Here is a 57,110-nt window from a genome sequence, read left to right on the forward strand (position 1 = left end):
TAAAGTAGGGTGTGCGCTATAAAAGGAAGAAAGTTTGCCCGGTTTCTGTGCTTTGGAGACCGGGATTTTTGTGATGAATGTACAAGAAAAACCCAAAAAATCAAGAGTAGTCACTAAAAGATACTATCAGTATTAGTACCTAAATCTGTTGAATCGCCTTGACGAGTGGACCTGTGGCTAAGTATCCTTTTTGGCAGATACTGTTTTTTTGCGGGACTTTTGAGTCCTGCTAAAAAGAGTTTTTGACACGATACGTTGAATCGGTCAGAGTGATTTTTTGACGAACTTCAACGTTCAGGTGTACGAACGCTGTCGCAATGACAGTGAAATTTTGGAGGCATCAATATGATCAGTACAAAAAAAACCCTGAAACGTTTTGCGTTGGCTGGTGTGGCATCCGCATTGGCTGTTTTTGGTAGTGCGCACGCCGCAAAAATTGCGATTGGGCCGGCTGCCAGTGAGACCAACTCAGTCTCGCGCGTCATTTTGCAAGGTTACGGTTTGGGCGAGGGTGACTATCAGGCGTTTCAGGAAGGATTTGGAAACGCTGCAGATCTTGTTCAAGACGGTAACATCGACATTTCGATCGGTATTCTGGGTGTGCCCGCCGGTAGTATTGAGAGCTTGAATGCGTCTACAGGTGACGTGGTGATGCTGGGTCTGTCCGACGCCGTGATTGAGAAAGCGGAAAAAGAAAACCGCTACGGTCGTTACGTGATCCCAAAAACTGCGTATAAATTCCTTGATGCCGATGTGCCAACCATTGCAGCTTTTGCTGTGATGGTAGTGAATACTGACACAATTGACGATGAGCTGGCCTATCAGATGGCTAAAGCCATGGTCGAGAATTCCAATGAGATCACGCACGCTCAAGGTGTTCAGTTAACACTAGAGAACGCACTCAATGGTGCACAAGGTCTGCCGATTCACCCAGGTGCTAAACGCTATTATGAAGAGCGTGGCTTGAAGGTCGATGGCCCCGTTGCTGAAGTGAAAGCCACGAAAGACAAGCGCAAAAAAGAATTCGTTCTGGGTACAGGTAGCCAAGGTGGAACTTACTACCCACTGGGCGGTGAAATTGCCAACGTCTGGAATAAACACGCAGATGGCAACTTTACCAACGTTGAAACGGGTGCGTCACTGGAAAACTTGGCCACAATCGGTCGCGGCAAGATGGACGCCGGTATGACGGTTCACGTCCCTGCTCTGAATGCTGTGAACGGTGAAGGTCAGTTTAAAGATCGTCAGGTGAATAACGTTGCCTTTATCGGCCACGTCTATCCTGAAGTGGTTCAGATCGTGACTCGTAAAGCCACAGGCATCAAAAGCCTTGATGATATTGCCAAGAAGTAATCAATCCTGAGTCATCAGGTCCCAGCATGGAAAACTCTGGAAAGGGTTTTTCATGCTCTTCTAGTGCATTGAGCTCGGGGCATATCGTTGTTTGTCTGGGGTTCAGATGACAAAAAACAATGTGGAGACCGGTCGGTCTTCGCCAACAGTCGACGCGCCTTCACGTTTGTCGTGAAATTGTTGGCTCACTGCGGTTGTATCAGTTTGCAGGGAGCGTTCCCCTGATGGAGGTCAACGCATCTTTTTGATTAAGACAGGTCGCGCAATGATGATAAAACAAAACGCTCGGCCCGATGCAGACATTGAATTAGGTTAATCAAAATTGCATCCGAAAAAGATTGTGGTGGTTGTCCTTGGAAAGGAATCGTTGTAATGGATAGAAATGAGAGCGCCCTGAGCAAAGAAGAGCAGGCACTGGCCGCAGAAAAAGATGCGCAAGCGATTCTTCAAAAATATGATCGGGAGAGTAACTTCCGAGAAAATATCGGCATGTGGGCCTGGGTGGTGATGTTCCTTGGGGTGGCTCTGACCGTCTTCCATCTGTATACCGGGTATTTCGGCACACTACCCTCACAAAAACAGGGTGCCCTGCATCTGGGTACCGCCTTGGGGCTGATTTTCTTACTGTTCCCGAGGGTGAAAGGTCAGCAACTGTTTCAAAAATCCGTCCCTTGGTATGACGTGGTGCTGGCATTTGCTGCGATGTACATTACTTACTACAAGGTCATCAACTTTGATGAGCTGTTGATGGGCGTGACGTGGGGTTATAGCGAATATGACACTTATCTGTCGGTTGCCGGCATTGTGTTGTTGCTTGAAGCGACCCGTCGAACGGTCGGACTGCCGATTGTGCTGGTGGCGCTGGTGATGATTGGCTATGCCATGTTTGGCAATTACATCCCGACACAGCTTCTGTCGCATCAAGGTTATGATTTTGACGATGTTGCGACCAAACTTTGGTATCGAGATAGTGGGGTGTTTGGCACACCGATACAGATTTCCGCAAAGTACATTTACCTGTTCTTGTTTTTTGGTGTGCTTTTGATTCACACACGCATTGGTCAATTTTTTAACGATCTCGCATTTGGATTGACAGGACGGTTTACCGGTGGAACCGCCAAAGCGGCTGTGGTGGCCAGTGCCTTGCAAGGCATGGTATCGGGTAGCTCGGTGGGCAATACCGTGGCATCCGGTTCCTTTACCATTCCTATGATGAAAAACGCAGGCTTTAAGCCGGAGTTTGCTGCGGGAACCGAAGCTTCAGCTTCCACGGGCGGTCAAATCATGCCACCCATCATGGGGGCAGCCGCTTTTATCATGATGGAGTACTTAGGTGTTTCGTATGCGGTGGTGATGGCGGCTGCCATTATTCCAGCCATTTTGTATTTCTTGGGGATCTTCATTGGGACCCACTTTGAAGCCAAGCGTTTGCGCATTGTGGGGCTGCCCAAGTCAGAGTTGCCTAATGTTGGCATCCTCATGAAGCAATACGGCTATATGCTGCTGCCGTTATTCGTGATTACAGGGACAGTCATGATTGGCTATACGCCACAAAGAGCCGCCATCATGGGGATTCTGACAGCTTTCTTGGTGAGCATGGTGCGTAAAGAAACGCGCATGGGATTTCGCAAGATTATCTATGTGCTGGAGCAGGGCGCACGCGTGGCTTTGCCAGTGATTGCAGCGGTGGCCACAGCCGGTATTATTGCCGGTGTGGTCAGCATGACTGGGTTGGGTGCGAAGTTCGCAACCAGCATCATTGCCTTGTCTGGTGGCGTTTTGTTCTTGGCTTTGTTCTTTACGATGATTGCTTGTCTCGTGCTTGGCATGGGTCTGCCGACAACGGCTAACTATGTGGTGACGGCGACCGTCGCAGCACCCGCATTGATCAATGGTTTTGATTTGTCGCCAATTGCAGTCCACATGTTCGTGTTCTATTTCGGGATTGTGGCTGATATCACACCCCCAGTGTGTCTGGCGGCTTATGCCGGTGCAGGGATTGCGCGCGCCAATCCGTTCCAGAGTGGGGTGACGGCCGTCAAGCTGGCGATTGCTGCGTTCATCATTCCTTACATCTTTATTTACAATCCAATTCTGGTTATGGATAACGTGACGGTTGTACCGCTTATTTTGGCGGTTGCGACAGCAATTCTGGGCATGGTCGCAGTCAGTAGCTCGATGATTGGATTCTTTATGAGTAAGGCCAAGGCTTGGGAGCGTGTGGTGCTCTTTGCGGCCGGTATCTGCCTAATTATGCCGGATTTTGTGATCAGTCTGATTGGCTTGGCTGTGTTGGCGGGGATTTGGATTCTTCAGAAACCTCGCAAAGACGATGACGGACCTGGTCTGAAGGAAGTGACTGCTTAAATGAGGGTTAGTAACCGTTAGCTTAAATCTATCCGAATCTATGCCTACGTACTCAAATGAATAGATTCATAAGCGACCATGTTACGACACGATCACCCAAATAGGGTCACCGCTATTTGTTAGCTTTGCTCCTGTAAGGAGAGTTTCGCCGATTGTTCATGCGTCACAGAGCCTCCGTAGGCTAGCAGTGAATTTGGGAATCTTTACAGCTAGAATGATTTCCATATATAGATAAGAACTCTTTAGCTTTGTGGTAATTGAACTGACTAAGGAGAGCGAACCAAGCATTGAGTCGTCAACAAATCGGTAGTTGCAACCGTGACTTCAATACAGCAAAAAATATTCTGTACTATGCAGAGACAATATTGACGAAAATTGGGTGGGTCAATATAGGCGGAAAGTTATTCCGTGTCAGCCTATGGAGTTGAAGTAAATCCTAGCGATTGTGTGCTGCTAGGTGTTGATGGAGAAGTAGGAAGAGAACATCAAATGTACGGTGAGTCGATTTGAGTAAGTTTTTTGTAATGGTTAACCAGATTGTGGTCTTTATCTAAAACACATAGACTTGTTTAGTCGTCGGAGTCTTTGGTGTTGTGCCATGTTCAAGCAGGCTCTGTGGTCAAACTGATTTTTTTGGAAGTGCGAATATGTCTGTTTCTTTTCGTATTAAAACACTCGCCGCAGTTTTAGGCAGCGCAAGCCTGATGGCTTTTTCGTCGGCTCAAGCAGAAATTACCATTGCCATGGTGATCCCGGCCACAGGTCCATTGACCCAGTACGGGGATATGGTGAAAGAAGGCGTGGCTACCGCCGTTGAACTCATTAATGCTGAAGGTGGGATTAATGGTGAAAAACTGACAACGGTCATCGTGGATGATGCATGTGAGCCTAAGCAAGGGCCTGTGGCAGCTAACCGTGTTGTGAACGACAAGGTGAATTATGTGATCGGACCGGTTTGTTCGGGTGCTGCGATTGCGGCCATGCCGATTTACGACAATGAAGGGGTGGTGGTGTTAACACCGTCGGCTACCGCACCTGCCCTGACCGACAACAATGGTTATCACTATATCTTTCGCACCATTGGTCGCGATGACCAGCAAGGTCCAGCCGCTGCGAAATACATCATCAATAACGTCAAGCCCAGTAAAGTGGCCGTCCTTCACGACAAACAATCCTATGGTCAAGGGATTGCCGCCAACGTGCGTGATGTCCTGAAAGATGCGGGCGTGGATGTGGTGCTGTTTGAGGGCATTAACGCCGGTGACAGTGACTATTCAGCCGTCATCACCAAGCTCAAGAGCGAAGGCGTTGATTTCGTCTACTTTGGTGGCTATCACCCAGAAATGGGTTTGCTGTTGCGTCAAGGTGCAGAACAAGGTCTTAAAGTGCCCATGATGGGGCCCGAGGGTGTGGGTAACCCGGATGTGAATGCCATCGCAGGTGAGGCCGTTGAAGGCATGTTGCTGACATTGCCAACCGACTTTTCACAAAACCCAGAGAACGCTGCAATTGTGAAAGCGTTTAAAGACAACAAACGCGATCCATCAGGTGCTTTCCAGATGACCGCCTTTACGGGCGTGCAAGTTTTAGCTGAAGCTCTGAAAGCAGTGGGTGATGATCCGGACAAAGTGGCTGATTACCTACACGCCAATCAGTTCAATACGCCCATTGGCGCAGTGGCCTGGAATGAGCAGGGTGACCTCAAAGATTTTGTATTTGATATCTTTGAGTGGCATGCAGATGGCAGTAAAACACCTGCTAAATAAGTCTGAAACAGACAGAAGCGCAATGTTCTGAGTTCTGAATCCTGAGGTTTTGAGTGTTTGCCACACAAAACCTCAGGGTCAGCTTCGGATCGTTGTGTGCGTTTTAAACATTGATCGTGGGGTCGGGTGTACATGGATGACGTGCTTTCGCAGTTAATCCAGCAACTTTTCAATGGTGTGTCGCTTGGCGCTATTTACGCCTTAATTGCGATTGGTTACACCATGGTGTACGGTATTATTGGCATCATTAATTTCGCACACGGCGAAATTTACATGATTGGCGGCTATGTCGGTTTAGTGACGCTCTCGGCCATTGGTGTTCAAAGTGGTTTGCCAATCTGGCTCATCATTATGCTGATGCTGATTGTCGCCATGATCTTTACCGGCACTTACGGATTTGCGATTGATAAGCTGGCTTATAAGCCGTTGCGCAACAGTCCGCGACTGGTGCCTTTAATTTCAGCCATTGGCATGTCGATCTTTTTACAAAACTGGGTTGCTTTGGGTCAGGGTGCCCGAGATATGGCTGTGCCCGCCTTGTTGCCTGGCGCGTTCCGATTCGGTAGTGAAGGGGGTTTTGAGATTTTTATCCCTTATGCGCGCGTCCTAATCATTGTTGTGACAGTTGTGCTGATGGCGCTGCTCACTCTCTATATTGGTCATTCACGCATGGGTCGAGCGTCGCGTGCCTGTTCACAAGACATGCACATGGCGAATTTGTTGGGGATTGATACCAACAAGGTGATTTCGTTTACGTTTGTCTTGGGTGCGATGCTGGCTGCTGTGGGCGGTGTGTTGATTGCGCTCGCAGTTGGTAAGCTCAATCCGTTTATTGGGTTTCTCGCAGGCATTAAAGCTTTTACAGCGGCCGTGCTGGGAGGTATTGGATCGATTCCAGGTGCCATGCTCGGAGGCGTGTTGCTGGGTGTCGCTGAAACATTGGCCGCTGCCTACATTTCTTCTGAATACAAAGACATTGTGGCTTTCTCGGTGTTGGTGCTCGTGCTTCTGGTGCGACCCAGTGGTTTACTCGGTAAACCCGAGGTGGAGAAAGTCTGATGCGTACAGCAGTGAGGTCAAGTTCTGTGCGCGGATTTGATTGGCGACAAAATTTCACAGGTGCGATATCAGCAGCGATTATTACAGCTTTGTTGATCATGCCTATTTTTGGGTTTCGGCTAGAGCGAATTGGCTCAAAAACCATCGTGAATCCGGATTGGGCATTCCTGATCTGGGGTTGCTTGGCGGTTTTTGTGGTGCAGCTATTTCGGCCTGCTTTGAAGCAATATGTGTCGTGGAAAGCACCTACGATTGTCTTACCTGCGTTAGGGGGGGCAAGACATAAAAACCTGGTGTGGATGTTGCTTGGATTGGTTGTGTTGGTGGTCTGGCCATTTTTGGCGGGTCGCAACGCAGTCGATATTGCGACGCTCGCCTTGATTTACATCATGTTGGGTCTGGGGCTCAATATTGTGGTGGGTTTTGCGGGTCTCCTAGATTTGGGCTTTGCAGGGTTTTACGCAACCGGCGCCTATACCTTTGCCCTGCTTTATCACTGGTTAGGTTGGAGCTTTTGGGAGGCCTTGCCAGTTGCTGGCGTGATGGCGGGCTTTTTTGGGTTGATGCTTGGGTTCCCAGTCTTGCGCTTGCGAGGCGACTATCTGGCCATTGTGACGCTCGGGTTCGGGGAAATTATTCGTTTGCTGCTGATTAATTTGACCAGCTTTACCGGCGGGCCTGACGGTATTGCCAATATTCCTAAACCCACGGTGTTTGGCCTTGAAATGACACGTCGCTCGAGCGTGGCAGGAGTTGAAACATTTCACCAATTCTTTGGGCTCACATATAACACCATGCACATGGTGATCTTCCTGTATTTGATGGCCTTGGTGTTGGCTTTGATCACACTGTGGGTCTCGAATCGATTGCTGCGTATGCCAATTGGACGGGCTTGGGAAGCTTTGCGCGAAGATGAGATTGCATGCCGCTCGTTAGGGCTTAATCCCATGTCGATCAAGCTGTCTGCGTTTACGCTGGGTGCGGTGTTTGCCGGGTTTGGTGGTGCGTTTTTTGCGGCACGTCAGGGTTTTGTGAATCCAGAATCCTTTACATTTATGGAATCTGCTTTGATCCTAGCGATTGTGGTGCTGGGCGGAATGGGTTCGCAGTTGGGTGTGATTTTAGCTGCGGTGTTAATTACCGTGGTGCCTGAGTTTGCGCGTGAGTTTGCACAGTATCGGATGTTGGTCTTTGGGCTCATTATGATCTTGATGATGATCTGGCGCCCGCAAGGCTTGTTGCCCAGTAAACGACCTCACGTGGAGGTGTCGTGATGGCAAACGACGATTCGTTTCTGACAGTGACCGACCTGAGTATGCGGTTTGGTGGATTGCTGGCCGTCGATGGCATTAGTTTTTCTGTAAAGCCGCGTGAAATCTTTGTTGTGATTGGCCCAAATGGGGCGGGTAAAACCACGGTCTTTAATTGCATCAGTGGTTTTTACAAACCGACAACGGGCAGTATTCGTTTGCAAGGCCGAGAAATTGCCTCTATGGGTAGCCATCAAGTGGCTCGCCAAGGCGTGGTGCGCACGTTTCAGAACGTGCGACTATTCAAGAGCATGACGGTCTTGGAGAATTTATTGGTGGCGCAACATAATCTGCGCACCAACATGCTGACCGGGCTTCTCAAAACGCGCCGCTATCGTGAGACTGAAGAGAAGATGCTTAAGCAAGCATTGTTCTGGCTGGATTACATGGATTTGCGCGAATTTGCGAACCGAGAAGCCGGCAACCTTGCTTATGGTCATCAACGTCGACTTGAAATTGCCAGATGCATGGTCACGCAGCCCCGAGTTTTGATGCTCGATGAACCCGCTGCAGGCTTAAACCCCCAAGAGAAAAAAGACCTTCAACTGTTGATTGGCCGTTTGCGGGATGAGTTTGATGTGTGCGTGCTCTTAATTGAACACGACATGAGTTTAGTGATGGGCGTGGCTGAAAGGATTTTAGTGATGGAGCATGGACGTCCAATTGCGTTGGATATTCCCGAGAAAGTCCGTAATGACGAACGTGTGATCAAGGCCTATCTGGGAGAAGAATAATTATGACGCAGAATTCTGCTCAGACGGGTAAGGCTGCGATGCTGGATATTCGACATCTCAGTACGCATTATGGTGCGATTTGTGCGGTCGATGATGTCAGTTTGCACGTGAATGAAGGTGAAATTGTTTCACTGATCGGTTCGAACGGGGCTGGTAAAACATCGCTTTTGATGACTGTGTGTGGCAATCCGAGAGCAACGCAAGGACAAATTCTGTTGCATGGCGAAGATGTTGCGATGTTGCCTACGCATCAGATTATGCGCAAGGGTTTAGCGATTTCTCCAGAAGGTCGACGCGTGTTTCCCGCGTTGACGGTCACTGAGAACCTGCAAATGGGTGGCTTTTTTCTGGATAAGCATGAGATTGAAGCCGGGATCACCCATGTCTTTGAATTGTTTCCAAGATTGCGTGAGCGTGCAGCGCAACGAGCAGGTACTTTGTCGGGCGGTGAGCAGCAGATGGTGGCGATCGGCAGGGCATTGATGAGTCAGCCTAGACTGCTTTTACTGGATGAGCCCACACTGGGATTGGCGCCTTTAATTATTGCTCAGATTTTTGAGATTGTCACCATGGTACGAGATGAAGGGGTGACCGTTTTTCTGGTGGAACAAAATGCGCATAAAGCCTTGCAGATTGCCGATCGAGGCTATGTGCTCGAGAACGGTCGCATGGTGCTTGAGGACACTGGACAGAACCTGCTGAGTAATGATGCCGTGCGTCAGGCTTATCTGGGTGGGTAAGTACCTCGTTTTCTAGTGCTGTTTTTTGTGGGTTTAAGCGGAACAAAACCATTTGTCTTGTCCCGCAGTTTTCAGATTTACACTTTTTTCACGGGATTGCTTAGGCGACCAATACTTTGAATTGTGACGCTCACGGGGCCACCCATGATATTAAGGTCAGCATTTTGAACTGCCCGACCGGGCTTTCCACTGGAGGCGAGAGCTGTGCCTAATGACACGACATCACCTGGTAGCAATGTGGTGTATGCCGAAATAAACTCAAGCACCTCGGGTATTTTGTGGAACAGATTCTGAGTGTTATCGCTGGCATAACACTCATCACGAACATGGCATTCGATGTTTAAATCATGAGGATTTTGGATTTCGTCTTTCGTGACAATCCAAGGCCCAAGTGGTGAGAAAGTATCAGAACCTTTATAGCGACCACTGTAAGAGACATGACTGTCGACATACACAATGTCTTCACCTTCTTTTGCGGGATGAATGGCCCGGTAATGGAAGGAATCTTCGTTACGCATTGTGGGTGAGGTCAGATCGTTGTGTACGGTATAACCAAACACATAATCGTATGCATCCTTAGCTGCAATATCAGTGGCTTTTTTGCCGATGATTAGTGCGAGTTCTGGCTCAGGATGCACCCGGCCATAGTGCCCTTTAAGGAGAATGGGCTGACCATGCCCAACGAGTGCAGTCAATGGTTTGGTAAAAAGTGCAGGATGTTTGGGGCCAGATAAGATACGGTCTGTGTTGGCGCTATTGTTTAAAGCAAGGCCGCATAATTTAGAAGGTTTCTGGACTGCAGGCAGAATGATGACATCATCGATCCGTAGGCGCTCTAAATCTTCTAGATTGTTCTGAATGCTTTGCTCAAGAGCAGTGAGTTTTTTCCAAACCTCAGGACCTGCTTCAATGATTGAATGAATGTCGGTCAGAGCAGGTAAAGAGAATGTGTCCTGGGTGTTACATGCTTGAGCGACGCTCACAAATTCATCATCGGAAATCACAAACCCAACTCGGGCGATTTCAGGCTCTTCAGGCAATGCGTAGCTGATTAGTTTCATAGTGTCCCCAGACAAGTGAGATAAGTTGCACAAGTCAGCATGACCTGTGTCGTTGAAGGTTTCACTTGAAAGGATAGCGGTGCAGACGGTCGGTTTTGTATCGACAAACAAAATGTTCCGTGACGCGGAATCTATGGCGTCAATCGATCCGATACTTTTTGTATGATTTCTGTCGCGGCAGTTTGTAAAACAGTCAGGCATTCCTGAGTTGTCTTGTGAGTGATCAAAGCAGAAAAAGTTGTCAAACTTAATGCACCAAGAATCTCATCTTGTTTTTTTAAGGGGATGGCAATAGATGTTGTAGATCCGGGTGTGTCTGAAGCACGAAACCCATAGCCTCTTTGTTGAGTACTGGATGCCGTTCGGTTTATTCGGTTTGTAATTTGCTCGATCTGTTCGGGAGATGAGGCTGCGCTGATTAAAAGCTCGGTGAGTCGTTGCCTTTCAGCTTCAGAGCAAAACCCTAGGTAGGCTTGTCCTAATGCGGACTCCAGTAGATTGTGCTCATGGCCCACTGTCGTATGTTCTGATCCGATTGGGCTGTATGGCATGCTGCTGTATCGCACAAGGATGCGTCCGCCGTGGATGGTTCCAATAGCCAATGGCAAACCTGTTTGCCTAGTGATCTTCAGCAGAATATTTGCGCCTAATTCCACAGTTAGATCATAGTCGGTATAGCCCACACTCAAAGAACGCACTTTTTCGGTTAGCGAGTACATTCCTTTGCCGATGTCAGATTGAACGTAGCCTTCACTTTTTAAGGTTGCCAGAATCCGGTGCACAGTTGATTTTGGTAATCCGGTGACACGGTGCAGATGACTTAATGAGTTTTGCGGTTGACGATTCAGTGCCCGCAATAAATCGAGTGCTCTGACGATAGGGTTGATACGCTTTGTCATGACTTTTGCTTTTCAGAGACGATGTGATTCCGTGCTGCGGAACAAGTTCTGATGAACGTAGAGGTGGCGGTGAGCCGCTCATATACTGAATCCTAACTTTTAGGAGGACTTAAGTCATGAGATTGAAACAGATTTTTTCTATGCAACAGTTTGCTGGTGCCGCATTATTCGCAGCGACATGTGTGTTGTCGTCGAGTGTATTGGCCGCAGATCCCGTGGCGTCTTATCCCGAGAAAGTAATTCGGGTTATTTCTCCGTTTGCTGCGGGAGGAACGACAGACATTTTAGCGCGCATGGTTGGCGCAGACTTTTTTCCTGCTTCAGGTCAACCCATGATTGTTGAAAACGTGACAGGTGCAGGAGGAACGATCGGTGCTGGACATGTGGCTCGTGCCGCACCGGATGGCTACACGCTTGAGGTTGGGGGCGTGTCAACGCACGCGATGTCCGGATCACTTTACAAAAAATTACCATTTGATCCTGTTGAGTCGTTTGAACCAGTTTCTATGTTGGCGCACGTGACAACAGGGATTGCTGTCAATGCAAATTCGCCGTTTCAAACCTTTGAAGAATTGGTCGAGTATGCAAAGCAAAACCCCGGAAAACTCGCCTATTCTTCAGGTGGTATTGGCAGTATTAATCACTTAACGATGGCGTCACTCACTGATGCTGCTGATCTCGATATGTTGCATGTCCCGTATCGTGGGGGTGGTCCAGCAGCGCTTGCCCTCATACAAGATGAAGTTCAAGTGTTTGCTGGTGGAACATCACTTATTCTGCCACATGTGAAATCGGGCGCGATGCGGCTATTGGCGGTTACAGGGCCTGAGCGCAGTCGCATTTTGCCTGATGTACCGGCGGTCAATGAAACTGTGCCAGGTTTTCAAACTGTGAATTGGTATGGTGTTTTAGCCCCAGCTGGACTGAATCCAGAACTTAAAGAAAAGATTTGGACTGAACTGGATCGGATTATGCGTAAGCCCGAAGTTGTTGAGCAAATGACGTCAATGGGGCTGGAATATCCAGGGTTGACCACGGAGCAATTTAAAACTGCGCTTCACAATGATCAGAAACAATGGTCAGCCATTATTGAAAAGTTGGATATTGCTTCTGATTAAGTACATTTCTTAGCAAAGATATCTGTAACACTTGGGTGTACTGATCTGAAACGTAAAGGTTGACTGTTTTCTTTGATGGAAAACAGTCAACCATAAACAGTCAGTCATTAAAAATACGCATGATGCGAGCAGGGTTCCTTCACTTGACAAAGGAAATTTTGTTAATATCCGATTCGGACTGTTGAGTTAACCGACAACTTGCGGAGCAGTCCACACCGATTTCGGTGTTTGTAGTATTCCGCTAAAGCGTCGCGCCCGTGGTCCGATCGTAAGACAAACCGTCTTCAATATGCTTAGGGTGCTGCGCCTCATGTAACGCGCAGCCTTGCGCACAAAACTTGAAGGACGTGTTTGTTATGTCAATGAAACTGAACGATTTTCTGTTCACCTCTGAATCCGTATCTGAAGGTCATCCCGACAAAGTATCTGATCAGATTTCAGATGCCATTCTGGACGCTATTTTTGAACAAGACCCCGATGCACGTGTGGCAGCTGAAACACTTTGCAACACCGGACTGGTTGTTTTAGCGGGTGAAATCACCACCACAGCCAATGTGGATTACATCCAAGTGGCGCGTGACACCATTCAGCGCATCGGCTATGACAACAGCGATTACGGGATTGATTACAAAGGCTGCGCTGTGTTGGTGGGCTTTGACAAACAATCACCCCACATTGCCCAAGGCGTTGACCGCTTACCTGAAGATCTGTTGAATCAAGGTGCGGGCGATCAAGGTTTGATGTTTGGTTACGCTTGCGATGAAACACCTGATTTGATGCCTGCCCCAATCTGGTATGCCCACCGTGTGATGCAGCGCCAAAGCGAATTGCGTAAAGATGGCCGTCTGCCTTGGTTGCGCCCAGATGCCAAATCACAGATTACGTTCCGTTATGTCGATGGTCGTCCTGTCGAAGTGGATACGGTCGTGGTCTCCACACAGCACGCACCTGATGTGAGCGAGAGCACCATTCGTGAAGCCGTGATTGAAGAAATTATTCGTCCATGCTTTCCAGATGGTTTGTTGACACCTGACACCAAATTCTTGGTGAACCCAACCGGTCGCTTTGTGATTGGTGGCCCACAAGGTGACTGCGGTCTGACAGGTCGTAAGATCATTGTTGATACATATGGTGGTGCTTGCCCACACGGTGGTGGCGCTTTCTCCGGTAAAGATCCTTCTAAAGTGGATCGTTCAGCCGCTTATGCTGCTCGCTACGTCGCTAAAAACGTCGTGGCTGCTGGTCTGGCCCGTCAGTGCCAGGTGCAAGTGAGTTACGCGATTGGTGTGGCTGAGCCCATCAACATCACGGTTTACACCGAAGGTACGGGTGTGGTGTCAGATGAGCGTCTGGCTGAATTGGTGCGTGAACACTTTGATCTGCGTCCACGCGGTATTGTGAACATGTTGGATCTGTTGCGTCCGATCTATACAAAAACCGCTGCCTATGGCCACTTTGGTCGTAGCGAACCCGAGTTCACTTGGGAAGCTACCGACAAAGCACAAGCACTGAAAGAAGCCGCTGGCATCTAATCGGTGTATGAGTGAGATGTTGAGTGCATCGATAAGATGCCTCAACAACCATTAAAAATCCCGCAGTCTCCTGTGTAGAGGAAATTGCGGGTTTTTCTTGGTCGGTCAGTGTCGATCAGTTTGTGTTAACTGATGCTATCCGAGTTGATTTTTTCCACCAGTTTGGCAATGGCAGTGTGATCTTGACCCGGTCCCAACATGGTTGCGGTACTGGCCCACAGTTCACGACACATCGCAGAAAACGGTGACGAAGTTGACGTGTCTTGGGCAATGCCCAGTGCAATGCTTAAGTCTTTAACCATCAGATCTAAGCCGAATCCGGCATTGTATTTTCCGCTCAGCACGAACTGCTTGAATTTCTTTTGTGTGCTGTTGTTCATGCCAGTCGATGCATTGAGCACATCAATCATCGTGTCAGGATCGAGCCCAAAGCGTTTGCCAATCATCAGTGCTTCAGCCGCAATCAAAAATCCACCGGCGGAAACCAGATTGTTCAGGGCTTTCATGGCGTGTGCGGCGCCAACGTCTCCGGTGTGTTGAATGGCATTGCCCATAGTATGCAGAATGGGTTCAACGCGTGCCAAGGTCTCAGCTGGACCACCAAACATAATGGAGAGCTCTGCTGTGTTGGCACGAGGTACACCACCAGAGACGGGCGCATCGACGAGCTGACCACCGGCTTTTTGCACTTGTTCGGCCAAGGCTTTGGTGATGGTGGGCACACCTGAAGTCATGTCAATGACGACGGTATTGGGCTGTAAACCCGCCAAGACACCGTCTGGGGCACATAGAACGGTTTGCACAATATCGCTGGTTGGCAAAATGCTAATGATAATTTGACTTTGTTGCGCCAGTGATTGTCCGTTAGGATGGGCTGTGCCGCCAAACTCTTGCGTAAATTGCTGTGCACGTGCTGGATCTGCATCTAAAACATGCAGTTCATAGCCGGCTTTATGGAGATGGCCGGCCATGGGCCAGCCCATGCTGCCCAGACCGATGAATCCAATGGAAGCTTTTGTGGTCATTATTTTTTGTCCTCAAACGCACCTTCTTCTTCGAGCACTTGGTTGGCAACTTTAAAAGCATCCAGACCGGCTGGGATGCCGCAATAGACTGTGGCATGCAAGAGAATTTCTTTAATTTCGTCCGGCGTGACACCGTTGGCCAGCGCGCCTTTGGTGTGCAGTTTGATTTCATTGGGACGATTCAGTGCCGTGAGCATGGCCAAGTTGAGCATACTGCGTGTTTTACGGTCCAGACCATCGCGTGTCCATGCGTAGCCCCAGCACCATTCTGTGGTGATGTGCTGGAATGCCATCATGAAGTCATTGGCTTTGGCAATGCCGCCATCGACGTATTCTGCGCCGAGCACCTCGCGACGAACTTGTAGACCTTCTTCAAAAAGTTTTTCTGTTTCTTGTTTGCTGCTCATGTGAGCCTCCTTTGTGTCGATGACACATAAAAATTTCCGGCTGATGAGGCCAAAGGTTAAAGTACGGGTAAATTGTGCAAAGCCAGTCGACGTTCTGTCAAGCAGATTGTCAGACAATCTGATAGAGTTGTCGAATGTTTTAAGCGAAGCGTCCAGTGTGTGCGCTCTCAATAGTCCGTATTCTTCGGTGAAAGGTGTTTCATGTCATTTATCAAACCTGCGACTTTGCGGGAACAAGTACAAGCGTATTTGCGCGAAGCCATTGAGCAGGGTCGACTTAGACCGGGTGAGCGTTTGCGTGAACAAGCTTTGTGCGATCAGTTGCGCATCAGTCGCCCGACGCTGCGTGAGGCACTACGGGCCTTAGAAGCCGAGCGCTTGGTGGTGATTGAACCGCACCGCGGACCGAGTGTGGCGCGGATGTCCCTCAAAGAAGCGCAGGACTTATATGCATTGCGGGCTTTGCTCGAAGGGTATGCCGCACAGATGTTTGCACGGTTAGCCACTCAAGAAGAGATTGCGCAGTTGCGAGAGGCAGTCGAAGAACTCGACCGATGTGCGAATGCGGGAGATCGTGAAGGACTGTTAATCGCGAAGCAGCATTTTTATGACACGTTGCTCACCGGTTGCGGCAATCATTTGGTGGCAGAAATTCTGCCGAGCATGCATTCACGGATTAATCTATTGCGTGCGACATCGTTTTCTATGACGGATCGGGCGACTCACAGTGTGCGTGAGATCCGTGAGCTTTTAGACTTTATTGTGAAGCGCGATGAGCAAGGAGCGTGTGCAGCCGCACAGCACCATATTGAGTGCGCGCGTCAGGCAGCCTTACAGGTTTTAACCGAGAGTGAATCTGAGGCAGGTTTGGAGGAGAAGTCATGAGTCAGCAAACGAGCCTTCCGAAGTACGAGATCTATGCCATTCGTTATGCGCATTTAGAGAAACGGACCCGCAAAGATAATTTTATTTCGACCGATGCACATGATGGTGCCATGCCCATGGATTTTTTTGTGTGGCTGATTCGTAGTCCAGAACGCACAGTGCTGGTCGACACTGGGTTTGGTGAACGTGCCGCTAAGGAAAGGCAGCGTCAACTGATTAAGTGCCCGATTGCGTCCTTGGAAGTGCTCGATATCACCCCTGAGTCTATTCAGGATGTGATCATTACGCATCTGCATTATGACCACGCGGGTAACCTCGATAAGCTCCCGAATGCACGATTCCATATCCAAGAGGCTGAGGTTCATTACGCTTGCGGACATCACATGTGTCATGGCGTTTTTAGGCATGCGTACGATGTTGAGGATGTGGTGACGTTGGTGCGCAACGTGTATGCAGACCGGGTGGTTTTTCATGAGGGCGATACAGCTTTAATGCCTGGGATTGAATTGGCACTCATTGGGGGTCATACGAAGGGTCTGCAGTCTGTGCGTGTTCACACTGCACGCGGTTGGGTGGTTCTGGCGTCAGACGCCAGTCATTATTACGACAATATGCACAACATTTCACCTTTTCCCATCGTGTATCACGTGGGTGACATGGTGGATGGCTATGCCAAATTACAGCGATTAGCGGACTCGCCAGACCATATCGTGCCGGGTCATGATCCCTTGGTGCTTAGGCAGTACCCACGCTACGATGCTAAGCAAATTGATATTGTGAAACTGCACGAGCCACCTTCTCTGGTCTGAACAAGTTACAATGTTGCGTTGAATTATTGACGTTTGTCCGGTTGAGGAGCGTTGCGACGGTGATTTGCACAGTTTGTGCACAATGCCGCCAGGCTCAGCCGGATGGTCTTAGACAGTCAGCGGTCTCGCTGATTCTTTTCCTGAGATAAACGGCGCTCACCCAATCCGGACCGATTGCGATTGTGGTGTTCTAGCGCCTGTAGCGTTGTCGGTCAGAATGCATGGAGCTTTGTGACATGAACGCTGTGAATGAAACAGTTCAAGATTTTGTAGTTGCTGATCTCAGTCTAGCTGACTGGGGTCGTCGTGAAATTGCGATTGCCGAAACAGAAATGCCCGGTCTGATGGCCGTGCGCGAAGAGTTCGCAAAAACGCAGCCGCTGAAAGGCGCCCGTATTGCAGGTAGCCTGCACATGACCATTCAAACAGCGGTGCTGATTGAAACCTTGGAAGCCCTCGGTGCAGAAGTGCGCTGGGTGTCTTGCAACATCTTCTCTACCCAAGATCACGCCGCTGCAGCGATTGCGGCAGGTGGTACCCCTGTGTTTGCTAAAAAAGGCGAAACACTGGAAGAGTACTGGGATTACACACATCGCCTGTTTGAATGGCCTAACGGACAGTACGCCAACATGATCTTGGATGATGGCGGCGATGCCACTTTGCTGTTGCACTTGGGTGCCAAAGCAGAAAAAGATCTTTCCGTTTTAGATAACCCTGGTTCTGAAGAAGAAACCTATCTGTTTGCTGCCATCCGCGCGCAACTGGCTAAAGATCCTGCTTGGTATTCCGTGCGTCTGGCCCAGATCAAAGGTGTGACCGAAGAAACCACAACCGGTGTGAATCGTCTCTATCAGATGTCACGTCGTGGTGAACTGGCGTTTGCCGCGATCAACGTGAACGATGCGGTCACCAAGTCTAAGTTTGACAACCTCTACGGTTGCCGTGAGTCACTGGTTGATGGCATCAAGCGTGCCACAGACGTGATGGTCGCCGGTAAGATCGCAGTCGTTTGCGGTTACGGTGACGTGGGTAAAGGCTCTGCACAGGCGCTCGCCGCTTTGCGTGCACAAGTCTGGGTGACCGAAATTGACCCAATTTGCGCCCTGCAAGCTGCGATGGAAGGCTACAAAGTCGTGACGATGGAAGAGGCTTGCGACAAAGCAGACATCTTCGTGACAGCAACAGGTAACTACCATGTCATCACGCACGATCACATGAAGCGCATGAAAGATCAGGCTATCGTGTGCAACATTGGTCACTTTGACAACGAGATTGACGTGGCTAGCCTTGAGCAGTACAAGTGGGAAGAGATCAAACCACAGGTCGATCACATCGAATTCCCTGATGGCAAGCGCATTATCTTGCTGGCCCAAGGTCGTTTGGTGAACTTGGGTTGCGCCACAGGCCACCCTTCGTTTGTGATGTCATCCTCCTTTACCAACCAGACCATTGCGCAAATCGAACTCTTTACACGCAATGATGTGTACAAAGCGGGTGAAGTGTACGTGTTGCCCAAGCATCTGGATGAGAAAGTGGCGCGTCTGCACCTCAAGAAAATTGGTGTGGATCTGACGCAACTGACGCCAGAGCAAGCAGACTATATCGGTGTGGCACAAGACGGTCCTTACAAACCGAACCACTACCGCTATTGATCGACCGACCGCTGATCGTGTAGACGTGGATTGTCTCAGTCGAGGCAGTCCATGCACGCTTACTCAACCGTAAACGGAGGCTGATATGTTGATTGTGCTTTGGATGGTAAATGCTGTCTCTTTGTTGATCGTTGGCTATCTGTTGCCTGGAATTACCTTGACAGGGTTTTGGGCGGCGATGCTTGCAGCACTTGTCTTAGGCTTGCTGAATGCACTGATTAAACCCATTCTGATTCTCTTGACATTGCCGATTACGGTGGTGACGATGGGATTGTTTTTGTTGGTGGTTAATGCGTTGGTGTTCTGGTTGGCAGGCTCCATCCTCAAGGGGTTTGAGGTCAATGGATTCTGGTGGGCGTTGATCGGTGCCATTGTCTATAGTGTGCTTTCCACACTATTCTCATCGTTGTTGTATCAGGCATGACTATTTTAAATGGACAGGCAATTAGCCTGGAGTTTTTTCCGCCGCGCGATGAAGCTGGGCGTAAGCGACTCGTGGAGACGGCAAACACCCTTAAATCACTGAATCCGGGTTACGTCAGTGTCACGTTTGGCGCTGGTGGCACGACTCGTGACGGTACCTTAGAAACCGTTGAAATCCTCAGTGGTGAAGGGTTTGATACTGCACCACACTTATCCTGTATCGGCTCCTCACCCGACGATTTGCGTCGTTTGCTGGATCGCTACCGTGATATGGGTGTACGCCGTATTGTGGCCTTGCGCGGGGATATGCCATCTGGGATGGGCATGATGGGCAGTCAGGATACCTTGCGTTACGCCGTCGATCTGGTGAGATTGATTCGTGAGCATAGTGGTGACTGGTTTCACATCGAAGTCGCTGCGTATCCAGAAATGCATCCTCAAGCCTCTGGCCCACAAAAAGATTTAAAGCATTTTGTGGACAAGGTGAACGCGGGTGCAGATGGCGCGATTACGCAGTATTTCTTTAATGCCGATGCGTATTTTGATTTTGTCGATCGCGCACAAATGAAAGGGGTCACAATCCCAATCATTCCGGGCATTATGCCGATCACGAATTACGCACAATTGATTCGCTTTTCGGAAATGTGTGGTGCCGAAGTGCCTCGCTGGATCCGTTTGCGTTTAGCCGAAATGGGTGATGATCGTGAATCGATCCGAGCCTTTGGCGTGGATGTAGTGACTGAGTTGTGTCAGACACTGCTCGAAAATCAGGTTCCAGGCCTACATTTCTATACGCTTAATAATGCGCAAGCAACGCAAGCAATTTGGCAGGCATTGACGACTTAAGCGTTCGAGTCGGTTTCCCTGACGTCATGACGACAGGGAAACCTTTGAGTGCGCTGTTTTCTTTTTAGGCGCACTGCTTTTTCTTATTTTTAATGATTCAGAAACTCAGGCGGGTGACTGACCCAGCCATCCGGTGTCAGAATGGCGTCGAGTCTGAAGTCATGAGGTTGCGCCTGATACTCGGGCTCCAGCGCTTCAATGGCTCCTTCTCGCCAAGCAATCCCGATGGTGATGGGGTGATGTCCCGCTTGACGTAAATCCGCCAAGGTCCGATCATAAAAACCTTTACCATAGCCAATGCGATCGCCCTGTGCGGTAAATCCCAACGTGGGAACTAACACGACATCTGGAATGAGTGGGTTGCGTGCAGGTGGTTCCATGACGCCAAACTGACCTTGAAACAGTTCGGTCTCGACATCCCATTGATGAAATGCAAGTGGCTGTGCAATACCGAGCATAACGGGCAGTGTCACTGTGACCTCATTTAGATCCCATTGACGCATGAGTGGACGCAAATCGGGTTCATTAGCTAGTGGCCAGTAAGCTGCGACAATATTTGGAATAGCTTGCCCTGAATCACGTGCCGCATCTTGTGTATTGGCGAGCCAGGTAAAAAGTCGGGCGCGCAGCAATAAGCCTTCCCGTTCTTGTTGTTCGGGTGAAATCTGATTTCTAAGGTCTTTTAGGCGATTTCTGAGTAGCACTGAGGTATTCTGTTTCATAGTGAAAAACGAGTGGCTGGTGAAATAATCTGGCATTCAACTATTCTGTTTACCACGATCTGTGGTTGAAAAGTGTTCCAGCGATGTGTGTAAAACAGTATTCAGGGGGAAGTTCCGCATGATAAAACGATTGGATAGCGCAAAGTGGCTTAAGACACTGGCTGTAGTGGGTTCCGTGTTCTCGCTCAATGCAGTGTCATTGGCCGTGGCGCAACCGGCTGATAGCTTTCAATATTCCGTCGAAACCCCGAGCGCACAAGCAGTGGCGAAGGCACGCGATGCGGTGACGGCTGGCAAATGGGATCAATTGCCCGTGCTGGTCGAGCAAGCACAAGGCGATACTTTAAAGATTTATGTTGATTTCTGGAACACACTCGGCGCATTAAAGAGGGCGCAATCAGTCCAGACGTTTACCGCAGGCGATGCCTTTCTCGACAAATATCCCGGCACTTATATGGCGGATCGTTTGCGCGCCGAATGGGTTCTGAGAGCCGTCGAACTTGGCGAGTTCGGTAAGGTTGATGAAATCGGAGAATTTATCTGGTTGAACCCACAAGTCCGGTGCTCGAAGCTTTTGGCGCAGCACATGACCAAGGGGGGGGTGGATCCACAAGTTGCGCGTGATACGTTTTCAGCGGGCAATGCTTGCTGGTCGATGGTGAATCGTCTGGCAGGTGACCGAGTACTCAGTCACGAGACATTGAGTGCGATGTTGTTGGATTTGCTGGAAGTAAATCATCTGCGCTCGGCTGAACGTCTGGCACCGCTGGTATTTAAAGGTAAAGACTTAACCGAATACCGTGCGCTCATCAAAAAGCCGCAACAATGGTTAAAGACACAAACAGCCTCGCAGTTTAAGGGTGATCAGGGCTTGCTGGTGGCCATTGCGCTAAGTCGAGTGGCCCGAGATGAGCCTTCTGACGTTGTCGCATCCTTAGAGTCCCATTGGGATAAGCGTCTGCCGCCTGACATGGCAGGTTGGGTGCGAGGGCAGGTTGCGCAACGCAGTGCACTCAACCTCAATATGGATGTGGCCAATCGCTTGTACAAAGAAGCGGGTGATGTGGCTTTGACGAATACCGGTCATGAGTGGCGCGTGCGCTCTGCTTTGCGCCAACCGACGATCGACTGGGTTTGGGTCCAAGAAGCCATTGAAAAAATGCCTGTGGCATTGCAGCTCGATAGTGCATGGCTCTATTGGAAAGCTCGTGCACTGCAAGCGCAGAATCATCCAGAAGCGGCTGAATCACTCTATCAGGCTTTGTCGAATCGACTGGATTTTTATGGGCAGCTAGCGACTGAAGAACTTGGGCACAAAATTGTGGTGCCTAAAACACCGGACCCGGTTACATCTGCGGAATTGCAGAAAGCCCGGGACAATCCGCATCTGCAGCAAGCTGTGGCGTTATTCCGTCAAGGTTGGCGCCCTGAAGCGGTGCCGCAATGGAATTTCTCATTGCGCGGCATGACGGATCGTGAATTGTTGGCGGCGGCAGAGTTTGCGCGTGAGCAACAGTTGTTCGACCGTGTCGTGAATACGTCAGAGCGCACTAAAGACAGTATTGATTTTTCTCAGCGTTTCATTGCACCATTTGCTGGCCAAGTGGGTGCACGCGCCAGTGCGATTGGCTTGGATCCAGCTTGGGTGTATGGCTTAATTCGACAAGAGTCGCGTTTTATCATGGATGCTAAATCGGTTGCAGGCGCCTCTGGTCTGATGCAGTTGATGCCAGCGACAGCCCGTTATGTGGCTAAAAAAATCGGCATGAAAGACTTTCACCCCAGCCGGGTCAACGAATTTGATGTCAACACAGAATTAGGGACACAGTACTTGCTGATGGTGTTAAACGACCTAGATGGCTCTCAGGTGTTGGCCAGTGCAGGTTATAACGCGGGACCTGGTCGCCCGAGAAACTGGCGCTCTAATTTGGCGCAGCCGATTGAAGGTGCGATTTTTGCAGAAACGATTCCGTTTAGCGAGACCCGTGACTATGTCAAAAACGTCTTGTCCAATGCGACCTATTACGGTGCCGTGTTTACGGGTGAGCCTCAATCGCTGAAAGAGCGTTTAGGTGAAATCTCTCGCAAGAGTCGTTGATGAAGGCAATCATCGACATCAAGCCCGATCCACGGCTAGACGGACTGGATGTCTATGTCGTGGGTGGGGCGGTGCGCGATGCCTTGCTTGGATTGCCTTGTGGTGACCGAGACTGGGTTGTGGTTGGCAGTACACCTGAAGCGCTACAAGCCCGCGGGTTTGTGGCTGTGGGAGCGGATTTCCCGGTGTTTTTACATCCACAGACCAAAGAAGAATTTGCCCTGGCTCGCACTGAACGTAAGTCTGGCCGGGGCTATAAAGGTTTTACGTTTTATGCGGGAACAGACGTCACGCTTGAGCAAGATTTGGCGCGTCGCGATCTGACCATCAATGCGATGGCGCAATCACCCGATGGGGTGGTGGTAGATCCTTATGGCGGACAACAAGATTTACAGCAATCGGTCTTGCGTCATGTGGGAGTTGCTTTTGGTGAAGATCCTGTTCGTATCTTAAGACTTGCGCGGTTTACCGCTCGGTTTACTCAATTTAATGTGGCACCCGAAACGATGGCGCTATGCCGCCAAATGGTTGAGCAAGGCGAAGTCGACCATTTAGTCCCTGAACGGGTATGGCAAGAAATTGTCCGTGGATTACGCGCTGAGAAACCTGCCAGAATGTTTGAGGTTTTAAGGGCATGTGGGGCGCTGCCAGTCATCATGCCAAGTCTTGTTTACGATGAAGAACTCGGTGCTCAGCTTGATGAAGTCAGGCGAATATTGTCGCCAGATTTGCCGGCCATTTATGCATTGCTGTTACACAGAACGTCGGATCGGGATGCGCTTTCTCGACGCATTCGCGCAACGACTGAGTGTGCACAATGGGCTCGGTTGTTGCCACAAATCTTGACTGAAATGGCACAAACGCATCTGGCCTATCCATGTGATGAACAAACGGTTCATCAACTGCTCTCATTGATTGAAAAAGCCGATGGGTTTAGACGTGTCGATCGTTTTTTAGACTTGATTAGTTTGGCAGCTTGGCTGCGTGGTCAAGCTGCTCAACCTTGGATTAGTGCATTAGAGGCCGCGCGTGAAGTCGATGCGGGTGCGATTGCGTCTGGATTACAAGGTCAGGGTGGACCAGCCATTGCGCAAGCCGTGCGACAAGCACGCTTAGCTGCGATCTCACAGCAAATGTCGTCGATCCCCGCGCACGAATCCAATCAGTAAGGGATCAATGTCGCGACCAAGGGCGAGCACTTTAAACAACTCACCCATTTCCGCTTCAGAAATTAACATTTCGACCTTACGCATCTGAGCTGGATTTTGATTGATCTCACCGCGCAGCAACAAGTCGGTTAAACCTGCGTTGAGTAAAAAACGTGCCTGACTGGTGAATCCTAAAACATCCAGACCCGACTCAAAAGCAGCATCAGCCATGGCTGTAAAGTCGACGTGTGCAGTCAGATCTTGTAAGCCTGGCGCAAAAAAGGGATCGCTATGAGCTCGATGTTGAATGTGGCACATGAGCGTGCCTTGTGCGCGTTGTGGGTGGTAATACTCGCTTTGTGTAAACCCATAGTCGATCAGCAAGATCAAACCTTTGTGAAGGTGTGATGCGAGTGTGCGGATCCACGCTTGGGCTTGAGGACAAACCTCGGTGACATAGCCTGGTAATGGCGGCATACAACTGGCCAGTTGCTCAGCCAATGCTTGTGGTGCGGGTCGATCTGACCAAATGAATTGCTGTCCATCCCAATCAACGCCACGTTGAAACACCGTTTCATCGTCAGCCCAGCCTAGAAGATGAACAGGCATGGCGTCAAGCACTTCATTTGCGACAACAACTCCCTCAAACTGTTCTGGAATCGTGTCGAGCCAATGGGCGGTGTAACCATGTTTTTGAAAGGTTTCAGCTTGCTGTGCTTTGAGATCATCCGATACTTCGATGAGCTCATACTGCACGTCGTGTAAACCCAGATGCGCGAGCTCATCCAAAATGTCGCAAGCAAGTTGCCCCGTTCCAGGCCCAAACTCAATGATGCGTTTGAGACCTTCGTTGCGCATCACTTGGAATATCTGTTGGGCCAGGGTTTGACCGAAGGTGGCAGAGAGTTCGGGTGCTGTTACAAAGTCGGCATCCGGAACCGCCTGGCCATGCGTTGAGCGTCTGGCCAGTTTACGTAATCCTGCCGTGTAGTAGCCCAGCCCGGGTGCATAAAGCACTTCATGCATCCAGTCATGAAATGGGAGCCAGCCACCTGCCTGCGCGATTGCTTGCGACAGATGGCGGGTGACTGCCTGACTATGCGCGAGCGCTGCTTCGCTGATGCGTACGCTGTCCTGGGCGTGATTTGCCTGCGGATGCGGCTGAGCGGCGTGCGCCTGATGGGGCGCCTGCTCGTGAGCCTGCGGTGGCTGATTTGTGTGATTTACGGGCTGGTCGTTTTGCATGAGCGTCAGTATAAGGCTTACGCGGCTTGCCGGCGGTGGCACCGGCTCCTGGGCGTGGAGAACGACGGGGTTTTGTACGTTCGCGAACAGGTGTCGGTTCTAGACCTTCGATTTCTGTGATGGCAATCGTATGTCCCAAGGTTTGTTCGATACGACGAACCTGGTGACGTTCACGTTGTTCCGCAAATGTGATGGCCGTTCCTTTGCGACCGGCACGACCTGTACGGCCGATTCGGTGGATATAGTCTTCGGGCTGCTTGGGCAGATCAAAGTTAATGGCGTGACTGATGGTGCTCACATCCAGTCCGCGTGCTGCAACGTCAGTGGCCACGAGCATACGGATACGGCCTTCTTGTAAAGCTCGTACCGTCCGAGTGCGCTGTTGCTGATTCATGTCACCATGCAAAGCGCCAGTCCGATAACCTTCATCGGCCAGTTCTTGAGCCAGATCGGCCGCACCACGTTTGGTGGACGTAAAAATAATGGCTTGATTGATCTGGTCATCACTCAGAACATGAGCCAACAATTGGCGTTTGTGGCCAGGATTGTCGGCGTAATGGATACGCTGCTTGATCTGTGCGTGTTGCTGCTTAGGCGGCTCGATATTCAGATGCGCTGGGTCTTGCAGCATGTCGCCAGCCAGACGGGCAATACGTCGGTCTAACGTGGCAGAGAAAAAGAATGTTTGGCGCTCTTTAGGGATCTTGCTCACAACTGTTTCGATGTCATCGATAAACCCCATGTCAAGCATACGGTCAGCTTCATCGAGCACCAAGGTTTTAACGCGTGAGAGATCGGCCAAGCCGCTACGGACGTGATCCAGCAGACGACCGGGAGTGGCCACGATAATATCCACACGGCGTGACAACATACGTTGTTGCGGGCGATAGGGCATACCGCCAACTAAGGTGGCAACTTTGAGACCGTTCAAATGGCTACCCAGTTGGGTGGCCATGGTGCCAATCTGTTGCGCCAGTTCGCGTGTGGGCGTCAGAATCAAAATATGTGCACCGTGATCACGGCGACGCAAATTGAAACTCAATTGTTGGAGTGCAGGCAGCAAAAATGCGGCCGTTTTACCACTACCCGTGCGAGCCTGGACGAGCAAGTCTTTGCCAGTCAGTGCGAGTGGAATGGATTTTGCCTGTACAGGCGTGGGCTGAGCATAGCCAGCCTCTTTGGTTGCACGCAGAAGCTCTGGTGCAAGACCGAGGGTGTCAAATGACATGTCTATCCTTTCGTTGGAGAGAAGGGTGCCGGACCGCATCAACCGAACGCCGACGACCGAATCAAGGTCTCATTACGAAAGGAAAGTAGGTCTGGAGGAAATGAGCCTTTCAGTTTAACCGTATTTTGCTTTGGGGTAAACCCTAATTTTTTAAGATACCACGGGTGGTTGGTTGAATCGCACCAATGTCTAGCGGTGGTGTCTGTCAGCTTGGTGTTGCGAACCAGTCGATTGTTTTTTGAGCTTGAGCCTGTAACCAGTGGTTGCTTAATACGAAATGATTGCAACCAATAAATGGGTGTGGTGGCCGATTTGCGGAAAGGGGTGACGGATGGTTTGCGTCCAGAATCAGTCGCGATGTGGCTGGCAAACCTTGGGCTTGCGTAGTTTGCTCAATGAGGGTGCGTTTGGACTGGGCATGGCGTCCCCAGAGCAGATAGACGATAGGGACAGGTTGTTGTGCCGTGGCTGCAATCAAATAATCGGTCAACGTTTGCCAACCATACTCGGCATGTGACGCAGCACGACCTTGTGCCACAGTGAGAGTGGCGTTCAGTAATAAAACGCCTTGCTGCGCCCAATGACTTAGATCATGCGAGATTACAGGCTCATCGATGTGTGGATGGCTGCGTGTGATTTCTTTCAGGATATTGCGTAGACTCGGTGGAGCCACGGTGTCTTGAACTGAAAATGCCAGCCCATGAGCTTGGTCAGGCCCGTGGTATGGATCTTGTCCGAGGATGACCACTCGAGTTTGCTGTAAAGGTGTTTTTCGCAAGGCGTACCAAGGATCGGATGGGAAAATCTGCTCTCCCCGATCAAGGTCTGCTTGCAGTTTGGTACGAATTTGTGCAAGCTGAGATTGCGCGTCTTGAGTGCTCAGCACGATCTGCCAGCAATCTGGTAGATCGTGTGTTTCGAGTGCACTGACACTTTGTAGAAGGTTGCGCGGTCCAAAGAGCGTCATATAAATGCTGAATTCATAAATTCACAGGTTTATTCAGCTTGTTTACTCTGACGACGTTGTGTCATGGCTTCAATGGCGTCGGCACGCTCAATGAGTTGCTGAGCCTGCATGGCAACCGGGGCATCCACCATTCGACCTTCAAATGTGCAAGCACCTCGTCCAGCCGCCATTTCAGCTTCATACGTGGCGAGCAATCGTCTGGCACGGTCGACCGCTTCAGGGTCTGGACTAAAGGCCTCGTTGGCTGCATCCACTTGCGTTGGGTGCACACAAAATGCACCTTCAAAACCCAGTCGAGAAGCGCGCTGAACGGTTTCCCGAAACTTGTCTTGGTCGGCGTAGTCGGCCACAGAGCCAATAAATCCTAAGGGAGCCACGCCAGCACGGCGACAAGCGGTCAAGGCCATGATGTTGGGCACATAGAGCGTATCTGGGTCAACGGCCATGCGCATAGAGACCGCGAGGTCTTCTGCACCCACGATGACACCATATAAACGCGGTGTTGCGCTGGCGATGTCGTCCAGATTGCCCAAACCTTCAGCATCTTCAACCATGGCAATCAGGCGTGTGTGGCCATTGGGAAGACCGGCTTGAGCTTCACATTCATCCAGGATTTCACAGACACTGCGCAGAAATGAGCCATCTGGGACTTTGGGCAACGTGATCGCTTGAACCGCTGGATGCACACAGGCTTCTAGATCACGCACTAACAGTCGCCATGGGCGGTTGACACGCACAATGACATCAAAGCCGGCATCGGCGGCTTGTTGAGCAATGCGGGGAATTTCTTTGCGCGTATCGGCTTTGAGGTCCGGCGGGCAAGCATCTTCCAAGTCGAGTTGGATGGCATCGGCGTTGCGACGCAAAGCACTCTGAATAAATTTGTCGATATGTGCAGGGACAAATAACATTGAACGCCAGGTGGGTGTGTAAGGTTTTGTCATAAATAATTACTCGTTCCGATGAGGTTAATAGGGTGAATCATCAATTGTGGCTCATGCTGAACAACTTAGAGCATGGTGCTTTGTGTTTGGTTACGGCCTGAGTTCTTGGCTTTATAGAGTTGTGCATCCGCAGCCAAGATTAACTGATCTGAGTTCGCCTCAGATCCTGGAGTGTATGTCGCAATCCCACAGCTGGTGGTGAGTGTTGACATGAGTGGGCTTTTACGGTTGGGCAGTCCCGCTTGAATAATGTCGTGGCGAATTTCTTCAGCCAGACGGAATGCTTGTTCCATGGTGGTGCCAGGCAGCAGACAAATAAACTCCTCACCGCCAAAGCGTGCTACCAGATCGTGGCTGCGCTGGCAGCGATTTTTAAGGATGTCGGCCACCTGCCGTAGATAATCGTCGCCCGTCACATGGCCATACAAATCATTGACGGCTTTAAAGTGGTCCAGATCTAGCAATAGAAGGGATAAGTGTTTGCCAAAGCGTTTTGCGCGACGCAGCTCTCGATCGAGTGTTTGATCAAAGTGGCGACGGTTCGCAACATCAGTAAGACTGTCGGTGAGGCTGAGTTTTTCTAGTTTAGAATTGGCCTCTTGGAGGGCTTGCCGCTGCTGCTCGATCTGGACTTGGTTTTCTGCTAAGACGCGTGAAAAGTTTCTGGATCGATACCATGCCCAAAACAGAAATAGCGTGACCAGTCCAATCAGAAGACTGGACATTTTAAGGATTTCTGCTTCACGAATACGAACGAGATAGCGCTCAATCAGATGCTGCTCACTTAACTCGTGGTGTTCATATGAGGGTGCTGTGTCGATCTGTAATAGATGACGATCAAAGAGCTCGGTCAGAAACGCATGTTCAAGTGTTGCGGGGAGATAGAAGCCATAGTTTCGCGGTTCGTTGTACAGAATTTGTCGTCTTTCCAGATCAAACAGATCATGTTGATAACGAGCTTCTCGAAAGAAGTTTTTGTTCACAATCAACGCATCTAAGTCCCCTTTTTGAAGCGCGCCGTACATGGTTTGCGCTTGTTCTATATGCTTGAAAGGATGAAGTGCTTCGGGAGGAAGTGTTTCCTTTAAGTAGCGTTCGATCGCGCTCTTTTCTATATAACCAACCCGGCGATCGGCAAAGTCAGCTAGATTAGTCAGCGTTGTTGGAGTGTCCCTACGTGTAATAACCGCATACAAAGATTGGTAGTAAGGCTCAGTGAAATGACCGAGGTCGGCCCGCCAAGGTGTGTGACTCAAAGGCAGAAATAGATCAACTTTTTTATTTTGAACATCGTCTATCGCTTGTGCGAGTGAATCGACCTCAGCAGTTTGAAATTGAAAGTCTAGGTCAATGGCTCTAGCAATTGAGCAAAAAACATCAATAGCGATCCCCTGATACCCTTGTGTATCTGGGTTAAAAAAAGAAAGCGGTGGCGCATTGCCAACGATTGTAACTTTGAGTTTGGGCAGTTCACGCAAGCGTTTCTTATCATCTTCAGACAAGACGATCGGACGTTTAAATGGCAGGTTGATGGCATTGTTACAGGTTGCATCAATGTCAATGCCTGTGCTCCCCGCTGCTGTTTGTGCGGCCGCATTCAGTGGGCCCAACACAAAGAGGACAATAGACTGAATGATCAATAGGCAATATCGCCAGCTGATGGATTGTTTGAGCATCGCGAGTTTTGAGCAAGCCTGTCAATAGGTGAACGCTTTGAGTTTTGCTATCAGTGTATGCGAGGATGAGCCTTCAGTATCCATTAAAACCTGTCGAGATTTATCTCGGTTCATGGTTTTGTCCCAGATTAGTCATTTTCTCGATGTAATTCAAATGTCCCTGAGCCTGTTGGTCTGCTGATAGTGAGAAACGATTGTTAGTCCGAATTCGGGAATTTGATGTGTTTTCTAGCTAAGTATCCTGTTTTGATCCTACCTATGGTGAGCCTCTAAGTACGTAACCATACATGTCAGAGGTAGATTTCAACTGATTTACAAGAAAGACAGTATCATTTGTGAGGAATTGTTAATGAATCTTGATGTATAATATATTTAATTACATAATGTAATGGTTCTATAATCTAAAAATATCCGTGTAAGCGTGATGTTTCGTGATTTATAGAATGAAGGACTTGATATGACGACGAGTAACGCTTTTTCCTCTTCCGCATTGGCTGAATTGCGCGAATCAGCTGGTCAGGCCTGTCGATTGTTAAAAACGATGGCCAATGAAGACCGTTTGTTGCTGTTGTGCCACATGATTAGTGAGGAAGTGAATGTTGGAGAACTGGAGAAACTGACAGGCATCCGACAGCCCACGTTGTCTCAGCAGCTTGGTGTGCTCAGAGATGAGGGCTTGGTGAATACTCGTCGTGAAGGCAAGTACATTTATTATTCATTAGCAAGTGAAGCAGTGCTTCAGGTGATGCATACGTTGTACTCGATGTTTTGTAGCATCCCGGAAAAAGAGCCTGTTTCCGTTCAGGAGTAACCATGAAAATCAACTTGGGTGGTCTGGATCGTGGCATTCGCGTGATTGTAGGGGTTGTGCTGATCGTTTTGGCACTGATGGGAACAATCGGCCCCTGGGGCTGGATTGGTTTAATTCCTTTGCTGACCGGTCTCTTTGGCAATTGCCCGGTGTATTCCATCTTTAAGATCAATACGTGCCCACTCAAAAAATGAGGTGAGTGAGTTATTGTGATCAGTGACGCGCTGAGCTAGCTTATCGTGCACACATAAAAAGTGACCACATAAAACTGCGCACATGTTCGTCAGAGATTGACAAAGACATGTGCGCATTTTTTATATTGATTGTTGTTTTTTGGCGCTTGCTGTATCTTGAGTTTTGCACAAGTGTTTTAGCTTAAACGTGACCCTCAAAGAGTGCTTGTAAGGCCTCACCTGGATCTGGTGCACGCATAAAGGCTTCACCAATCAAGAATGCTTGCACATCATTGGCCAGCATTTTTTCAACATCGTCTCGTACAAGAATTCCGCTTTCGGTAATGAGGCGGCGATCAGACGGGATCTGAGACAGCAAGGACAATGTGGTGTCCAGTGTCGTTTCAAAGGTTCTGAGATTTCGGTTGTTAATGCCCAGCAAGGGTGTTTTTAGTTGCAATGCTTGCTCTAATTCCTCGCCATCATGAATTTCAACCAACACATCCATACCCAGCTCGGTCGCAACTGATTCGAGTTCTTGCATCTGGGATAGTTCAAGAGCTGCCACAATCAGCAAAATGCAATCCGCACCCATTGCCCGTGCGGAAACAACTTGATAGGGGTCGATGATGAAATCTTTGCGTAAAACAGGCAAAGAACATGCGGCGCGTGCCTGTCTTAAATAATCGTGTGATCCCTGAAAAAACTGCACATCTGTCAGTACCGACAGGCAGGCGGCACCCGCCACGGCATAGGATTTTGCAATGGAGGCTGGATCAAAGTTTTCTCGCAAAATACCTTTAGATGGCGAGGCTTTTTTGATTTCAGCGATGATGGCACTTTTGCCCTCACTGATCTTGTTTTCTAGGGCTTGTGCAAAACCACGCACATCTTGTCGGGACTGTGCTTCGCGCAACACGTCTTCCAGACTGCGCAATTGTCGTGCTGCTTGAATTTCCTGTGTTTTCACAGAAATAATTTTGCGCAAAATATCGGTACTCACTGTCCCAACCTCCGGGTTGTCTCGCAGAATTGTTCAAGTTTGGCTAGGCCTGCACCACTGGCGATGATTTCAAACGCCATCTCGATGCCTTGTGCCATGGTGGCAGCCTGATTGCCTGCATAAATAGCCAGTCCCGCATTGTAGGCGACAATGTCACGCGCAACGCCGGGTTTGTTGTTCAGGGCTTGCATGAGCATTTCTTTGGATTCTTCTCGGTTGTGAATCCGAATGGTGCGGTTTGACACCATGTCTAGCCCAAAGTCTTCGGGGTGAATTTCGTATTCACGAACTTCGCCGTCACGTAATTCGCCCACCATGGTTGCAGCACCCAATGATGCTTCATCCATCCCGTCCATACCATAGACAATCAGCACGTGGCTAGAACCCAGCGCTTTCAAAACACGGACTTGAATACCAACCAAATCCGGATGAAACACACCCATCATCTGGTTTTTGGCACCAGCCGGATTCGTGAGGGGCCCCAGAATGTTAAAGATGGTGCGAACACCAAGTTCTTTACGCACCGCAGCCACATGTCGCATCGCGGTGTGGTGATTGGGTGCAAACATGAAGCAGATGCCCGTTTCTTGTAGGCATTCATTGATTTGTTCAGGGCCCAAATCAACTCGAGCACCAAGTGATTCGATCAGGTCTGCACTGCCGCTCGGTGAAGAGGCACTGCGACCACCGTGCTTGGCAACACGCACACCGGCGGCCGCTGCGACAAACATGGCCGAGGTGGAAATATTGAAGGTGTTACTGCCATCACCTCCTGTGCCGCATAAATCGAGCAGGCTTTCAGGGTCGTCTGCAGGCACTGAAGTTGCAAACTCTCGCATGACGGTTGCCGCGGCGGTAATTTCACCGATGGTTTCTTTTTTGACGCGCAAGCCCATTAAAAAGGCCGCTGTCATCGAGGGCGACATTTCACCGCGCATCACCATGCGCATGAGATGCAACATCTCTTCATGGAAAATTTCACGGTGCTCAATGCACCGTGCTAATGCTTCGCTGGGTGTGATCATGAAGACTCCTTGGTCATTCCAGACGTAAAAAATTCTGTAACAAAGCGTGACCCTGTTCGCTTAAGACGGATTCCGGATGAAACTGCACTCCGTAAATGGGCAGGGTTTTATGACGCACACCCATGATTTCACCATCAGCCGTCTGAGCTGTGACTTCGAGGCAATCCGGCAACGTTTCGCGCTCAATCGCTAATGAGTGATAGCGGATCACGGTAAAGCTGTGTGGTAAGCCCTGAAACACGTCAGAACCCGTGTGTGTAATCACAGACGTTTTACCGTGCATGATCTCTTGGGCACGCACAATCCGTGCACCAAACGCTTCACCAATGGCTTGGTGCCCTAAGCAGACACCGAAGATGGGGATTTGTCCCCCGAAGGTCTTGATCACATCAACCGACACACCTGCCTGAGCTGGAGTACCCGGGCCGGGTGAGATGCAGATGCGATCGGGGGCCAGAGCACGAATTTCTTCGATAGTGATTTGGTCATTTCGACGCACGTCGACGTCTTGGCCAAGTTCCCCAAAATATTGAACGAGGTTGTAGGTAAATGAATCGTAATTGTCGATCATTAAAAGTTTGCGCATGACAGTCTCCTTGGCATCTCGTGACGCCTTGTCTGATAGAAATGGTTACAGGGGTGTATCAAGTCCGTTTTGGACTTGTTCGGCCGCGCGCAAGACAGCGCGCGCCTTCACTTCTGTTTCCATCCATTCTTTTTCAGGGTCGGAGTCTGCGACAACGCCGGCCGCAGCTTGTACGTACAACATGCCATCCTGAATAATGCCCGTGCGAATCGCAATCGCCACATCCATCTCTTGGCCGTAACTCAGATAGCCTGCGGCGCCACCATAAATGCCTCTACGCACAGGTTCGAGTTCGTCGATCAGTTCCATCGCACGCACTTTCGGTGCGCCGGTGAGTGTGCCGGCTGGGAAGGTCGCGCGTAACACGTCCATGTTGCTCATTTCAGGGGCAAGGACGCCCGTGACATTGGAGACTAGGTGCATGACATGGGAGTAACGCTCAATGATCATGGTGTCTGTGACTTTGACAGAACCAATTTTGGCAACACGTCCAACGTCATTGCGTGCCAAGTCAATCAACATGACATGCTCGGCGACTTCTTTGGGGTCGGCTTGTAACTCAGCAGCCAGTGCGGCATCTTCTTCAGGTGTGCCACCACGTTTACGAGTGCCCGCTAAGGGGCGAATTGTGATGAGTGTTTCGGGCTCTAAAGCATCTTCTTGCCCTGCCACGCGTTCCTGGCGTACGAGAATTTCAGGGGAGGCACCCACCACCTGAAAATCACCAAAGTTCCAGAAATACATGTAAGGCGAGGGGTTCAGAGAACGTAGTGCACGGTATAACGACAAGGGGGAATCACTGAATGGCTTAGCAATCACTTGTCCGACTTGAACTTGCATGAGGTCGCCCGCCTCAATATGTGCTTTGGCGGTGCGCACGGCTTCCAGGTAGTCTTCTTTTTGGAAGCTGCGAATTTCCTGAGTCTGTGTGCTGGCCTGGCTGTAAGGCGTGTCCACAGGTTTGCGCAGACGAATGCGCAGATCCCGCAAACGACTCTGTGTTTTACTGAATGCTTCGGGCTGCGAAGGATCGGCATAAACAATCAGATAGATTTTGCCGGCCACGTTATCTACGATGACGAGCTCATCAACATGCAGCAAAAGGATGTCTGGGGGACCTTCGCCCATCCCTTGAGGATACGGTTTGGTCGGTGCGCCAAGTCGCGGTTCAATGTGGCGTACGGTATCGTAGCCGAAGTAACCTGCGAGGCCACCTGCAAAACGGGGCATCCCGGGTCTGAGGGCGACTTTAAAGCGTTTTTGATAGGACTCGATAAAGCTCAGTGGGTCGCCTTCATGAGTCTCAACGATTTTGTCATCGGTGAGGACTTCGGTGACTTGGCCGCGTGAACGAATAATCGTGCGTGCAGGCAGTGCGATAAATGAGTAGCGTCCAAAACGTTCGCCACCCATGACCGATTCCATCAGGCTGGTGTAGCGTCCGCCGTTAGGGCCAGAGTGGGCGAGTTTTAAGTAGATGGCCAGAGGGGTATCCAGATCCGCGTAGGTCTCGCTGATGAGAGGAATCCGGTTGTAACCTTGTGCAGCTAGTGCGTTGAATTCAATTTCAGTCATGATGTTTGCCGAATAATGGGTTGTTCTGAAAATCGGGCTAAATCACCAAAGCGTTGTCTCAAGTTTGTGCAAGAAAAAAGCCCGACCATGCGTGGGGCGGGCTTCTCTGACAAAATGTTGTGATCAGTCAAACTGTGAACGGCAACAAGCAGCACCCTACCCTTGGGATGAGCGCCACCAGCGCCAATTCGCGCTTTGTTTGTTGAGCACAACAGTCTTCGAATACATTGTTATTTCAAACTCTTTGTTTATGAATAATGCTGTCTGATCCAGCTTATCGCATCGACCAGCGTTTGTACTATACCATCGACTGGTAGTTTGTCGACAGTCATCCCTTCTCGATAACCATATGGAACAGCAAGCACCGGACAACCTGCATCACGTGCCGCCAGTGCATCATTCATCGAGTCACCAATGAATAGCGCTTCAGCAGGCGCCACACCGAGGTTTTGGCAGGCATAGAGAACAGGTTCTGGATCCGGCTTGCGAGTCTCGCAAGTGTCGCCACTGACCACCACGTCCATGTATTGATCGAGCTTTGTTTTTGCGAGCAAGTCGTGTGTGAAGACCGCTGGTTTATTGGTGACTACAGCAAGGCGTAAATTCAATTGTTGAAACGCTTTAAGCCCTTCGAGCACACCCGGGTAGATCGTGGTTCTCAAACCGTTGTAACGGGTGTATTGCTTAACGAACGCTTTGCGTGCGGTCTCTAATCGCGTTTCGTCCAATGTTTGGGAGGATGAATCTGCCAGTAAGGTTTGTCGAATCAGGTGGTCAGCCCCTTTGCCCACAAAGGATGTGATGAGATCCAGTGGTAAGGCAGATAACCCGAGGTCTTTACGCATTGCGTTGGCTGCGTCGGCCAGATCTGGGATGGAATCAACCAATGTGCCATCCAGATCCAACAAAACCGCTTTTAATGCAGGGCGGGTGTGAGACATGGTTTCAGACATTTGTGTTTGACCTAAGCGTTTCGGGTATCGGCATCGACGCGTGCAATTTCAGCACGCATTTGATCAATCACTGATTTGTAATCGGGCTGGCCAAAGATCGCTGATCCAGCCACAAAGGCATTGGCCCCCGCTTGGCGTACACGACCAATGTTGTCGATTTTGATGCCGCCGTCGACTTCAATGTCGATGGACTGCCCACCTTGGGCAATGTGCGCATCGACGCGTTGGCGAACCTGTCGAATCTTATCAAGCGTACCCTCTAAGAACGATTGACCTCCGAACCCAGGGTTGACCGACATGAGGAGCACGATGTCCAGTTTATCCATCACATGATCAAGCCAGTGCACAGATGAAGCTGGATTGAGCACTAGACCCGCCCGACAGCCGTGATCGCGGATCATGGCCAGAGTGCGATCCGGATGACGTGAGGCTTCTGGGTGAAAGGTCATGATGTTGGCCCCTGCTTTTGCAAACGGCTCAACCAGACTGTCAACCGGTTCAACCATTAGGTGAACATCGATGACGGCATCTGTTAATGGTCGGATGGCTTCGCAAACCAAAGGTCCAATGGTTAGATTCGGGACATAATGGTTGTCCATCACATCGAAATGGATCCAGTCGGCGCCAGCGTCAAGTACTTGCGTGACTTCATCGCCGAGTCTGGCAAAGTCAGCCGATAAAATACTGGGTGCGATTTTGATGGAAGCGTCAGGTTGTTTGATATCTGGCATGATGACATGAATTCGTTGCAGTAAAAGGGTCATTATCGCAGGCTGCGATCCATCTGGTCGAATAAAGGACGCTGAACTGCGTTGTGACGATCTGCATAGTGGTTGTTTTGGGAGTTGACATTGAAGAACTTTGAGCTTGAAGTTGAGGTTCAGGCGCAGTACTCAGCCGAGCACTCGGAACCCGATCAAGGGCGTTACTTTTTTGCTTATACGGTGCGCATCACCAATATCGGTCGGGAGCCTGCGCAGGTGATTAGCCGTCACTGGATCATTACGGATGGGCATAATCAACAAGAAGAAGTGAAGGGCTTGGGCGTGGTTGGACAGCAGCCGTTAATCGAACCTGGCAAGACGTTTGAATATACGAGTGGGTGTCCATTGTCGACACCTGTGGGTACGATGCAGGGCTCTTTTCTGGCAGTCGGTCTGGATGGAGAGCCGTTTTGGGTGCCGATCGACGAGTTTGCATTGATGATGTCGAGAATGTTGCATTAAGCATCTGAAATTATCTTGTAGAAAAGTGTGCGTTTGCCTGGGTTTCTTCACGATCGAAGGGCTGCCGGGCGTATGATGGGCGCTGTGAGTGATTCCCCTGTGGCCTATCAATGTAGAGAGTGGGTGTTGGATGAAAAAGCAAAACACGGTGATGTGGTGGTTCTCGCTGGGTCTGGCTGTTCTGATGGCGGGTTGTACGACGTCTGAGCGGCCTGGCGTGTTGCCTGGTGATGAGCCCGTCGCGGCTGATGAGAAGTTTAGGGTCGTGCCTTTGTCGAGTTTGCCTGAAACCAAGCCACGCGCTTTGTCGGGTCGTTATGTGGAAGTGGCTTGGAATACCTTGCCAGGTTGGCAGGGCGATGATTTGCAGGGGTATTGGATTAATTTTCTGCGTAATTGCCAAGGTTTGATGCGTCCTACGAGCGGTAATGTGAGTGTGCCTGCTCGGGCTGCGCCACGCGCATGGCATGCGGTCTGTGTTGCTGCACTAGATTCCTCAAAAGCACCCGCGCCCAATGATGCGGGTGCCATCCGCAAGTTTCTGCAAACCTATTTAACGCCGTGGCGCTTGGATACTGCGGATCAGCGTCAAGCGGATGGCATGGTCACGGGTTATTACGAGCCCATCGTGGAAGGTTCACGTAAGCGTCAGGGCAAGTATCAATGGCCTTTGTATGGCGTGCCGGAGAACCTTTTAAATATTGAATTGGGTGATCTATATCCAGAGCTTGCTGGCAAGCGTGTACGTGGCAAAGTGGTTGGCAATCGTGTCGTGCCGTATGACAGTCGTGCTCAACTCGCTAAATCTGACGACAACTTGCCCGTGATTGTGTGGTTAGATGATCCGGTGGACAATTTCTTCTTGCAGGTACAGGGTTCAGGACGCGTTCATCTTGCCGATGGCCCTGATGCCGGTCAAACCATTCGTTTGGCGTATGCCAACCACAATGGCCATCCCTATAAATCGATTGGGCGTTGGTTAGCCGATCAGGGTGAATTGCCTATTAATCAGGCTTCGATGCAGAATATCCGAGCTTGGGCAAAGAAAAATCCAAGTCGTACACAAGAGATGTTGAACGCGAATCCGGGTGTGGTGTTTTTCCGTGAAGAGGCGATTGCCGATGCACAGCAAGGCCCTAAGGGTGCTTATGGCGTTCATTTGGGTGCACAGCGCGCGATTGCCGTAGACCCAACCTTTGTGCCACTGGGCACACCGGTTTATTTAACGACAACCATGCCAGCGAGCAATCAGCCACTCCAAAAAATGGTGTTTGCCCAAGATACGGGTGCGGCTATTAAAGGCGCTGCGCGAGCAGACTTCTATTGGGGATCCGGCCAACAAGCGGGTGAGACCGCAGGTCGTATGAAACAGCGCGGACAGATGTGGCTACTTTGGCCTAAATCTGCCGGGGAGCCGTCAGCCCGATGAAAAAACATTCAATCGTTGTCTGTGGAGCTGGCCTTGCTGGCATGAGTATGGCGCTTGATCTCGCGAAGCGAGGCGTGCATGATTTGCTGTTGCTGGGGCCACCTGTCCCTGTGGCTGAACAAGGTCCAGATGATTTTGGCCTGCGAGTGTATGCCATCTCCAAAGCCAGTCAAGCGTATTTACAGCGTTTAGGTGTTTGGGACATGATTCCTGAACAACGTCTAACCCCAGTCGATGCTATGGAGATTTTTGGGGATGCGTTTGGCGCGGTGCATTTACGCGCTTGGCAAGCGGCACGACAGGAACTCAACTGGATTGTTGAGTCCGTTCAGATTGAGCGTGTTTTGATTCAAGCTTTGCGGTTTCACGGCGTGCATTGGATACACGACACCCTAGAGACATTTCGTCATCGAGTGGGTCAGACGCGCGGTGGTCAAACCATCCAAGCCGATTTGTGGATTGGTGCCGATGGGACAAACTCCACCTTGCGTCAGCAAGCAGGTATTGCGCTCGTGGACAGTCCTTATGATGCGACTGGAGTCGTTGGCCACCTAACTTGTGAAAAGCCTCACCAAGGTGTTGCTTTGCAATGGTTTCAGAAAGACATGGTGCTGGCTTTATTACCGCTGCCCGATACGTCTGCCGGTCATCAGGTGTCGATGGTCTGGGCGGCAACGCGTCAAGCCGCGCGTGATCTATTAGCCCTACCAGAAGACGAACAAGCGCAGTTTTTGCAAACGCATCTAGGTGAAATCAGTCGTGGACGCTTGGGTCAACTCACGTTGAATTCGATCGTCAGGGGATTTGATCTGACACTTGCGCGCTCTGACATGATTGGTGATGGGGTGGCGTTGATTGGGGATGCGGCCCATCGGGTGCACCCTTTGGCGGGTCAAGGGTTGAATCTGGGGCTATCAGATGCCAGAGTTTTAGGCGAATTAGTCACTGGACGTGAACTTTTCTTTGATGCCGGTGATCCAACGTTATTACGTCGATATCGTCGTGCCCGGGCCAAGGATATTCTAGAAATGCAATTGCTCACAGATGGTCTTAAAAGGCTGTTTGATCTAGAGTTGCCCGGTGCGCGCTGGATTCGTAATGCGGGTATGGCCATGGTCGATCGCTTGCCGCCGGTGAAACGAATCCTGATTGAAGCGGCAACCCGCACACCTACTCAGTAAAGTCACCAGATAGAGGGTGGTTTGAGTTCAAATTTGGAGAGAATAAACGTGTTATCCAGACTTTTAACGTTGCTCGCATTGGGCGTGGCATGGAATGTGCAAGCTCAGACAGCCCCTGCAACAGAGGTTGAGAAAGCTAACGACAAGGCACCGGCTGCTGAAGTCGCTAAAAGCGACGCAACGCCCAGCACTGATTCGGGTGCAACTTCTGCGAGCAATGATGGCATCGAAGCGACTGTGATGGATCGCTTTAAAGAGCGCTTTGGCAATGTGCCGATTAATCAGGTTCGTCAAACGCCTTTTAATTTGTTTGAAGTGCAAATGGGACAAACCATTGTCTACGTCGATGAAAACGTGCGATTTGTGATGGATGGTCATTTAATTGATGCAGAAAGTCGGCGCAACCTGACGCAAGAGCGCTTGGATGATTTGGCAAAAATTGACTTTGAGGCCTTACCGTTTGAACTGGCCATTAAACAAGTGCGTGGTGATGGCTCACGTCGGATTGCTCTCTTTGAAGATCCAAACTGTGGTTATTGCAAACTCTTGCGTAAAAATATGGAAGGTATTGATAATCTGACTGTGTACACATTTTTGATGCCCATTTTATCGGCAGATTCCACCGATAAGGTTCGCGATGTCTGGTGTGCAGAGAACCCAGGTGTCGTCTGGGATGACTGGATGTTACGCAATCAAGTGCCTCAGAAAGCCGAATGTGATGCGCCCATTGCGCAGATGCTGGAAACAGGTCGGGATTTACTGGTGCAGGGCACACCGGCCATTTTCTTTGAAGATGGCTCACGGGTTCCAGGCGTGATTTCCAAAGAAGATTTGCTCGCAAAATTGCAGTAAAACACAGACAATTTCAGAAAAATCTAACCCGAATGGGAGACAGAAACATGGCGGACACGCTCAAAATTGCCGTATTGGACGACTATCTTGAAGTTGCACAGGGCTTGGCGGACTGGGATCGACTTGAAGCGGAAATCACGTTTTTTAAAGATGTGATCGCACCTGAAGATCTGGCGCAGCGCCTAGCTGATTTTGATGTGGTGATTGCAATGCGTGAACGCTCGCGGTTTGATGCGGGTTTGATTGCGCAGCTGCCCAATCTCAAATTGCTGGTGAGTACTGGGGCGCGCAACGCCGCCATTGACATGCAAGCCTGTGAGAAGGCTGGGATTGAAGTGCGTTTTGCAGCGGGTTCGGGTTTGGGCAACAACGGCACTGCAGAGTTGGCGTGGGCACTTTTAATGGCACTCAATAAAGGTCTGGTGTCTGAAGTGAATAACTTGCGTGCTGGCTTATGGCAGACGCAGATGCCGCCTGTGCTTGCTAAGAAACGTCTAGGCATTGTGGGTCTAGGTAAACAAGGCCAGAAGCTTGCCCGCTACGGTCAGGCGTTTGAAATGGATGTGGTGGCGTGGAGCCCAAACCTCACCGATGAACGAGCTGCAGCAGCAGGCGTGACCCGCGTGAGTAAAGAAGAGCTGTTTTCAAGCTCGGATTTCATTAGCGTACATTTGGTCCTGAGTGAAACTACACAGCATGTGATTGATGCACAAGCTCTGGCTAGCATGAAGCCATCGGCCTATCTTATCAACACATCACGCGCTGGGCTGATTGATACGGTTGCCTTAAAAGCGGCATTGGACGAAGGTCGTTTGGCCGGTGCTGGATTGGATGTTTTTGATGTTGAGCCCTTGCCAGTCGATGATCCATGGCGTCAAGTTCCGAACGCTTTACTCACACCACACATTGGTTATTCGAATACAGAGAATTTTGCGGCCTATTTCCCAAATGCGGTCGAGACGATTGCTGACTGGCAAGCGAGTCTTGGGTCTGTCTCTGACGCATGAGTGACGTTTTTTCTGCGCCACTACTAGTTCGTGTTCTGCTGCTGTTACTGCTTGCAGCAGCAGGCTATTTTCTGTCGGGCTTTGTGGTGCCAGTGCTCGCCGCACTGATTATGGGGTTTGCGTCATGGCCACTCTATGCGCGCTTACTTGAACGCTTGAATGGCAACACGGTGCTGGCCGCCACGCTGGCGCTGCTGGCTGTGCTTGTGATTCTGATTGTGCCCCTTTCCATCGCGTTGTCTTATGCGGTTACAGAAGCCAGTCATTTGGTGCGTTGGTTGCTGCAGGCGAACCGTCAAGGTATGTCAGCGCCAGCTTGGTTAGATGCCATCCCGTCGATGGGTCCGACCCTGTCGATGTATTGGAATGAGTATATTGGCGAGCCCCATGCGATCGGACGCTGGATTGAAGCGATCAGTGGTCAGCATATTGGCGAGGTCTATCGGGTTGCTGTGTCCGCAACCGGTAACGTGTTCCATTTGTCGCTATCAGTTCTCTTCATGCTGATTACGCTCTTCTTTATCTATAAAGATGGTGGTCGGTTGCGAGGTCAGCTGGATCTGGTGGGCGAGATGATTTTAGGAACCCGATGGCATCAGTTCTCCCGAATGGTGCCAGCCACGGTCTCTGCCACAGTCACTGGGATGGGTCTGATTGCGATCGGTGAAGGGGTCGTACTTGGGGTCGCTTATTGGGTTGCAGGTGTACCTAACCCGGTTCTACTGGGAGTGGTCACCGGGGTGATGGCATTGATTCCTGGGGGTGCGCCTCTGAGCTTTACACTCGTGTCTTTGTACCTAATCGGTTCGGGCAAGATTGTGGCGGGTATCGCCTTGTTTTTATGGGGTGCAATCGAACTCTTTATTGTCGACAAAACCTTGCGCCCGAGATTGGTAGGCGGTCCGGTTAAATTGCCGTTTTTACCGACATTTTTCGGTTTAGTGGGTGGGGTTCAAACGATGGGTCTGGTTGGATTGTTTGTCGGACCCGTTCTCATGTCGTTATTGGTTGCTATTTGGCGTGAGTGGATTAACCATTTGCGGCAAACACGTTTAAAACCTGCGCATGAGGCAGTCATCAAGTCAGATGACCATCGACCAGATTGAGTGTGCGATCGCAGGCTTGGGCTAGTTTTGGATCATGCGTGACAATCAGAACGGCACACCCAAAAGATTGATTGAACTCACGCAACATCTCGAAAATTTTAGCGGCCGTTTGCGTATCCAGATTGCCTGTCGGTTCATCTGCGAGTAGCAATGCAGGTCGCGTCACTAAGGCTCTGGCAATCGCGACACGTTGCTGTTGCCCACCAGAGAGCTCACTAGGTTTCTTATGTGCCATATTGGGCAGACCGACGGAGGCCAGCAATTGCATCCCCCAGTCGCGCGTTTGTGCGTCCGGACGACCACGATCGATCATGAGAGGCATCAGAATGTTTTCTAATGCGCTGAAAGCTTCGATTAAATGATGAAACTGAAACACAAAGCCAATGTGATGGCGACGTAATAGCGTGCGTGCTTGTTCAGAGAGTGTGCGGGTGGCTTGACCGAGCAAATAGAGTTCACCACCTGTCGGTTGATCCAGCAAACCCAAAATATTGAGCAATGTGCTTTTGCCAGATCCTGATGGACCCGTCAGTGAGACAAACTCATGGCGTGCCAGTGACAGGTCGATTCCATGTAGAACTTGAGTTTCAGTCGGTAATCCGATGTGATAAGACTTGGTGAGCGCCTCAAGGGAAAGGACGCAATCTTGAGGAGAGTTTTGATCAGAAGATGTGCGCACAAATTTAGACATATCGGATCGCCTTAACTGGATCGAGTCTTGACGCACGCCAAGCCGGTGCGATGGCTGCCAGCATACCGGTGAGAGTAGCGAGCACAGTCGCAAAAGGAATAATCGTCAGAGACGGTTCAATATCAAAAAACTTCGGCCCGAAATGATTAAATGCCCAAACCAATGACCAACCAGCCATGGCGCCGATGGCTGAACCAATGAGTCCGACCAGCGCGCCTTGGAGTAAAAACACCCACAGAATTTGCTGACGATGAATGCCCATCGCTCGCAAAATGCCAATTTCACGGGTTCTTTGGGTCACGCTGATCGCCAAGACACTGGCAATCCCAAAAGCGACTGAAATCGCCACAAAAAAGCTAATCAACCTTGAAGAAAGGTCCTGGGACTGCAGGGCATTCATCAACTGACTGTTCATTTCCATCCAGCTCTCGGCTTGTAAACCTGTCAGACGGATGATGTCGTGTGCCATGTCTGTGGCTGCCAGAAGCTCGTGAATGCTCAGATCAATGACGGTAGCCGCACCCGGTAAGTTCAGTAAGGTCTGAACTTGTTTCATATCCATGTAGACAAAGCGAGAGTCGAGCTCACGCACACCCAGATCAAAGATGCCGGTGATGGTGACGATTGCAGATAAGTCTTGACTGGTTTCAATCCGCATTTTGCTGCCTACACGCACACCGAGATCTTGTGCCAGCTTGGTGCCAATAACGGCATCGCCTGGGTTGATTTCAAATTGACCTGCAATCATGGATTGATCGACTTTGATAATGCGCAGATAACGCTCGGGCATGACACCAATCAATGAAATGGCTTTGACCGCATCGGCCCTTCTGGCAAAGCCTGGACCCGAGACAACGGGGGACACAGCTGTGATACCCGGTAAGGTTTCGAGTGCTTGAATCACTTGTTGCCAGTTGTCGATTGAACGCAGCTTTTGAGCGCGGATATCTTCCTGGATTAAACGTGCTTCGTTCGCTTGCGAGGGTGGGGCGATTCGATTGACCAAAGGCTCTGATTCGATGCGGATGTGTGCTTGAGTACCGAGCGTGCGTTCGATGAGGTTTTCTTGTAAGCCGTTGACGAGTGTGGTGATAAAAACAATGACGCAAACCCCAATGGCCACTCCAATCAAGATTAACAAGGTCTGCGTCATGCCTTGACGCAAAAACTTGAATGCAATGTTGGTTTCAATCCACATGGACAGGCCGTATGCGTTGATCTGTTCGCACAGTCGGATTGAGCAAAACCGCTTCGCCCGGTGCGAGTCCGTCCAGAATTTGAGTTTGCATCAAATCGCGTCTGCCCAGCTTCACAGCGCGTTCAGTTGCTAAGTTGTTTTGTAGAACTAAAACTTGTGCGTGTTGGCCTTGAGCATTTTTAAGCGCACTGTTGGGGACTAAAAGGGCGGTCTCTAGGTCTGCTGTCGTGATGGTCGCGGTGACAGTCATGTCTTCGCGTAAAAAAGTGGGTGTTTCGTCGAGTGTCAGATAAACATCGACCGTGCCACGCTGGCGATCAACCATCGGTGCAATAAAACGAATGTGGGCATTGAGCGTGTCGTTTTCAAAGGCATCGGCGATCACTTGGGCGGTCTGACCCACGTCTAGGGTACTGAGGTGACGTTCATCGACAGGAACTAAGATCTCAAGATCGTCCATGCGCACCATTTCGAGTAAGGTGCGTCCGGGCTGAACCTGATCACCTGGTTCGACATGACGTGCCAGAATGAGGCCATCAAAGGGCGCACGAATCTGTGTTTTATCTAGTGCAGCTTGTGCGTTTTCAATACGCTCTATCAGGGTGCGTTCTTCACTGCCGCCTGGGGCCAGGGACTCCAACGTGAGTCGCGCTTGCTCCAGGCGCGCGTGCGCTGCCGCTTTGGCTTGATCGGCTTGCTCAGATTGCTCAACTGACACGACTCGAGATTGCAGCAGACGTTGTTTGCGATCAGCTTCGCGTTGTGCTTGAGCAAATTCAATCTCAGCTTGGGTGAGTGCTACCTGGGCCTGTGGATAGCGGTTTTGTTGTAGCTGGTCTAAGGCGCTACGGGCTTCGGCAAGCCGTGATTGAAACTCTGTGTCCGTGAGTGACAGCAAAGGATCACCGGCTCGAACCGTGTCGCCTTCTAGTACGTGACGGGCTTGAACAGTGCCGGTAATCTCAACACCAATCCGAGCACGTGTCTGGCTTTGCACATGGCCAGCTGCCACGACTGCTTGAGAAAAGGGTTTCGATTGAATCGTGACGACAGAGATCGGCGTTGCACTGAAGTGATGCCAAATAAACAGGCTCAGTGCAATCAGTCCGATGAGGACACTACCAACCCACAAACGCTTTTGTTTCATCAAAATTCCAGCGCTTAGGCGGTTGGGTAAGTGCCTGGTAGCAGAATATTCCGATCAACGGTTTCAATGTCGGTATGACCACAAAACGCCATACTCAGATCGAGCTCGTTGTGAATGATTTCAAGGGCTCGGGTGACACCGGCTTGACCCATAGCGCCTAGACCATAGAGAAAGGCGCGACCGATGTAGCAGCCTTTAGCACCTAACGCACGGGCTTTGAGCACATCCTGACCACTACGGATACCACCATCCATGTGAACCTCAATACGATCACCCACGGCATCGACGATGGCTGGCAAAGCGTGAATGCTCGATTCAGCTCCGTCTAGTTGCCGTCCGCCATGATTACTGACGATCAGTGCGTCAGCCCCGCTGTCGGCGGCTAACCGCGCATCATCGACATCCATGATGCCTTTCAGAATGAGTTTGCCACCCCAGCGTTTTTTAATCCATTCGACATCATCCCAACTTAACGCGGGATCAAATTGAGATGCAGTCCATTCACTGAGTCGACTCATGTCAGTCACACCATCAACATGGCCCACGATATTGCCAAAACTGCGTCGTTTGGTTTTAAGCATGCCTCTTGCCCAACGAGGTTTAGTGGCAATGTTCAACATGTTGGCAATGGTGAGCTTTGGGGGTGCACTGAGACCATTTTTAATGTCTTTATGACGCTGTCCTAAAATCTGTAAATCCAGCGTGAGAACCAATGCACTGCAATTGGCGGCTTTGGCGCGATCGATCAATCGCTCAATAAAGTCGCGATCTTTCATGACATAGAGCTGAAACCAAAATGGGTGGCGATTGGTTGCTTTGGCGACATCTTCAAGAGAACAAATGCTCATTGTGGAGAGCGTAAAGGGAATGCCGAACTCTTTAGCTGCGCGTGCGGCGAGAATTTCGCCATCTGCGTGTTGCATGCCTGTTAGACCGGTTGGTGCGATGGCCACTGGCATGGAAACGGGCACATCGACCATGGTGGTCGCGGTGCTTCGGTTTTCCATGTTGATGAGAATGCGCTGACGAAATAGGATTTTCTGAAAATCTTCTTCGTTGGCACGATACGTTGACTCGGTCCAGGAGCCCGAGTCGGCGTAGTCATAAAACATACGCGGAACTCGCCGTTTGGCGAGTTTGCGTAATTCTTCAATGTGAGTAATTGTTGAGGTCATGGCAGCACCGCAGGTCAAAGGTGAGCTGCAGCGCTGCCAAACAGAGTCATTAGGTTGAGGCGAGCGCCGCAGATTTTCGTTTTTCGATCAACTGCCAGAAGGATACCGCGATCAGTATGCCAAAGCCAATCAAATCACTCATTGAACCCGGATTAATCAGGCTAAATGCACCCACACACAGCAAGATCCGTTGCAGCATGGAAGAGCGTCCGACAAACCAGCCAAACAGTCCACCGGCCAATGCAATGACACCAATTGTGGCAGTCGCAATCGGAATGGCGGCGTGATACCAGCTTTGTCCATCTTCAAGAATGAAGAGCAGTGCAGGTTCATAAACGAACATAAATGGAACAATGTAAGCGGGAGCCGCTGCTCGAACAGCCGCCAGCCCCGTTTGCCACATGTTGGCTTGAGCAATCCCTGCCGCGGCAAAGACTGACAGTGCGACAGGTGGGGTAATGGCAGACAGAATGGCAAAGTACAACGCAAACAAGTGAGCGGCTGGTGCTACGATGCCCATTTTGATGAGTGCAGGCACAAGCAGAGCGACCATCACAATGTAAGCAGGGGTGGTTGGCATACCCATACCCAGCACAATCCCAGCGATGGCGGTTACCACGAGTGCCAGAAGAACGTAGTTGCTAGCCATTTCAATCACAACCTGGGTAAAGACAATGCCAAGACCGGTGATGGTGATTGAGCCGATGACCAATCCTGCACAGGCACAAGCCATGGCAACCGACAATGCACCCCGTGCACCTTCTTCCAACGCTGCAATGGGGGTGTACCAGTTGATGTCCTCACGAGTTGATTTACGCAGTAAGGCCACTGGCAAACAAACTAATGCCGCAACCAGCGCACACAGTGGGGCTGAATAACCCAGAATCAGACCGATCAGAATGACGAACATTGGGATGAACAGCTGACCACGCACCAGCATAACTTTCCAGAGCTTGGGCAGCTGATCTTTCGGCACACCGGCAAGCTGATAACGCTTGGCTTCAAAGTGCACTGCAAAAAAGACAGATAAGTAGAATAAAAAAGCCGGAACAATCGCCCAAATTGTAATCTGGAGGTAAGGCACCGCCAAGAACTCAGCCATCACAAAAGCAACCGCACCCATCACAGGTGGCATGATCTGGCCCCCTGTTGAAGAAACCGATTCGACCGCACCCGCAAATGAGGCTTTAAAGCCTGTGCGTTTCATGAGTGGAATGGTAATGGGACCTGTCACCATGACGTTGGCGACGGCACTACCAGAAACGGTTCCAAACATGGATGAACTGATGATGGCCACTTTACCGGGGCCACCCGCACTGTTTCCTGTGAGCGCTAGAGAGAAGTCCATGAACAGGCGGCCTGTGCCACTTTTTTCCATGAACGCCCCAAAAATCACAAATAACATCACGTAAGCCGCAGAGACCCCCAGCGTGGATCCAAAGATTCCTTCCGTGGAGAGGTAGAGTTGCTCAATCAGAACTTGAAACGTAATTTCAGTAAAGAGGGCGGCATACCCCACAAACAAGATCGCTGTCAGCGGTAAAGCCCATCCGATAATACGGCGGGTGGCTTCGAGCGTGATAATGATCATCGTGACACCCCAGAACAGATCAGCGGGTGTCAGATCATCGATATAAATAATACGGTAGGTAAAGCCTTCGTAATCCATGAAGATATGAAGGACCCCCCCAAGTCCCAGGGCAAGCAAGAGCATGTCATATGCACGCCATGTCTTGCGTGTGCCCTGGAAACTCGGAAAGAGTAAAAACACCAGCGCCAGCGCGAACATCAGGTGAGTTCCACGGAAAATAATCGCCTCGGGCGGACCGAACCATGCGACGTACATGTGATAGAGCGACATCGCGACTGCAATCACAGTCACTAGGTGCCGCATGAATCGCGAAGAGGGATCCAATGCGGCTTTTTCGTCAGAAACAACTTTAGTGTTCATGCTGGTGATTCCTGGTGTGTCAACAAACTAGCTTAGAGGGCACCTGATTCTTTGTAGAATTTCTCGGCACCTGGGTGCAACTTAATCCCGGCATCAGCAGCCATGTCTTTAATCGTGAGGGTGGCCATGCCTTTGTTGACAGCGGCCATGGAATCAATGTTGTCTGACATGGTTTTAACCATGGTGTAGACCATATCATCTGGCAAGTTGCAATCCACGATCAGGTGGGTGTAGTAACCCACAGCTGGTACATCCTGATCTTGACCGGGATATGAACCGGCTTTGATGATGAGCTTGGTATAGGCAGGGTTAATCGCGTTTATCTTGCCGATGGTGCCATCATCTGCTGGAACCATGATTACGTCACGTGAGTTGGCCAGATCCATCACAGCAGACGATGGAACAGCTGTACCCAGTGTGAAGATGTCGACGTGACCGTCTTTCATCATGGAAACCGCATCGGTATAACCTGCCTGGAGGTTCAGTTTGTCCAGATCTTTATAGGTCATGTCGTTGGCTTCCATGGTCATGGCGGTCAGTGCTTCCGCGGTGTTGCCACGTGGCTGAGTCACGACGCGTTTGCCTTTGAAGTCCTTAAAGGAGTTCACGCCAGCTTCTTTTAGGGCGACAACCTGGAAGTATTGGGGATAGAGGTTGGCCAGTTGGCAGACTTTGGTGGTTTTGTTTTTGAAGGGTGCGTTGCCTAGCATGCCGTCAACCGCACTACTGGAGTTTGAGAATCCAATTTGTGCTTTGCCTTCATCCACACCGCGCACGTTTGCAATCCCTGCGCCGGGCATGGATGTAATGCTGAGTCCAGGGATTGCTTTTTCCCACATGGCTTTCAGTGCACCGCCCAGTGGGACCCAGACGCCGCCCTGAGGGCCGGTCATCATGGTGACTTGTTGCGCTTGTGCGGGGATACTGGCCATGGCAGCGGTCATTGCCAAAGCGCCCAGACTGAGTTTGAAAATAGGTTTCATGATGTCTCCGAGTGTTAGTTTTGGTGAGAAACAGGGCTGTTGCCCTACTTACCTGCCGATTCTAGGCATGGAGTCGACGTGATGAAAAGTCAGGGTTAACTAGGATAAAAATTCGCTGCAACGCAAAAAAACCGCACATTTTAAGGCGTGCGGTTTTAGAAATCTTAGTTAAATCAATAGGTTTCGTTAGTTGGCTGCTTTGACAGTAATGGCCGCGGCAACCTGTCTGGCGTTTTTTCGAGCCTGTTCAAGGTCGTTATTTCGTGCGAGTGCGACGCCCATACGACGTTTGACATACGATTCGGGCTTACCAAATAAACGCAGGTCGCTATCTGGTACAGCTAAAGCGTTGGCCATCCCTTCGAAGGTAACGTTTTGTGCGTCAACGCCACCGTAGATGACTCGACTCGCGCCCGGGCTCAGTAAGCTGACATCGGTTGGCAGCCCGAGTAAAGCCCGTGCATGCAGTTCAAATTCGCTTTGTTTTTGTGAGATCAGGGTGACCAGTCCTGTGTCGTGTGGTCGCGGACTGACTTCTGAGAACCAGACTTCGTCGCCTTTAATAAAGAGCTCGACACCAAAAATACCTAACCCACCCAAGTTTTCTGTTACAGCCAAAGCCATGGCTTGGGCGCGCTCGAGTGCTTTAGGACGAAGCGCTTGAGGTTGCCAACTTTCCACATAGTCGCCATCGATTTGTTGGTGACCGATTGGTTCACAAAACTGAGTCATGATCTCGCCTTGCGCGTTTTGTGAGCGCACGGTCAGCAATGTGATCTCTTCCTCAAAATCGACCCAACCTTCGACAATGACTCGGCCTGCACCAGTGCGACCGCCTGTTTGCGCAATATTCCAGGCCGTTTCAATGTCGTCGTGAGTGCGGATCAGACTTTGACCTTTACCGGAAGATGACATGACGGGTTTCACCACACATGGCAGGCCGACCGCTTCAACGCCTTCACGCAATGCCTCGAGTGAATCGGCAAATCGATAGGGGGATGTGCGCAATCCGAGTGTTTCAGCCGCGAGTCGACGAATGCCTTCGCGGTGCATGGTCAGTTGCGCAGCGCGCGCGGTTGGAGTGACACGTAATCCCCTGCGGCCCTCAAGCTCAACCAGAACGTCGGTTGCGATGGCTTCAATTTCTGGCACGATGACATGAGGTTGATATTTGTCGATGACGGCTTGTAACGCGTCACGGTCAGTCATGTCGACGACTTCGGCATGATGCGCCACTTGCTGGCCGGGTGCATTGGGGTAGCGATCAACCGCGATGACTTCGACTCCGAGCTTTTGAAGCGACAGAATGACTTCTTTACCAAGTTCGCCAGAACCCAGTGTCATCACTTTTAGTGCAACAGGACTCAGTGGTGTGCCCCAGCGGGCTTGAACGGGAGATGACATAGCTGGAAGACTCCTTGGACGTAAAGTGCGAGTAAACGTATTCGATTATCCTGCATCTGTTCGTCAATTCGTGTGACAGAACAGTTTGCAAGCGCTTTTGTCACAACAGGTCAATTGTTTGTCATAAAGCGCAAGGTTTGTGTATCACCGCGCAAGCGGATCGATCAAGGGTAAAATCGACGCATGATACAGAACCCTATCCCCTTTAAACCGACGCAGGTTTTGTCTGACGGTCGTCGAACGCTAGAGCTCGAGAGCGAAGCTGTGCTGGCTTTGCGTAATCGGCTGGGCGACGTGTTTGTGCAGGCTGTGCAAACGTTACTGAATTGTCGTGGTCGGGTTGTGGTGAGTGGATTGGGGAAGTCGGGACATATTGCCCGAAAAATTGCCGCCACACTTAGTTCAACAGGAACGCCTGCCTTATTCATGCATGCCTCTGAAGCGCTTCATGGTGATTTGGGTATGATCACCCAAGAAGATGTGCTCTTAGCGATTTCTTACTCAGGTGCCGGTTCGGAGTGGGCAGCGATTGTGCCAGGTGCACGTCGATTAGGGGTCACAATTCTGGCGATGACAGGTGATCAGACCTCGGATCTCGCAAAAATGGCTGATTTGTGGTTGGATATTTCTGTAGAGACTGAAGCGTGTCCGCTGAATCTGGCGCCTACATCAAGTACCACGGTCACTTTGGCCTATGGAGATGCATTGGCGGTGGCGTGTCTGAATGCGCGTCAGTTCCAAGCTGAAGATTTTGCGCGATCGCACCCCGGTGGTGCATTGGGTCGGCGCTTATTGACTCGGGTGGCCGATGTCATGCGTCATGGATCTGCAGTGCCCAAGGTGGCGCAAAGTGCCACGATTACCCAAGCATTGCAGCAAATGTCTGATAAAAATATGGGCATGACAGCGGTCGTGGATGACCAGGGGCGTGCGGTCGGTATATTCACAGATGGTGATCTGAGACGTTTATTAGAGAAAGTGGGTGATGTGCGTGGTTTGCCGGTCACACAAGGGATGACACCAGATCCTCGACATATCGATGCCAATGCGATGGCAGTAGATGCGGCAAAAATCATGGAAGACACAAAAACAACCCAGTTGCTAGTGAGTGATGCGCAAGGTTTGTTGATTGGTGCTTTGCACATGCACGATTTGATGGATACAAAAATCCTATGACAGAAAAAAGTTTACATCCAGCCGAAGCGCTGGTGCTGGCACGTATTTCAGAAGCCGTTGTGCAACGCGCTGCTGCAGTGCGACTGATGGTCTTTGATGTGGATGGCGTATTGACGGATGGCAGTCTGTTGTATGCAGACCAGGGTGAATTACTCAAGCGCTTTCATGTGCACGATGGATTGGGTCTCAAAATGCTCGCCGGTAATGGTGTGCGAGTTGCCTTATTGACAGCCAGACAAGGACCGATTGTGGCCATGCGCGCTGCAGAATTGGGCATTGGCGATGTAATTCAAGGTTCGCGTGACAAAGGTGAAGCTTTGCAGACGCTGGCCAATGATGCCGGCATTGGGCTGGAGTCCGTCGGTTATATGGGGGACGACATCGTGGATCTGCCTGCTTTGCAAAGAGCAGGTTTTGCGGTGAGTGTCCCAGATGCGCCGGTTTATATTAGCCAGAGCGTTCATTGGGTGACGACTCGTTCAGGTGGTCATGGGGCGGTGCGTGAGTGCTGCGATGTGATTTTGGCGGCTCAACACCGTCTTGGTGCGAAATTGCAACCGGGGATTCGTTTGCCTGGTTCAGTTGCACAATAAGAATAAGGGGTGGCATGAAGGATCGTTTGCCGACCATCTTGTCGTTATCTTTGCTGGCCGTGCTTGTGATCGGGACTTGGATTGCAGCGGAGTACACGTTGCGCACAGTCCTACTGGATGCGCCTGTGCGCGTGACGCATGATCCTGATATGTGGGCTAAAAATATTGTGACCATCCGCACCAATGAGGATGGCATTGCGGTACATCGCCTGGAAGGTGACTATATGGAGCACTTCCCAGATGATGAATCGCATTTAATTCAAATTCCTAGGGCGTTTAATATGCAGCCCGATGCGCCAGTGTTGGTGGCGACTTCAGATCAAGCCACCATCAAAAGTGAAGGTGATGAGGTGCTGATGCAAGGGGATGCCATCATTATTCGTCTCGGTAATCACCAGCATGAGCCGTTTAATATTACAAGCGAAGAAATTACGCTGTTAGCTGATCAAGACATTGCTTATACCGAACTACCGGCCGTGGCTGTGCGTGGTATGTCACGCCTGTCGGGTGTGGGCATGCATTACAACAATCATTCACGTGAGCTTAATGTTTACCAGTCCAGCGATTTGGAAATTGTTCCGCGAAAGACTGATGAGGAGTCTTCAAACCAATGAATAAATGGTGCATGATCACAATGGCTCTGGGATGTTTGAGTTTGATCGGTGTGGCGACCGCTCAGATTCCGGGCGGCTTAAAAGAACAACGTGGTGCAGATGGTGAAGAACCCGCCACCCAAGTGTTGTCCGATACGCTGACCTATAACGATGACAACAAAACGACGCGGTTTACAGGGCACGTCATCATGACGCGTGGTCCTTTGACGCTTGTTTCGGATCAGCTTGATTTGCGTGAAGATCTGGCAGGCGATCAGTATGGTCGTGCGACGATGCATAACGACAAGCGGGTGCAGATTCGTCAGGAGAACCCTGAGAAGTTTGAAGTGCTGGTCGGATTGGGAGAAATCGCAGAGTATGATGGCAAAGCCGAAACCTTTGAACTGATTGACCGCGCCATCCTCGTGCGTTTTATCTGTGGGCGACCGTTTGATACCGTGAGTGCTCAACGGATTCGTTATGACCAAAAAACAGAGACTTATCGAGCTTTTGGAGCGCCTCAAAGCACCAATGTGAAAGAGCGCGTACGCTCTGTCGCACAGCCCCGCGCCAAAATTGATGCGGCTGTGGAGGCTTGTCGTCAGCAAGTCGCCGCTGGTGTTGAACCGCCGGTGGTGCCCGCCATGCAATGAGTCCGTTGACTGGACCGCTATTTCAATGCTCGTAACTATGCAGACAATTGTGAATTCACCCGATCAAAACCATGCGGAAATGATGACCGCCGAAGTCAAAGCGGGAAGTCTGAATGTGACAGGACTTCGTAAAACCTATGGTTCACGCACGGTAGTGCAGGACGTGTCTTTGCATGTAGATAGTGGCGAAGTGGTGGGCTTACTGGGTCCTAACGGGGCGGGTAAAACAACGAGCTTCTACATGATTGTCGGTCTGGTGCGCGCTGATGCCGGGCGAATTCTGATTGATGACGTGCCTGTGACGGCCATGCCCATTCATCAGCGAGCACACCGTGGTCTTTCCTATTTGCCACAGGATGCGTCGGTCTTTCGGCGCTTGACGGTACAACAAAATATTCGTGCAGTTCTGGAGCTGCAATATGATGAAAACGGCAAACGTTTGCGTCGTCCAGAAATTGAGGTTCGCTTAGAGCAATTACTCAGTGAATTGCAGATTGGCCATATACGCGACTCGGCGGCTCTGTCCCTGTCGGGGGGCGAGCGGCGTCGTGTGGAAATTGCCCGCGCTTTGGCAACGAACCCTCGGTTTGTGTTGCTGGATGAGCCTTTTGCGGGGGTAGATCCGATTGCGGTGATTGAAATTCAACGCATTGTGCGGTTTTTAAAGAGTCGAGGCATTGGTGTGTTGATTACGGATCACAACGTGCGCGAGACGCTTGGTATTTGTGATCGGGCTTACATCATTAGTCAGGGTGTGGTGCTTGCGAGTGGTACGCCGGATGAAATTATTTCGAATGAATCGGTACGACAAGTTTATTTGGGTGAGCATTTCCGAATGTAATCGATGCGATCAGACTTGATTTCCTGGCGCAACCCGATACACTGGAAGTGTAGGATGTGTCATCGGCATGTTGTACATGCCACTGTATAAGGAGTGATCTATGAATCTTCAGATTTCAGGACAGCGCATGGAAGTCACGGCACCGATTCGTGAGTTTGTCGAGAAAAAACTCGTGCGAATCAACCGCCACTTTGATCACGTGATTGATACGCGGATTGTGCTCTCAGCAGAACCCAAACGCCATCGGGCTGAAATTACGATGCGGGTGCCAGGCAAGGATCTGCATTGTGAATCTGTTCAGGAAGATTTGTATGCGGCCATTGATGTGCTGATGGATAAGGCCGATCGCAAGGTCATTGATTACAAGAACAAAATGAAAAGTCGTTCGCATGAGTCAATTAAACGACAGATCATCGATGAAGATGCAGACAATTAACCCTCTATTTGCGGCACGTTCGCAACAGTTGTCGGTTGTTCAATTGCCCATTGTTGCGATGCCGCATACACCCTTATAATTCGTGACATGAAACTCCTGTCACAAATCTTAATTCCGCAAAACGTCATGCTCGATGTGGCTGTGACGAGCAAGAAGCGCGCACTTGAACAAGTCGCGCTCATGTTCGAAAACAACCAAGGTATTGAGCGTGCAAACGTCTTTGATAGCCTGTTCTCCAGAGAACGTCTTGGTTCAACCGGCTTAGGTTCGGGCGTTGCCATTCCGCACGGACGGATTAAAAATATCGTCAAGCCGTCTGCGGCTTTTGTGCGACTGGCGCAGCCCGTTTCTTTTGATGCGCCGGATGGCAAGCCTGTCGACTTGCTGTTGGTGATCGTGGTGCCGGAAGAAGCCACTCAGCAGCACTTGGATATTTTGGCTGAGGTCGCAACCAAGCTGTCAGAGCCCTCTGTACTGGGGGCGTTGCGTACGCTCGAGGATCCCAAGGCTGTCTACGATTTATTGGTAGAGGACAATCCGTAAGCCGGGTGACCTTTGTCCCTAAGGTGCCGGCCTACGCTGGCGTTGATCGCCCTGCGCCAAGTAAAGGACATACATGCTCAGTGTTGCAGTTTTGGTCGACGATAATCAGAGCGACCTGAAATTAGAGTGGCTGGCCGGCACACGTGGCAAGTCACGGCACATTGCAAATGATGGTCGCGCTGCGGCCGATCTAATCGGGCACTTGAACCTCACACACCCCGGACGCATCCAGGTTTTCGGTCAAGAAGAGCTGGATTACTTTTTACGCTTTCCAAATGAACGACGTCTGCAGATGTTGCAGGAGCTCGTTGATGGGGGCGTGCCGGCGATTCTACTAGCCGATGCGATTCAGGTATCAGAAGAAGTGCGTCAGATCTGTGAGCAAGCCGATATTCCGTTGCTCGGTACCTCGATGACGGCTGCCGAAACGATCGATATCTTGCGGATTTACCTAGCACGTCGAGGTGCACCCAGAACGCTTATGCATGGCGTTTTTATGGATGTGTTGGGATTGGGTGTGTTGATCACGGGTGAGTCTGGGCTGGGTAAAAGCGAATTGGCGCTCGAGCTCATTACCCGCGGGCATGGGCTGGTGGCCGATGATGCGGTCGAGTTTTCTCGTCCGTCACCTCGTGCGATTGATGGACATTGCCCAGAACTCTTACAAAACATGTTGGAAGTTCGCGGTTTAGGACTGCTCAACATTCGGACTATTTTTGGGGAAACGGCCATGCGTCAGCGCATGCGTCTCAAGCTGATTGTGCATTTGGTTCGTGCCAGTGCCG

Annotated in this window: 55 protein-coding genes and 1 riboswitch (1 of these 56 running past the window's edge); of the genes, 32 read left to right on the plus strand and 23 right to left on the minus strand. The window is 50.4% G+C overall.

Features of this window, described 5'->3' with window-relative positions; genetic code table 11:
* Positions 1-345 precede the first annotated feature (345 nt).
* The 7 genes from ACOI06_RS01605 to ACOI06_RS01635 all read left to right on the plus strand — a co-directional run bounded on the left by ACOI06_RS01605 (position 346) and on the right by ACOI06_RS01635 (position 9,329).
* Complete coding sequence (locus ACOI06_RS01605; protein ID WP_420660734.1) at positions 346-1,353, plus strand: TAXI family TRAP transporter solute-binding subunit; 1,008 nt, start codon at positions 346-348, stop codon at positions 1,351-1,353.
* 372 nt (positions 1,354-1,725) lie between these two features.
* Positions 1,726-3,720, plus strand: a complete 1,995-nt coding sequence (locus ACOI06_RS01610) for a TRAP transporter permease (protein ID WP_420660736.1) — start codon at positions 1,726-1,728, stop codon at positions 3,718-3,720.
* A 647-nt stretch (positions 3,721-4,367) separates the two neighbouring features.
* Positions 4,368-5,486 (plus strand): high-affinity branched-chain amino acid ABC transporter substrate-binding protein, encoded by a 1,119-nt coding sequence (locus ACOI06_RS01615; protein WP_420660737.1) that lies wholly within the window; start codon positions 4,368-4,370, stop codon positions 5,484-5,486.
* A gap of 132 nt (positions 5,487-5,618) precedes the next feature.
* Positions 5,619-6,545 carry a high-affinity branched-chain amino acid ABC transporter permease LivH gene (gene livH, locus ACOI06_RS01620; RefSeq protein WP_420660738.1) on the plus strand — a complete coding sequence of 309 codons (927 nt, stop codon included), beginning with the start codon at positions 5,619-5,621 and terminating at the stop codon, positions 6,543-6,545.
* Entirely contained in the window at positions 6,545-7,819 is a 1,275-nt protein-coding gene (locus ACOI06_RS01625) for a high-affinity branched-chain amino acid ABC transporter permease LivM (RefSeq protein ID WP_420660739.1), read from the plus strand. Before livH ends, ACOI06_RS01625 begins: the two co-directional genes overlap by 1 nt.
* Positions 7,819-8,589 carry a high-affinity branched-chain amino acid ABC transporter ATP-binding protein LivG gene (gene livG / locus ACOI06_RS01630; RefSeq protein WP_420660740.1) on the plus strand — a complete coding sequence of 257 codons (771 nt, stop codon included), beginning with the start codon at positions 7,819-7,821 and terminating at the stop codon, positions 8,587-8,589. The genes ACOI06_RS01625 and livG overlap by 1 nt, the downstream gene beginning before the upstream one ends.
* A gap of 2 nt (positions 8,590-8,591) precedes the next feature.
* Positions 8,592-9,329, plus strand: coding sequence for an ABC transporter ATP-binding protein (locus ACOI06_RS01635; protein WP_420660741.1), 738 nt, complete (start codon positions 8,592-8,594; stop codon positions 9,327-9,329).
* Positions 9,330-9,406: 77 nt separating this feature from the next.
* Here ACOI06_RS01635 and ACOI06_RS01640 read toward each other — a convergent pair whose 3' ends face one another.
* Together ACOI06_RS01640 and ACOI06_RS01645 are read right to left on the minus strand one after the other, a co-directional pair.
* Positions 9,407-10,390: a fumarylacetoacetate hydrolase family protein gene (locus ACOI06_RS01640; RefSeq protein WP_420660742.1), complete on the minus strand. Its 984-nt coding sequence runs from the start codon at positions 10,388-10,390 to the stop codon at positions 9,407-9,409.
* A 131-nt stretch (positions 10,391-10,521) separates the two neighbouring features.
* Entirely contained in the window at positions 10,522-11,289 is a 768-nt protein-coding gene (locus ACOI06_RS01645; RefSeq protein WP_420660743.1) for a helix-turn-helix domain-containing protein, read from the minus strand.
* Between the two features lie 116 nt (positions 11,290-11,405).
* Between ACOI06_RS01645 and ACOI06_RS01650 the strand changes: the two genes are divergently transcribed.
* Entirely contained in the window at positions 11,406-12,407 is a 1,002-nt protein-coding gene (locus tag ACOI06_RS01650) for a Bug family tripartite tricarboxylate transporter substrate binding protein (protein WP_420660744.1), read from the plus strand.
* Positions 12,408-12,769: 362 nt separating this feature from the next.
* Positions 12,770-13,939: a methionine adenosyltransferase gene (gene metK, locus ACOI06_RS01655; protein ID WP_420661011.1), complete on the plus strand. Its 1,170-nt coding sequence runs from the start codon at positions 12,770-12,772 to the stop codon at positions 13,937-13,939.
* 125 nt (positions 13,940-14,064) lie between these two features.
* Here metK and ACOI06_RS01660 read toward each other — a convergent pair whose 3' ends face one another.
* Both ACOI06_RS01660 and ACOI06_RS01665 read right to left on the minus strand, forming a co-directional pair.
* On the minus strand, positions 14,065-14,964 hold the full coding sequence (locus ACOI06_RS01660) for an NAD(P)-dependent oxidoreductase (protein ID WP_420660745.1): 900 nt from the start codon (positions 14,962-14,964) through the stop codon (positions 14,065-14,067).
* Positions 14,964-15,371 (minus strand): carboxymuconolactone decarboxylase family protein, encoded by a 408-nt coding sequence (locus ACOI06_RS01665; RefSeq protein WP_420660746.1) that lies wholly within the window; start codon positions 15,369-15,371, stop codon positions 14,964-14,966. The genes ACOI06_RS01660 and ACOI06_RS01665 overlap by 1 nt, the downstream gene beginning before the upstream one ends.
* A gap of 201 nt (positions 15,372-15,572) precedes the next feature.
* Here ACOI06_RS01665 and ACOI06_RS01670 point away from each other — a divergent pair, with 201 nt between their 5' ends.
* The 5 genes from ACOI06_RS01670 (at position 15,573) to metF (ending at position 19,986) form a co-directional block, all read left to right on the plus strand.
* Positions 15,573-16,256 (plus strand): GntR family transcriptional regulator, encoded by a 684-nt coding sequence (locus ACOI06_RS01670; protein WP_420660747.1) that lies wholly within the window; start codon positions 15,573-15,575, stop codon positions 16,254-16,256.
* Positions 16,253-17,065 (plus strand): N-acyl homoserine lactonase family protein, encoded by an 813-nt coding sequence (locus ACOI06_RS01675; RefSeq protein ID WP_420660748.1) that lies wholly within the window; start codon positions 16,253-16,255, stop codon positions 17,063-17,065. Before ACOI06_RS01670 ends, ACOI06_RS01675 begins: the two co-directional genes overlap by 4 nt.
* Positions 17,066-17,102: 37 nt before the next feature.
* A riboswitch (S-adenosyl-L-homocysteine riboswitch) is annotated at positions 17,103-17,230 on the plus strand.
* Positions 17,231-17,301: 71 nt separating this feature from the next.
* Positions 17,302-18,717, plus strand: a complete 1,416-nt coding sequence (ahcY, locus tag ACOI06_RS01680; protein WP_420660749.1) for an adenosylhomocysteinase — start codon at positions 17,302-17,304, stop codon at positions 18,715-18,717.
* A gap of 85 nt (positions 18,718-18,802) precedes the next feature.
* Positions 18,803-19,141 carry a phage holin family protein gene (locus tag ACOI06_RS01685; protein WP_420660750.1) on the plus strand — a complete coding sequence of 113 codons (339 nt, stop codon included), beginning with the start codon at positions 18,803-18,805 and terminating at the stop codon, positions 19,139-19,141.
* Complete coding sequence (gene metF, locus ACOI06_RS01690; protein WP_420660751.1) at positions 19,138-19,986, plus strand: methylenetetrahydrofolate reductase [NAD(P)H]; 849 nt, start codon at positions 19,138-19,140, stop codon at positions 19,984-19,986. The genes ACOI06_RS01685 and metF overlap by 4 nt, the downstream gene beginning before the upstream one ends.
* Before the next feature lie 89 nt (positions 19,987-20,075).
* Here the strand turns inward: metF and ACOI06_RS01695 are convergent, their stop codons facing one another.
* Positions 20,076-20,708 carry a 5-formyltetrahydrofolate cyclo-ligase gene (locus tag ACOI06_RS01695; protein WP_420660752.1) on the minus strand — a complete coding sequence of 211 codons (633 nt, stop codon included), beginning with the start codon at positions 20,706-20,708 and terminating at the stop codon, positions 20,076-20,078.
* A gap of 118 nt (positions 20,709-20,826) precedes the next feature.
* Between ACOI06_RS01695 and ACOI06_RS01700 the strand changes: the two genes are divergently transcribed.
* Together ACOI06_RS01700 and ACOI06_RS01705 are read left to right on the plus strand one after the other, a co-directional pair.
* Positions 20,827-22,806, plus strand: a complete 1,980-nt coding sequence (locus ACOI06_RS01700; protein ID WP_420660753.1) for a transglycosylase SLT domain-containing protein — start codon at positions 20,827-20,829, stop codon at positions 22,804-22,806.
* Positions 22,806-23,975 carry a hypothetical protein gene (locus ACOI06_RS01705; protein ID WP_420660754.1) on the plus strand — a complete coding sequence of 390 codons (1,170 nt, stop codon included), beginning with the start codon at positions 22,806-22,808 and terminating at the stop codon, positions 23,973-23,975. Before ACOI06_RS01700 ends, ACOI06_RS01705 begins: the two co-directional genes overlap by 1 nt.
* Here the strand turns inward: ACOI06_RS01705 and ACOI06_RS01710 are convergent.
* From ACOI06_RS01710 to ACOI06_RS01730, 5 genes are all read right to left on the minus strand, one after another.
* Positions 23,931-25,076 (minus strand): class I SAM-dependent methyltransferase, encoded by a 1,146-nt coding sequence (locus tag ACOI06_RS01710; protein WP_420661012.1) that lies wholly within the window; start codon positions 25,074-25,076, stop codon positions 23,931-23,933. The two genes, ACOI06_RS01705 and ACOI06_RS01710, sit on opposite strands and share 45 nt — an antisense overlap.
* Positions 25,051-26,427, minus strand: a complete 1,377-nt coding sequence (locus ACOI06_RS01715; RefSeq protein WP_420660755.1) for a DEAD/DEAH box helicase — start codon at positions 26,425-26,427, stop codon at positions 25,051-25,053. The genes ACOI06_RS01710 and ACOI06_RS01715 overlap by 26 nt, the downstream gene beginning before the upstream one ends.
* Before the next feature lie 205 nt (positions 26,428-26,632).
* Complete coding sequence (locus ACOI06_RS01720; RefSeq protein ID WP_420660756.1) at positions 26,633-27,394, minus strand: uracil-DNA glycosylase; 762 nt, start codon at positions 27,392-27,394, stop codon at positions 26,633-26,635.
* Positions 27,395-27,423: 29 nt separating this feature from the next.
* Positions 27,424-28,338: an HpcH/HpaI aldolase/citrate lyase family protein gene (locus ACOI06_RS01725; protein WP_420660757.1), complete on the minus strand. Its 915-nt coding sequence runs from the start codon at positions 28,336-28,338 to the stop codon at positions 27,424-27,426.
* Positions 28,339-28,403: 65 nt separating this feature from the next.
* Positions 28,404-29,978 carry a diguanylate cyclase gene (locus tag ACOI06_RS01730; RefSeq protein ID WP_420660758.1) on the minus strand — a complete coding sequence of 525 codons (1,575 nt, stop codon included), beginning with the start codon at positions 29,976-29,978 and terminating at the stop codon, positions 28,404-28,406.
* A gap of 493 nt (positions 29,979-30,471) precedes the next feature.
* Between ACOI06_RS01730 and ACOI06_RS01735 the strand changes: the two genes are divergently transcribed.
* Both ACOI06_RS01735 and ACOI06_RS01740 read left to right on the plus strand, forming a co-directional pair.
* Entirely contained in the window at positions 30,472-30,825 is a 354-nt protein-coding gene (locus ACOI06_RS01735; RefSeq protein WP_420660759.1) for an ArsR/SmtB family transcription factor, read from the plus strand.
* 2 nt (positions 30,826-30,827) lie between these two features.
* Complete coding sequence (locus tag ACOI06_RS01740; RefSeq protein ID WP_420660760.1) at positions 30,828-31,019, plus strand: YgaP family membrane protein; 192 nt, start codon at positions 30,828-30,830, stop codon at positions 31,017-31,019.
* Positions 31,020-31,200: 181 nt separating this feature from the next.
* On the opposite strand, the gene trpC is transcribed toward ACOI06_RS01740, so the two are convergent.
* The 6 genes from trpC to rpe form a co-directional block, all read right to left on the minus strand.
* Positions 31,201-32,001, minus strand: a complete 801-nt coding sequence (gene trpC, locus ACOI06_RS01745; protein WP_420660761.1) for an indole-3-glycerol phosphate synthase TrpC — start codon at positions 31,999-32,001, stop codon at positions 31,201-31,203.
* A complete protein-coding gene (gene trpD, locus ACOI06_RS01750) occupies positions 31,998-33,026 on the minus strand; it encodes an anthranilate phosphoribosyltransferase (RefSeq protein ID WP_420660762.1) in 1,029 nt (342 codons plus the stop codon). The genes trpC and trpD overlap by 4 nt, the downstream gene beginning before the upstream one ends.
* Positions 33,027-33,039: 13 nt before the next feature.
* On the minus strand, positions 33,040-33,612 hold the full coding sequence (locus tag ACOI06_RS01755) for an anthranilate synthase component II (RefSeq protein ID WP_420660763.1): 573 nt from the start codon (positions 33,610-33,612) through the stop codon (positions 33,040-33,042).
* A gap of 45 nt (positions 33,613-33,657) precedes the next feature.
* A complete protein-coding gene (locus tag ACOI06_RS01760) occupies positions 33,658-35,187 on the minus strand; it encodes an anthranilate synthase component I family protein (protein WP_420660764.1) in 1,530 nt (509 codons plus the stop codon).
* Between the two features lie 248 nt (positions 35,188-35,435).
* The gene (locus tag ACOI06_RS01765; protein WP_420660765.1) at positions 35,436-36,140 is read right to left on the minus strand and encodes a phosphoglycolate phosphatase; all 705 of its coding nucleotides are present in this window, start codon (positions 36,138-36,140) and stop codon (positions 35,436-35,438) included.
* 11 nt (positions 36,141-36,151) lie between these two features.
* Positions 36,152-36,871 carry a ribulose-phosphate 3-epimerase gene (rpe, locus tag ACOI06_RS01770; RefSeq protein ID WP_420661013.1) on the minus strand — a complete coding sequence of 240 codons (720 nt, stop codon included), beginning with the start codon at positions 36,869-36,871 and terminating at the stop codon, positions 36,152-36,154.
* Positions 36,872-36,991: 120 nt separating this feature from the next.
* On the opposite strand from rpe, the gene apaG reads away from it, so the two are divergent.
* The 6 genes from apaG to ACOI06_RS01800 all read left to right on the plus strand — a co-directional run bounded on the left by apaG (position 36,992) and on the right by ACOI06_RS01800 (position 42,941).
* Entirely contained in the window at positions 36,992-37,366 is a 375-nt protein-coding gene (gene apaG / locus ACOI06_RS01775) for a Co2+/Mg2+ efflux protein ApaG (RefSeq protein ID WP_420660767.1), read from the plus strand.
* A gap of 130 nt (positions 37,367-37,496) precedes the next feature.
* Positions 37,497-38,795: a murein transglycosylase A gene (locus ACOI06_RS01780; protein WP_420660768.1), complete on the plus strand. Its 1,299-nt coding sequence runs from the start codon at positions 37,497-37,499 to the stop codon at positions 38,793-38,795.
* On the plus strand, positions 38,792-39,976 hold the full coding sequence (locus ACOI06_RS01785) for an FAD-dependent monooxygenase (protein ID WP_420660769.1): 1,185 nt from the start codon (positions 38,792-38,794) through the stop codon (positions 39,974-39,976). Before ACOI06_RS01780 ends, ACOI06_RS01785 begins: the two co-directional genes overlap by 4 nt.
* Positions 39,977-40,024: 48 nt before the next feature.
* Positions 40,025-40,828, plus strand: coding sequence for a DsbC family protein (locus ACOI06_RS01790; RefSeq protein ID WP_420660770.1), 804 nt, complete (start codon positions 40,025-40,027; stop codon positions 40,826-40,828).
* Between the two features lie 47 nt (positions 40,829-40,875).
* Positions 40,876-41,835 carry a D-2-hydroxyacid dehydrogenase family protein gene (locus ACOI06_RS01795; protein ID WP_420660772.1) on the plus strand — a complete coding sequence of 320 codons (960 nt, stop codon included), beginning with the start codon at positions 40,876-40,878 and terminating at the stop codon, positions 41,833-41,835.
* Complete coding sequence (locus ACOI06_RS01800; RefSeq protein WP_420660773.1) at positions 41,832-42,941, plus strand: AI-2E family transporter; 1,110 nt, start codon at positions 41,832-41,834, stop codon at positions 42,939-42,941. Before ACOI06_RS01795 ends, ACOI06_RS01800 begins: the two co-directional genes overlap by 4 nt.
* Here the strand turns inward: ACOI06_RS01800 and ACOI06_RS01805 are convergent.
* The 7 genes from ACOI06_RS01805 to purT all read right to left on the minus strand — a co-directional run bounded on the left by ACOI06_RS01805 (position 42,913) and on the right by purT (position 51,490).
* Positions 42,913-43,632 carry an ABC transporter ATP-binding protein gene (locus ACOI06_RS01805; protein ID WP_420660774.1) on the minus strand — a complete coding sequence of 240 codons (720 nt, stop codon included), beginning with the start codon at positions 43,630-43,632 and terminating at the stop codon, positions 42,913-42,915. The genes ACOI06_RS01800 and ACOI06_RS01805 overlap by 29 nt on opposite strands.
* Complete coding sequence (locus ACOI06_RS01810) at positions 43,625-44,830, minus strand: ABC transporter permease (RefSeq protein WP_420660775.1); 1,206 nt, start codon at positions 44,828-44,830, stop codon at positions 43,625-43,627. Before ACOI06_RS01810 ends, ACOI06_RS01805 begins: the two co-directional genes overlap by 8 nt.
* Positions 44,820-45,977, minus strand: coding sequence for an efflux RND transporter periplasmic adaptor subunit (locus ACOI06_RS01815; protein ID WP_420660776.1), 1,158 nt, complete (start codon positions 45,975-45,977; stop codon positions 44,820-44,822). The genes ACOI06_RS01810 and ACOI06_RS01815 overlap by 11 nt, the downstream gene beginning before the upstream one ends.
* 14 nt (positions 45,978-45,991) lie before the next feature.
* A complete protein-coding gene (locus tag ACOI06_RS01820; RefSeq protein ID WP_420660777.1) occupies positions 45,992-47,152 on the minus strand; it encodes an alpha-hydroxy acid oxidase in 1,161 nt (386 codons plus the stop codon).
* A gap of 49 nt (positions 47,153-47,201) precedes the next feature.
* Complete coding sequence (locus tag ACOI06_RS01825; RefSeq protein WP_420660778.1) at positions 47,202-49,103, minus strand: TRAP transporter permease; 1,902 nt, start codon at positions 49,101-49,103, stop codon at positions 47,202-47,204.
* Between the two features lie 32 nt (positions 49,104-49,135).
* On the minus strand, positions 49,136-50,086 hold the full coding sequence (locus ACOI06_RS01830) for a TAXI family TRAP transporter solute-binding subunit (RefSeq protein WP_420660779.1): 951 nt from the start codon (positions 50,084-50,086) through the stop codon (positions 49,136-49,138).
* A 186-nt stretch (positions 50,087-50,272) separates the two neighbouring features.
* Positions 50,273-51,490 (minus strand): formate-dependent phosphoribosylglycinamide formyltransferase, encoded by a 1,218-nt coding sequence (purT, locus tag ACOI06_RS01835; RefSeq protein ID WP_420660780.1) that lies wholly within the window; start codon positions 51,488-51,490, stop codon positions 50,273-50,275.
* Between the two features lie 183 nt (positions 51,491-51,673).
* Here purT and ACOI06_RS01840 point away from each other — a divergent pair, with 183 nt between their 5' ends.
* From ACOI06_RS01840 to hprK, 8 genes are all read left to right on the plus strand, one after another.
* Positions 51,674-52,666, plus strand: a complete 993-nt coding sequence (locus ACOI06_RS01840) for a KpsF/GutQ family sugar-phosphate isomerase (RefSeq protein ID WP_420660781.1) — start codon at positions 51,674-51,676, stop codon at positions 52,664-52,666.
* On the plus strand, positions 52,663-53,259 hold the full coding sequence (locus ACOI06_RS01845) for a KdsC family phosphatase (RefSeq protein WP_420660782.1): 597 nt from the start codon (positions 52,663-52,665) through the stop codon (positions 53,257-53,259). The genes ACOI06_RS01840 and ACOI06_RS01845 overlap by 4 nt, the downstream gene beginning before the upstream one ends.
* 14 nt (positions 53,260-53,273) lie before the next feature.
* On the plus strand, positions 53,274-53,873 hold the full coding sequence (gene lptC, locus ACOI06_RS01850) for an LPS export ABC transporter periplasmic protein LptC (RefSeq protein WP_420660783.1): 600 nt from the start codon (positions 53,274-53,276) through the stop codon (positions 53,871-53,873).
* Positions 53,874-53,884: 11 nt separating this feature from the next.
* On the plus strand, positions 53,885-54,505 hold the full coding sequence (locus ACOI06_RS01855; protein ID WP_420660784.1) for an LptA/OstA family protein: 621 nt from the start codon (positions 53,885-53,887) through the stop codon (positions 54,503-54,505).
* Positions 54,506-54,584: 79 nt separating this feature from the next.
* Positions 54,585-55,346 (plus strand): LPS export ABC transporter ATP-binding protein, encoded by a 762-nt coding sequence (gene lptB, locus ACOI06_RS01860; protein ID WP_420661014.1) that lies wholly within the window; start codon positions 54,585-54,587, stop codon positions 55,344-55,346.
* A 100-nt stretch (positions 55,347-55,446) separates the two neighbouring features.
* Positions 55,447-55,782 carry a ribosome hibernation-promoting factor, HPF/YfiA family gene (gene hpf / locus ACOI06_RS01865; RefSeq protein ID WP_420660785.1) on the plus strand — a complete coding sequence of 112 codons (336 nt, stop codon included), beginning with the start codon at positions 55,447-55,449 and terminating at the stop codon, positions 55,780-55,782.
* An 87-nt stretch (positions 55,783-55,869) separates the two neighbouring features.
* On the plus strand, positions 55,870-56,325 hold the full coding sequence (gene ptsN, locus ACOI06_RS01870) for a PTS IIA-like nitrogen regulatory protein PtsN (RefSeq protein ID WP_420660786.1): 456 nt from the start codon (positions 55,870-55,872) through the stop codon (positions 56,323-56,325).
* 73 nt (positions 56,326-56,398) lie between these two features.
* A protein-coding gene (gene hprK, locus ACOI06_RS01875; RefSeq protein ID WP_420660787.1) for an HPr(Ser) kinase/phosphatase crosses the window boundary here: on the plus strand, positions 56,399-57,110 show its 5' portion. The gene runs 227 nt beyond the window's last position; 712 of the gene's 939 nt are visible here — the first part of the coding sequence; it begins with the start codon at positions 56,399-56,401; the stop codon falls past the right edge of the window.

It is taken from the genome of Orrella sp. 11846, from assembly GCF_048820935.1.
Taxonomy (GTDB): domain Bacteria; phylum Pseudomonadota; class Gammaproteobacteria; order Burkholderiales; family Burkholderiaceae_B; genus Algicoccus.

Bases quoted from the DNA above. Each gene is read 5' to 3' on its own strand.
- ACOI06_RS01605 (WP_420660734.1), top strand. From the start codon at position 346: ATGATCAGTACAAAAAAAACCCTGAAACGTTTTGCGTTGGCTGGTGTG.
- ACOI06_RS01610 (WP_420660736.1), top strand. From the start codon at position 1,726: ATGGATAGAAATGAGAGCGCCCTGAGCAAAGAAGAGCAGGCACTGGCC.
- ACOI06_RS01615 (WP_420660737.1), top strand. From the start codon at position 4,368: ATGTCTGTTTCTTTTCGTATTAAAACACTCGCCGCAGTTTTAGGCAGC.
- livH (WP_420660738.1), top strand. From the start codon at position 5,619: ATGGATGACGTGCTTTCGCAGTTAATCCAGCAACTTTTCAATGGTGTG.
- ACOI06_RS01625 (WP_420660739.1), top strand. From the start codon at position 6,545: ATGCGTACAGCAGTGAGGTCAAGTTCTGTGCGCGGATTTGATTGGCGA.
- livG (WP_420660740.1), top strand. From the start codon at position 7,819: ATGGCAAACGACGATTCGTTTCTGACAGTGACCGACCTGAGTATGCGG.
- ACOI06_RS01635 (WP_420660741.1), top strand. From the start codon at position 8,592: ATGACGCAGAATTCTGCTCAGACGGGTAAGGCTGCGATGCTGGATATT.
- ACOI06_RS01640 (WP_420660742.1), bottom strand. From the start codon at position 10,390: ATGAAACTAATCAGCTACGCATTGCCTGAAGAGCCTGAAATCGCCCGA.
- ACOI06_RS01645 (WP_420660743.1), bottom strand. From the start codon at position 11,289: ATGACAAAGCGTATCAACCCTATCGTCAGAGCACTCGATTTATTGCGG.
- ACOI06_RS01650 (WP_420660744.1), top strand. From the start codon at position 11,406: ATGAGATTGAAACAGATTTTTTCTATGCAACAGTTTGCTGGTGCCGCA.
- metK (WP_420661011.1), top strand. From the start codon at position 12,770: ATGAAACTGAACGATTTTCTGTTCACCTCTGAATCCGTATCTGAAGGT.
- ACOI06_RS01660 (WP_420660745.1), bottom strand. From the start codon at position 14,964: ATGACCACAAAAGCTTCCATTGGATTCATCGGTCTGGGCAGCATGGGC.
- ACOI06_RS01665 (WP_420660746.1), bottom strand. From the start codon at position 15,371: ATGAGCAGCAAACAAGAAACAGAAAAACTTTTTGAAGAAGGTCTACAA.
- ACOI06_RS01670 (WP_420660747.1), top strand. From the start codon at position 15,573: ATGTCATTTATCAAACCTGCGACTTTGCGGGAACAAGTACAAGCGTAT.
- ACOI06_RS01675 (WP_420660748.1), top strand. From the start codon at position 16,253: ATGAGTCAGCAAACGAGCCTTCCGAAGTACGAGATCTATGCCATTCGT.
- ahcY (WP_420660749.1), top strand. From the start codon at position 17,302: ATGAACGCTGTGAATGAAACAGTTCAAGATTTTGTAGTTGCTGATCTC.
- ACOI06_RS01685 (WP_420660750.1), top strand. From the start codon at position 18,803: ATGTTGATTGTGCTTTGGATGGTAAATGCTGTCTCTTTGTTGATCGTT.
- metF (WP_420660751.1), top strand. From the start codon at position 19,138: ATGACTATTTTAAATGGACAGGCAATTAGCCTGGAGTTTTTTCCGCCG.
- ACOI06_RS01695 (WP_420660752.1), bottom strand. From the start codon at position 20,708: ATGAAACAGAATACCTCAGTGCTACTCAGAAATCGCCTAAAAGACCTT.
- ACOI06_RS01700 (WP_420660753.1), top strand. From the start codon at position 20,827: ATGATAAAACGATTGGATAGCGCAAAGTGGCTTAAGACACTGGCTGTA.
- ACOI06_RS01705 (WP_420660754.1), top strand. From the start codon at position 22,806: ATGAAGGCAATCATCGACATCAAGCCCGATCCACGGCTAGACGGACTG.
- ACOI06_RS01715 (WP_420660755.1), bottom strand. From the start codon at position 26,427: ATGTCATTTGACACCCTCGGTCTTGCACCAGAGCTTCTGCGTGCAACC.
- ACOI06_RS01720 (WP_420660756.1), bottom strand. From the start codon at position 27,394: ATGACGCTCTTTGGACCGCGCAACCTTCTACAAAGTGTCAGTGCACTC.
- ACOI06_RS01725 (WP_420660757.1), bottom strand. From the start codon at position 28,338: ATGACAAAACCTTACACACCCACCTGGCGTTCAATGTTATTTGTCCCT.
- ACOI06_RS01735 (WP_420660759.1), top strand. From the start codon at position 30,472: ATGACGACGAGTAACGCTTTTTCCTCTTCCGCATTGGCTGAATTGCGC.
- ACOI06_RS01740 (WP_420660760.1), top strand. From the start codon at position 30,828: ATGAAAATCAACTTGGGTGGTCTGGATCGTGGCATTCGCGTGATTGTA.
- trpD (WP_420660762.1), bottom strand. From the start codon at position 33,026: ATGATCACACCCAGCGAAGCATTAGCACGGTGCATTGAGCACCGTGAA.
- ACOI06_RS01755 (WP_420660763.1), bottom strand. From the start codon at position 33,612: ATGCGCAAACTTTTAATGATCGACAATTACGATTCATTTACCTACAAC.
- ACOI06_RS01760 (WP_420660764.1), bottom strand. From the start codon at position 35,187: ATGACTGAAATTGAATTCAACGCACTAGCTGCACAAGGTTACAACCGG.
- ACOI06_RS01765 (WP_420660765.1), bottom strand. From the start codon at position 36,140: ATGTCTGAAACCATGTCTCACACCCGCCCTGCATTAAAAGCGGTTTTG.
- rpe (WP_420661013.1), bottom strand. From the start codon at position 36,871: ATGCCAGATATCAAACAACCTGACGCTTCCATCAAAATCGCACCCAGT.
- ACOI06_RS01780 (WP_420660768.1), top strand. From the start codon at position 37,497: ATGAAAAAGCAAAACACGGTGATGTGGTGGTTCTCGCTGGGTCTGGCT.
- ACOI06_RS01785 (WP_420660769.1), top strand. From the start codon at position 38,792: ATGAAAAAACATTCAATCGTTGTCTGTGGAGCTGGCCTTGCTGGCATG.
- ACOI06_RS01795 (WP_420660772.1), top strand. From the start codon at position 40,876: ATGGCGGACACGCTCAAAATTGCCGTATTGGACGACTATCTTGAAGTT.
- ACOI06_RS01800 (WP_420660773.1), top strand. From the start codon at position 41,832: ATGAGTGACGTTTTTTCTGCGCCACTACTAGTTCGTGTTCTGCTGCTG.
- ACOI06_RS01805 (WP_420660774.1), bottom strand. From the start codon at position 43,632: ATGTCTAAATTTGTGCGCACATCTTCTGATCAAAACTCTCCTCAAGAT.
- ACOI06_RS01810 (WP_420660775.1), bottom strand. From the start codon at position 44,830: ATGTGGATTGAAACCAACATTGCATTCAAGTTTTTGCGTCAAGGCATG.
- ACOI06_RS01815 (WP_420660776.1), bottom strand. From the start codon at position 45,977: ATGAAACAAAAGCGTTTGTGGGTTGGTAGTGTCCTCATCGGACTGATT.
- ACOI06_RS01820 (WP_420660777.1), bottom strand. From the start codon at position 47,152: ATGACCTCAACAATTACTCACATTGAAGAATTACGCAAACTCGCCAAA.
- ACOI06_RS01825 (WP_420660778.1), bottom strand. From the start codon at position 49,103: ATGAACACTAAAGTTGTTTCTGACGAAAAAGCCGCATTGGATCCCTCT.
- ACOI06_RS01830 (WP_420660779.1), bottom strand. From the start codon at position 50,086: ATGAAACCTATTTTCAAACTCAGTCTGGGCGCTTTGGCAATGACCGCT.
- purT (WP_420660780.1), bottom strand. From the start codon at position 51,490: ATGTCATCTCCCGTTCAAGCCCGCTGGGGCACACCACTGAGTCCTGTT.
- ACOI06_RS01840 (WP_420660781.1), top strand. From the start codon at position 51,674: ATGATACAGAACCCTATCCCCTTTAAACCGACGCAGGTTTTGTCTGAC.
- ACOI06_RS01845 (WP_420660782.1), top strand. From the start codon at position 52,663: ATGACAGAAAAAAGTTTACATCCAGCCGAAGCGCTGGTGCTGGCACGT.
- lptC (WP_420660783.1), top strand. From the start codon at position 53,274: ATGAAGGATCGTTTGCCGACCATCTTGTCGTTATCTTTGCTGGCCGTG.
- ACOI06_RS01855 (WP_420660784.1), top strand. From the start codon at position 53,885: ATGATCACAATGGCTCTGGGATGTTTGAGTTTGATCGGTGTGGCGACC.
- lptB (WP_420661014.1), top strand. From the start codon at position 54,585: ATGATGACCGCCGAAGTCAAAGCGGGAAGTCTGAATGTGACAGGACTT.
- hpf (WP_420660785.1), top strand. From the start codon at position 55,447: ATGAATCTTCAGATTTCAGGACAGCGCATGGAAGTCACGGCACCGATT.
- ptsN (WP_420660786.1), top strand. From the start codon at position 55,870: ATGAAACTCCTGTCACAAATCTTAATTCCGCAAAACGTCATGCTCGAT.